General features: G+C 26.6%; 54 protein-coding genes, 2 tRNA genes, 1 pseudogene and 1 other annotated feature (1 of these 58 running past the window's edge). Of the genes and pseudogenes, 16 read left to right on the top strand and 41 right to left on the bottom strand.

Annotation, left to right across the window (positions count from 1 at the left end):
- From rplL to thiD, 12 genes are all read right to left on the bottom strand, one after another.
- On the bottom strand, positions 1–338 hold the 5' portion of the coding sequence (gene rplL, locus ABGF48_RS04975) for a 50S ribosomal protein L7/L12 (protein WP_408105232.1). Its footprint begins 46 nt before the window's first position; only the first 338 of its 384 coding nucleotides appear in the window; the start codon lies at positions 336–338; its stop codon lies off the left edge, out of view.
- A 15-nt stretch (positions 339–353) separates the two neighbouring features.
- Positions 354–887, bottom strand: a complete 534-nt coding sequence (gene rplJ, locus ABGF48_RS04970) for a 50S ribosomal protein L10 (RefSeq protein ID WP_408105231.1) — start codon at positions 885–887, stop codon at positions 354–356.
- Positions 888–921: 34 nt separating this feature from the next.
- Positions 922–1,046: a sequence feature (ribosomal protein L10 leader region), on the bottom strand.
- Between the two features lie 52 nt (positions 1,047–1,098).
- Positions 1,099–1,797, bottom strand: coding sequence for a 50S ribosomal protein L1 (gene rplA, locus ABGF48_RS04965; RefSeq protein ID WP_408105230.1), 699 nt, complete (start codon positions 1,795–1,797; stop codon positions 1,099–1,101).
- Between the two features lie 41 nt (positions 1,798–1,838).
- Positions 1,839–2,264, bottom strand: a complete 426-nt coding sequence (rplK, locus tag ABGF48_RS04960) for a 50S ribosomal protein L11 (protein WP_408105229.1) — start codon at positions 2,262–2,264, stop codon at positions 1,839–1,841.
- A 61-nt stretch (positions 2,265–2,325) separates the two neighbouring features.
- Positions 2,326–2,874, bottom strand: coding sequence for a transcription termination/antitermination protein NusG (gene nusG, locus ABGF48_RS04955; RefSeq protein WP_408105228.1), 549 nt, complete (start codon positions 2,872–2,874; stop codon positions 2,326–2,328).
- A gap of 12 nt (positions 2,875–2,886) precedes the next feature.
- Positions 2,887–3,069: a preprotein translocase subunit SecE gene (gene secE / locus ABGF48_RS04950; protein WP_408105227.1), complete on the bottom strand. Its 183-nt coding sequence runs from the start codon at positions 3,067–3,069 to the stop codon at positions 2,887–2,889.
- Positions 3,070–3,078: 9 nt separating this feature from the next.
- Complete coding sequence (gene rpmG / locus ABGF48_RS04945) at positions 3,079–3,228, bottom strand: 50S ribosomal protein L33 (protein WP_408105226.1); 150 nt, start codon at positions 3,226–3,228, stop codon at positions 3,079–3,081.
- Between the two features lie 105 nt (positions 3,229–3,333).
- Entirely contained in the window at positions 3,334–4,119 is a 786-nt protein-coding gene (locus ABGF48_RS04940) for an SDR family NAD(P)-dependent oxidoreductase (protein ID WP_408105225.1), read from the bottom strand.
- On the bottom strand, positions 4,119–5,348 hold the full coding sequence (locus ABGF48_RS04935; protein WP_408105224.1) for an aminotransferase class I/II-fold pyridoxal phosphate-dependent enzyme: 1,230 nt from the start codon (positions 5,346–5,348) through the stop codon (positions 4,119–4,121). The genes ABGF48_RS04940 and ABGF48_RS04935 overlap by 1 nt, the downstream gene beginning before the upstream one ends.
- A 10-nt stretch (positions 5,349–5,358) precedes the next feature.
- A complete protein-coding gene (locus ABGF48_RS04930; RefSeq protein WP_408105223.1) occupies positions 5,359–6,996 on the bottom strand; it encodes a hypothetical protein in 1,638 nt (545 codons plus the stop codon).
- On the bottom strand, positions 6,989–7,687 hold the full coding sequence (locus ABGF48_RS04925; RefSeq protein ID WP_408105222.1) for an ABC transporter ATP-binding protein: 699 nt from the start codon (positions 7,685–7,687) through the stop codon (positions 6,989–6,991). The genes ABGF48_RS04930 and ABGF48_RS04925 overlap by 8 nt, the downstream gene beginning before the upstream one ends.
- A gap of 159 nt (positions 7,688–7,846) precedes the next feature.
- Positions 7,847–8,632 (bottom strand): bifunctional hydroxymethylpyrimidine kinase/phosphomethylpyrimidine kinase, encoded by a 786-nt coding sequence (thiD, locus tag ABGF48_RS04920; RefSeq protein ID WP_408105221.1) that lies wholly within the window; start codon positions 8,630–8,632, stop codon positions 7,847–7,849.
- A gap of 482 nt (positions 8,633–9,114) precedes the next feature.
- On the opposite strand from thiD, the gene ABGF48_RS04915 reads away from it, so the two are divergent.
- Complete coding sequence (locus tag ABGF48_RS04915) at positions 9,115–9,894, top strand: hypothetical protein (protein ID WP_408105220.1); 780 nt, start codon at positions 9,115–9,117, stop codon at positions 9,892–9,894.
- Positions 9,895–9,928: 34 nt separating this feature from the next.
- On the top strand, positions 9,929–10,255 hold the full coding sequence (locus tag ABGF48_RS04910) for a hypothetical protein (protein ID WP_408105219.1): 327 nt from the start codon (positions 9,929–9,931) through the stop codon (positions 10,253–10,255).
- Positions 10,256–10,485: 230 nt separating this feature from the next.
- Here ABGF48_RS04910 and ABGF48_RS04905 read toward each other — a convergent pair whose 3' ends face one another.
- From ABGF48_RS04905 to ABGF48_RS04895, 3 genes are all read right to left on the bottom strand, one after another.
- The gene (locus tag ABGF48_RS04905; protein ID WP_408105218.1) at positions 10,486–14,814 is read right to left on the bottom strand and encodes an Eco57I restriction-modification methylase domain-containing protein; all 4,329 of its coding nucleotides are present in this window, start codon (positions 14,812–14,814) and stop codon (positions 10,486–10,488) included.
- Positions 14,804–15,607: a hypothetical protein gene (locus tag ABGF48_RS04900; protein ID WP_408105217.1), complete on the bottom strand. Its 804-nt coding sequence runs from the start codon at positions 15,605–15,607 to the stop codon at positions 14,804–14,806. The genes ABGF48_RS04905 and ABGF48_RS04900 overlap by 11 nt, the downstream gene beginning before the upstream one ends.
- Positions 15,608–15,689: 82 nt before the next feature.
- Positions 15,690–16,604 (bottom strand): LysR family transcriptional regulator, encoded by a 915-nt coding sequence (locus ABGF48_RS04895; RefSeq protein WP_408105216.1) that lies wholly within the window; start codon positions 16,602–16,604, stop codon positions 15,690–15,692.
- Between the two features lie 109 nt (positions 16,605–16,713).
- On the opposite strand from ABGF48_RS04895, the gene ABGF48_RS04890 reads away from it, so the two are divergent.
- A complete protein-coding gene (locus ABGF48_RS04890; RefSeq protein ID WP_408105215.1) occupies positions 16,714–17,403 on the top strand; it encodes an RraA family protein in 690 nt (229 codons plus the stop codon).
- Positions 17,404–17,486: 83 nt separating this feature from the next.
- Here ABGF48_RS04890 and ABGF48_RS04885 read toward each other — a convergent pair whose 3' ends face one another.
- The 9 genes from ABGF48_RS04885 to ABGF48_RS04845 all read right to left on the bottom strand — a co-directional run bounded on the left by ABGF48_RS04885 (position 17,487) and on the right by ABGF48_RS04845 (position 28,301).
- Positions 17,487–18,188, bottom strand: a complete 702-nt coding sequence (locus ABGF48_RS04885; RefSeq protein WP_408105214.1) for a transaldolase — start codon at positions 18,186–18,188, stop codon at positions 17,487–17,489.
- Positions 18,189–18,197: 9 nt separating this feature from the next.
- Positions 18,198–19,568 (bottom strand): PTS ascorbate transporter subunit IIC, encoded by a 1,371-nt coding sequence (locus ABGF48_RS04880; RefSeq protein WP_408105213.1) that lies wholly within the window; start codon positions 19,566–19,568, stop codon positions 18,198–18,200.
- Positions 19,569–19,578: 10 nt separating this feature from the next.
- Complete coding sequence (locus ABGF48_RS04875) at positions 19,579–19,854, bottom strand: PTS sugar transporter subunit IIB (protein WP_408105212.1); 276 nt, start codon at positions 19,852–19,854, stop codon at positions 19,579–19,581.
- On the bottom strand, positions 19,854–21,767 hold the full coding sequence (locus ABGF48_RS04870; protein ID WP_408105211.1) for a BglG family transcription antiterminator: 1,914 nt from the start codon (positions 21,765–21,767) through the stop codon (positions 19,854–19,856). The genes ABGF48_RS04875 and ABGF48_RS04870 overlap by 1 nt, the downstream gene beginning before the upstream one ends.
- Positions 21,768–22,468: 701 nt before the next feature.
- Entirely contained in the window at positions 22,469–24,352 is a 1,884-nt protein-coding gene (locus ABGF48_RS04865; protein ID WP_408105210.1) for a PTS fructose transporter subunit IIABC, read from the bottom strand.
- Between the two features lie 9 nt (positions 24,353–24,361).
- Entirely contained in the window at positions 24,362–25,264 is a 903-nt protein-coding gene (gene pfkB / locus ABGF48_RS04860) for a 1-phosphofructokinase (RefSeq protein WP_408105209.1), read from the bottom strand.
- A gap of 8 nt (positions 25,265–25,272) precedes the next feature.
- On the bottom strand, positions 25,273–26,013 hold the full coding sequence (locus tag ABGF48_RS04855) for a DeoR/GlpR family DNA-binding transcription regulator (RefSeq protein ID WP_408105208.1): 741 nt from the start codon (positions 26,011–26,013) through the stop codon (positions 25,273–25,275).
- A 510-nt stretch (positions 26,014–26,523) separates the two neighbouring features.
- Positions 26,524–27,399 carry an ROK family protein gene (locus ABGF48_RS04850; protein ID WP_408105207.1) on the bottom strand — a complete coding sequence of 292 codons (876 nt, stop codon included), beginning with the start codon at positions 27,397–27,399 and terminating at the stop codon, positions 26,524–26,526.
- An 11-nt stretch (positions 27,400–27,410) separates the two neighbouring features.
- A complete protein-coding gene (locus tag ABGF48_RS04845) occupies positions 27,411–28,301 on the bottom strand; it encodes an N-acetylneuraminate lyase (RefSeq protein WP_408105206.1) in 891 nt (296 codons plus the stop codon).
- A 76-nt stretch (positions 28,302–28,377) separates the two neighbouring features.
- On the opposite strand from ABGF48_RS04845, the gene ABGF48_RS04840 reads away from it, so the two are divergent.
- Positions 28,378–29,157, top strand: a complete 780-nt coding sequence (locus ABGF48_RS04840; protein WP_408105205.1) for an endonuclease/exonuclease/phosphatase family protein — start codon at positions 28,378–28,380, stop codon at positions 29,155–29,157.
- A 214-nt stretch (positions 29,158–29,371) separates the two neighbouring features.
- Here the strand turns inward: ABGF48_RS04840 and ABGF48_RS04835 are convergent, their stop codons facing one another.
- The 7 genes from ABGF48_RS04835 to ABGF48_RS04805 all read right to left on the bottom strand — a co-directional run bounded on the left by ABGF48_RS04835 (position 29,372) and on the right by ABGF48_RS04805 (position 36,195).
- Positions 29,372–30,154, bottom strand: coding sequence for a Cna B-type domain-containing protein (locus tag ABGF48_RS04835; protein WP_408105238.1), 783 nt, complete (start codon positions 30,152–30,154; stop codon positions 29,372–29,374).
- Positions 30,155–30,531: 377 nt separating this feature from the next.
- A complete protein-coding gene (locus ABGF48_RS04830; protein WP_408105204.1) occupies positions 30,532–32,031 on the bottom strand; it encodes a shikimate kinase in 1,500 nt (499 codons plus the stop codon).
- 45 nt (positions 32,032–32,076) lie between these two features.
- Positions 32,077–32,607 (bottom strand): adenine phosphoribosyltransferase, encoded by a 531-nt coding sequence (locus tag ABGF48_RS04825; RefSeq protein ID WP_408105237.1) that lies wholly within the window; start codon positions 32,605–32,607, stop codon positions 32,077–32,079.
- 70 nt (positions 32,608–32,677) lie between these two features.
- Positions 32,678–33,508, bottom strand: coding sequence for a metallophosphoesterase (locus ABGF48_RS04820; protein WP_408105203.1), 831 nt, complete (start codon positions 33,506–33,508; stop codon positions 32,678–32,680).
- A 19-nt stretch (positions 33,509–33,527) separates the two neighbouring features.
- Positions 33,528–33,881, bottom strand: a complete 354-nt coding sequence (locus ABGF48_RS04815) for a type II toxin-antitoxin system PemK/MazF family toxin (protein ID WP_408105202.1) — start codon at positions 33,879–33,881, stop codon at positions 33,528–33,530.
- Between the two features lie 9 nt (positions 33,882–33,890).
- Positions 33,891–34,988: an alanine racemase gene (alr, locus tag ABGF48_RS04810; RefSeq protein WP_408105201.1), complete on the bottom strand. Its 1,098-nt coding sequence runs from the start codon at positions 34,986–34,988 to the stop codon at positions 33,891–33,893.
- Positions 34,963–36,195 (bottom strand): NAD(P)H-hydrate dehydratase, encoded by a 1,233-nt coding sequence (locus tag ABGF48_RS04805; protein ID WP_408105200.1) that lies wholly within the window; start codon positions 36,193–36,195, stop codon positions 34,963–34,965. Before ABGF48_RS04805 ends, alr begins: the two co-directional genes overlap by 26 nt.
- Positions 36,196–36,283: 88 nt before the next feature.
- Between ABGF48_RS04805 and ABGF48_RS04800 the strand changes: the two genes are divergently transcribed.
- The gene (locus tag ABGF48_RS04800) at positions 36,284–36,850 is read left to right on the top strand and encodes a hypothetical protein (protein ID WP_408105199.1); all 567 of its coding nucleotides are present in this window, start codon (positions 36,284–36,286) and stop codon (positions 36,848–36,850) included.
- Between the two features lie 79 nt (positions 36,851–36,929).
- Here ABGF48_RS04800 and ABGF48_RS04795 read toward each other — a convergent pair whose 3' ends face one another.
- The 3 genes from ABGF48_RS04795 to ABGF48_RS04785 are packed head-to-tail and all read right to left on the bottom strand — an operon-like array spanning position 36,930 to position 39,454.
- A complete protein-coding gene (locus tag ABGF48_RS04795) occupies positions 36,930–37,202 on the bottom strand; it encodes a hypothetical protein (RefSeq protein ID WP_408105198.1) in 273 nt (90 codons plus the stop codon).
- 57 nt (positions 37,203–37,259) lie between these two features.
- Positions 37,260–38,369, bottom strand: coding sequence for a tRNA 2-thiouridine(34) synthase MnmA (mnmA, locus tag ABGF48_RS04790; RefSeq protein ID WP_408105197.1), 1,110 nt, complete (start codon positions 38,367–38,369; stop codon positions 37,260–37,262).
- Positions 38,366–39,454 carry a cysteine desulfurase family protein gene (locus ABGF48_RS04785; protein WP_408105196.1) on the bottom strand — a complete coding sequence of 363 codons (1,089 nt, stop codon included), beginning with the start codon at positions 39,452–39,454 and terminating at the stop codon, positions 38,366–38,368. The genes mnmA and ABGF48_RS04785 overlap by 4 nt, the downstream gene beginning before the upstream one ends.
- A 404-nt stretch (positions 39,455–39,858) precedes the next feature.
- On the opposite strand from ABGF48_RS04785, the pseudogene ABGF48_RS04780 reads away from it, so the two are divergent.
- The 6 genes and pseudogenes from ABGF48_RS04780 to ABGF48_RS04755 all read left to right on the top strand — a co-directional run.
- Positions 39,859–40,182: pseudogene (locus ABGF48_RS04780) on the top strand (oxidoreductase); the annotation flags it as partial.
- Positions 40,170–40,592 (top strand): oxidoreductase, encoded by a 423-nt coding sequence (locus ABGF48_RS04775; RefSeq protein WP_408105236.1) that lies wholly within the window; start codon positions 40,170–40,172, stop codon positions 40,590–40,592. The pseudogene ABGF48_RS04780 and the gene ABGF48_RS04775, both read left to right, overlap by 13 nt.
- A 1,031-nt stretch (positions 40,593–41,623) precedes the next feature.
- Positions 41,624–42,097, top strand: a complete 474-nt coding sequence (locus ABGF48_RS04770) for a helix-turn-helix domain-containing protein (protein WP_408105195.1) — start codon at positions 41,624–41,626, stop codon at positions 42,095–42,097.
- Positions 42,097–42,516 carry an ImmA/IrrE family metallo-endopeptidase gene (locus ABGF48_RS04765; protein ID WP_408105194.1) on the top strand — a complete coding sequence of 140 codons (420 nt, stop codon included), beginning with the start codon at positions 42,097–42,099 and terminating at the stop codon, positions 42,514–42,516. Before ABGF48_RS04770 ends, ABGF48_RS04765 begins: the two co-directional genes overlap by 1 nt.
- Before the next feature lie 272 nt (positions 42,517–42,788).
- Entirely contained in the window at positions 42,789–43,475 is a 687-nt protein-coding gene (locus tag ABGF48_RS04760; protein WP_408105193.1) for a type II toxin-antitoxin system PemK/MazF family toxin, read from the top strand.
- Positions 43,476–43,667: 192 nt separating this feature from the next.
- A complete protein-coding gene (locus ABGF48_RS04755) occupies positions 43,668–44,129 on the top strand; it encodes a DUF6978 family protein (protein ID WP_408105192.1) in 462 nt (153 codons plus the stop codon).
- Here ABGF48_RS04755 and ABGF48_RS04750 read toward each other — a convergent pair.
- Complete coding sequence (locus ABGF48_RS04750) at positions 44,122–44,874, bottom strand: DUF1829 domain-containing protein (protein WP_408105191.1); 753 nt, start codon at positions 44,872–44,874, stop codon at positions 44,122–44,124. The genes ABGF48_RS04755 and ABGF48_RS04750 overlap by 8 nt on opposite strands.
- 406 nt (positions 44,875–45,280) lie before the next feature.
- On the opposite strand from ABGF48_RS04750, the gene ABGF48_RS04745 reads away from it, so the two are divergent.
- On the top strand, positions 45,281–46,345 hold the full coding sequence (locus ABGF48_RS04745; RefSeq protein WP_408105190.1) for a tyrosine-type recombinase/integrase: 1,065 nt from the start codon (positions 45,281–45,283) through the stop codon (positions 46,343–46,345).
- 159 nt (positions 46,346–46,504) lie between these two features.
- On the opposite strand, the gene ABGF48_RS04740 is transcribed toward ABGF48_RS04745, so the two are convergent.
- Positions 46,505–46,581, bottom strand: a tRNA-Pro gene (locus ABGF48_RS04740).
- A 106-nt stretch (positions 46,582–46,687) separates the two neighbouring features.
- On the opposite strand from ABGF48_RS04740, the gene ABGF48_RS04735 reads away from it, so the two are divergent.
- The 3 genes from ABGF48_RS04735 to ABGF48_RS04725 all read left to right on the top strand — a co-directional run bounded on the left by ABGF48_RS04735 (position 46,688) and on the right by ABGF48_RS04725 (position 49,679).
- A complete protein-coding gene (locus ABGF48_RS04735) occupies positions 46,688–47,782 on the top strand; it encodes a metallophosphoesterase family protein (RefSeq protein WP_408105189.1) in 1,095 nt (364 codons plus the stop codon).
- Complete coding sequence (locus tag ABGF48_RS04730; RefSeq protein ID WP_408105188.1) at positions 47,779–49,575, top strand: ATP-binding protein; 1,797 nt, start codon at positions 47,779–47,781, stop codon at positions 49,573–49,575. The genes ABGF48_RS04735 and ABGF48_RS04730 overlap by 4 nt, the downstream gene beginning before the upstream one ends.
- A gap of 28 nt (positions 49,576–49,603) precedes the next feature.
- A tRNA-Thr gene (locus ABGF48_RS04725) sits at positions 49,604–49,679 on the top strand.
- A 217-nt stretch (positions 49,680–49,896) separates the two neighbouring features.
- On the opposite strand, the gene ABGF48_RS04720 is transcribed toward ABGF48_RS04725, so the two are convergent.
- The 5 genes from ABGF48_RS04720 to ABGF48_RS04700 form a co-directional block, all read right to left on the bottom strand.
- Positions 49,897–51,657, bottom strand: a complete 1,761-nt coding sequence (locus ABGF48_RS04720; protein WP_408105187.1) for an ABC transporter ATP-binding protein — start codon at positions 51,655–51,657, stop codon at positions 49,897–49,899.
- Positions 51,650–53,458 (bottom strand): ABC transporter ATP-binding protein, encoded by a 1,809-nt coding sequence (locus ABGF48_RS04715; protein WP_408105186.1) that lies wholly within the window; start codon positions 53,456–53,458, stop codon positions 51,650–51,652. Before ABGF48_RS04715 ends, ABGF48_RS04720 begins: the two co-directional genes overlap by 8 nt.
- The gene (locus ABGF48_RS04710; protein WP_408105185.1) at positions 53,442–54,545 is read right to left on the bottom strand and encodes a winged helix-turn-helix domain-containing protein; all 1,104 of its coding nucleotides are present in this window, start codon (positions 54,543–54,545) and stop codon (positions 53,442–53,444) included. Before ABGF48_RS04710 ends, ABGF48_RS04715 begins: the two co-directional genes overlap by 17 nt.
- A gap of 183 nt (positions 54,546–54,728) precedes the next feature.
- Positions 54,729–55,775, bottom strand: coding sequence for a rod shape-determining protein (gene mreB, locus ABGF48_RS04705; RefSeq protein ID WP_408105184.1), 1,047 nt, complete (start codon positions 55,773–55,775; stop codon positions 54,729–54,731).
- Positions 55,776–55,792: 17 nt separating this feature from the next.
- Positions 55,793–56,947: an AI-2E family transporter gene (locus ABGF48_RS04700; protein ID WP_408105183.1), complete on the bottom strand. Its 1,155-nt coding sequence runs from the start codon at positions 56,945–56,947 to the stop codon at positions 55,793–55,795.
- An 82-nt stretch (positions 56,948–57,029) separates the two neighbouring features.
- Here ABGF48_RS04700 and ABGF48_RS04695 point away from each other — a divergent pair.
- A partial coding sequence (locus ABGF48_RS04695; protein WP_408105182.1) for an HAD family hydrolase occupies positions 57,030–57,671 on the top strand: 642 nt, incomplete at its 3' end.

The following is a 57,671-nucleotide window of genomic DNA, read 5'->3' as shown; positions in this document are numbered from 1 at the left end:
AATGCTTCAGCTTCTTCTTTAGAAACTTTTTCTTTTAATGTTTTTGGTGCGCCATCAACGATTTCTTTAGCTTCTTTTAATCCTAAACCTGTTTCTTCTCTAACAACTTTAATTACTTTGATCTTTCCTGAACCTGCTGATGCTAAAACAACATCAAATTCTGTTTGTTCTGCTGCTGCAGCTGCTTCTCCGCCTGCTGCTGGTGCTGCTGCTACTGCTGCTACTGGTGCTGCTGCTGATACACCAAATTCTTCTTCTAAAGCTTTAACTAATTCTGATAGTTCTAAAACTGTTAATTCTTTTACTTCTTCTACTAATTTTGTTACTTTTTCTGACATTTTATCCTCCATAAATTAAGCATTTTGCTCTTGTTTTTCTTTTACTGCGTTTAATGCATAAACTACTTGTCTTAATGTTCCTTGCAATACATTTGCAAATCCAGCGATAGGTGCGTTTAATCCACCTAATACTTGTGCTACTAATACTTCTCTTGTTGGTAATTTTGCTAATGCTTTTACATCTTCCGCATCAACTACTTTTCCATCAAGTAAACCTGCTTTTACAACTAATTTTTCATTTTCTTTTGCAAAATTAACTGTAATTCTTGGTCCTGCAACCATATCTTCATTGCTGAATACAAAACCATTTGGTCCTGCTAGATATTCTTCAAATCCTTCATATCCTAATTCTTCTAAAGCGATTTTAACCATTGTATTTTTATATACTTTATAGCTAACACCTTCAGCTCTATACTTGTTTCTTAAATCGGATACTTGTTCTACGTTTAATCCACGGTATTCTACAACTACTACAGATTTAGAGTTTTGAATAGCATCTTTAATCTCGCTTACCACTTGTTGTTTTAATGATAATGCTGATTGACTCACTTTTCACCTCCAAAATTCTTGGCTACTTTTGAACAATTTTAATAAAAAATCTCCTCATGACATAAAGACATAAGGAGAGTTAATAATCATATAATCGCTCCTATATAGGAAATTAAGGGAAATCCCACCTATAGTCTTTGGCAGCCTATTTAATTTACTTGTCTACTATATCACATTATAAAAAATAATGCAATATTAAATTATAAAAATTTTATAATTCCATTAATTTAACAGTATTTAATTTAACTCCAGGTCCCATTGTGCTTGTTACTGTTACAGATCTTAAATATTTACCTTTTGCTGAAGCTGGTTTATCTTTGATAACTGAACGAATTAATGTTTTAATATTTTCTAATAATTCTTTATCTCCAAAACTTGCTTTACCTACAGCAACGTGAACGATATTTTGTTTATCTGTTCTATATTCTACTTTACCTGATTTTGCTTCTTTAACAGCTTTTGCTAAATCAAATGTTACTGTACCAGCTTTAGGATTTGGCATTAAACCTCTTGGTCCTAAAACTCTAGCTACTTTACCAACTTGTCCCATCATATCTGGTGTTGCGATTGCTACGTCAAAGTCCATCCAGTTTTCTTTTTGAACTTTATCGATTAAATCTTCACCTGCAAAATCTGCACCAGCTTCTAAAGCTTCATTAACTTTTTCACCTTTTGCAAATACTGCAACTTTAACATCTTTACCTGTACCATTTGGTAATACTACTGTATTTCTAACTTGTTGGTCAGCATGTCTTGAGTCAACACCTAATTTTAAGTGTAATTCTACTGTTTCATCAAATTTTGCTGTTGCAGCTTTTTTTACTAATTCAACTGCTTCTTCTAGTTCATAAAATTTTTCTCTATCTACTAAATTTGATACTTCTTTAAATCTTTTACCTACTCTTGGCATATTTTCCTCCTTGTGGTTAAACGGTTGTTAACCTCCCACTATTATTCTTCGACTGTAATCCCCATTGATCTTGCTGTACCAGCAATCATGCTTTCTGCAGCTTCTAATGATGCTGCATTTAAATCTGGCATTTTTGTTTCAGCAATTTCTCTAACTTGAGCTTTTGTTAATTGTCCTACTTTTACTTTGTTTGGTGTACCTGAAGCACTTTCTAATCCTAAAGCTTTTTTAATTAAAACTGGTGCTGGTGGTGTTTTTGTAACAAATGTAAATGATCTATCTGCATAGATTGTGATTACAACAGGAATAATTAATCCTACTTGTTCTTGTGTCTTAGCATTAAATGCCTTTGTAAATTCCATAATATTGATACCTGTTGGCCCTAAAGCTGTACCAACTGGTGGTGCAGGTGTTGCCTTTGCTGCAGGTATTTGTAATTTAACTATTGATTGTACTTTTTTAGCCATTATATCCTCCTAAATAACTAATGTGGTTAATTGCGGACTTTCCTCCCACTAAATAAAACGATTATTGTTTTATATCTGTAAATTCTATCTCTGCTGCTGTATCTCTACCTAAAATATCGATTAATGCAGTAACAAATTGTTTTTCAGTATTGATTCCTGTAACTTTAGCATTAAATCCACTAAATGGTCCTGAAATAACTTCTATTTCATCACCAATTTCTAAATCAATTTCTACAATTTGTTTTACAGTTTGAATTGGTTCTGATTTTTCAATCCCAAATTCTCTGATTTCTTTAGCGCTCAAAGGCACTGGTTCTCCATCAGGTCCAATAAATCCTGTAACACCTCTTGTATTTCTAATTAAATACCAATTTTTAGAATCAACAATCATTTTTATTAGTACATATCCTGGAAAAATCTTTCTTTCTTTTGAAACTTTTTTTCCGCCTTTAATATCTTCGTACTCTTCCATAGGAACTTTCACGTCAAATACATTGTGAGCCTTCCCATTTTCAATCATATTTTCTATTTTACTTCTAACTTTATTTTCATATCCTGAATAAGTATGAACAACATACCAATTCGCTTGTTCAATATTTTCGTTGTTCATTTTAACTCCTTATTAAACAGTAAATGATAGTAAAAATCCAAATAGCATGTCAAGCAATTTTGTAACTGCTGAAACAGCAATTATTGTTACAATAACAACAAATGTAGCTTTTAGCAATTCTCTTTTTGTCGGCCAAACTATTTTTCCGTATTCATTTCTAATTCCTTTTAGGAATCCTTTTTTTTCTGTACTCATACTAAACTCCTATTTTGTTTCTTTGTGTGTAGTATGTTTGTCACAGAATTTACAATACTTTTTAAGTTCAATCCTATCTGTAGTATTTCTCTTGTTTTTCATTGTATCGTAGTTTCTTTGTTTACATTCTGAACATGCAAGTTTTACCTTATCTCTCATATTATACCTCCTACGTAATTATTATCAGACGGTAACTCTGATACATCAATATATTTTATATCTAAACGTTTAAAAAGTCAAGTTTTTCTCTTGACTTTTTACATTTTAAGCATACATTTTTTTTATTATAAATTGTTTTAATCTAACAGGCAATAACATTCCTAAAACTAATGCAAATTTATATAATATCCCTACACTACTTTTTACTTTAGGATTTTTTTGTGTTGCTAATTTATATAATTTATTAGCTATCACAGTTGGTTGCATACCATTAATTTCATCTTTTTCCATCTTTCCAACTGAATTTTCAACTCTTGTTTTATAAAAATCAGGTTCTATTTTATTTTTAATTCTGTTTTTTGTAAATGATGTAGATAAATCTCCTGGTAATAAAGCAATCGATCTTGCTCCTGATCCTTGCAATTCATTATCCAAACATTGAGCTAATGAAAGTATCGCCGCTTTAGTTGCTGAATAAATTGCTTGAAATGGTATAGGTATAACAGCTGCAACTGAAGACATGAAGATTATACGCCCCTTAGTTTTTCTCAAATGTCCTAATGTTGCATTGGCTAAAAATGATGATCCAACAAAATTCACATCAATCTGACTTCTAATACTTTCGTAAGAATGTCCTTCAACCGATCCAGAAATTCCAAATCCAGCATTAGAAATAACTACATCTATTCTACCTTCTTTTTCAATAACTTCAGCTATAGCCTTCTCAACAGTATTAAAATCGCTAACATCACAATAAATATGACTTGAAATTTCAGTATCTTTACCCGTTCTACTTAAATCATATACTATATAATTATTTTTCTTGAAAATTTTAGCAGTTTCAAGTCCTATTCCTTTTGAAGCTCCTGTTATTACAACTACTTTTGACACTATAATAATCCCTCTTTTTTCATCAATTCTTGAACTTTATTTAATGCGCATTCTATTTGTTCAAATGTATGCCCACTTGTTAAACAGAATCTCAATCTAGCTCTCTTCTTTGGTACAGCTGGATAAACTGCTGGTGGAACAAAAATTCCTTCATCTTGTAATTCCATACTTAATTTAAATGACATAGATTCATCACCTACATATACTGGAATTATAGCACTTTCTTTAGCTAAACAAGTATCTAATCCTCTAAGTTTTGCTTGTTCGATAAAATATTTAATATTAGCTTGTAAACTCTTAACTCTGCTATTATCTCTTTGAAGTAATTCTACAGATTTCTTTGTTGCAGCGGCTAAAACCGGTGAAATCCCTACTGAGAACACAAAACCTGGTAAAGAATATCTTAAATATTCAATTAAACTGTGTTTTCCAGCTAAATATCCACCACAAGTTCCCAATCCTTTAGATAATGTCCCCATTTTTATATCAATATCATTTGGTTGCAAGTTAAAGTATTCATCAACACCTTTTCCATTTTCACCAATTACACATGCTGAATGTGCTTCATCAACCATTAAGAAGCATCCATATTTTTTCTTGATTCTTACATATTCGTCAATAGGTGCAATATCTCCATCCATGCTATACACACCTTCTGCGATTATAAGAATTTTTTCATACTTATCTCTATTTTTTTCTACTAATCTTTCAAGCATTTCATAATCATTATGCTTGAATCTCTTAGATTTAGCATTACTCATTCTAATACCTTCAGTTACAGAATTGTGCATCAAAATATCATACAATATTAAATCTCTTTCATTACAAAAATTACCAACAAATGTTACATTTGTTGAATGTCCTCCAACTAAAACTATTGAGTCTTCTGTATGCTTCCATTCTGCAATAGCTTTTTCTAATTCTTTATGAAGAGTTTTTTCACCAGCTAATAATCTACTTCCGCTAGCACTTGTACCATATTTATCAACTGCTTCTTTTGCAGCTTGATTAACCTCAGGATCTCCTGATAAACACAAATAATTATAACTTCCAAAGTTTAACACTTCTTTACCATTCATAACTGATTTATCGGTTAATGCTGAATCATGTGGTACAAAATACGGATTACCAAATGTTTCTAAAATTGTAGAAACTCCTTCTAGCATATGTGTATATTGTTCAAATTCTCTTGAATTCTCAAAATCTTTAGTTATTCTTATTTCTTCCATAAGTCCCTCTTTATTTCAATTTAAATCTCTTTACTGCTAAATATTTAATTCCTACAAATCCTAAAATTACATATATTATGCAAAATACTAATAGTCCCCATGATACATACTTATTTGCAGATCCAAAAAATATTGAAATATATGAAATCATATAAATAAGCCATGTTAACATTGAATATAGTGGATTCTTAGCTTCTATGTCTTTATTAAATGGTTGTATTATATAATATGCAAATAAGTAATGAAGCGTAAAGAATAAAAGTGAAACTATTGCATAAATGTAACACAAAATTAAGTTATAAAGTGAAAATTTAAAACTTATAGCTACACTTGTTATAGATGCTATTAAAACTAAAAATACAACAGATTGTAATTTTAATAGTTGTATCATTCTTATTTTTACTGATTTAATTAAAAAATCTTTTCTTCGATAATAGCTATATTTTAATAAACTATAATCCATATTTGCAAAACAATATTTTATGAAAAAATCAGCATTAAATAATAAATACCCTGATGCAAATATGACTAAAGGATAATATTTCGGTACATTTTCTACTAATTCTTTATCATTATTTCCAGATGAAAAATATGCAACTACAGCTATCACAATCAAAATTACAGATTTAACTATTCCTTGAATTAAAAGTTTTTTATTAATCGCACCTAGTGTTCTATGAAAAAATATTTTATTAATATACTCTATTCCACTATATTTTGAAAAATCTTTTTCATCTTTTGATAATTTCTTTTCAGAAAGAGAATATTGTTTTTTATTAATTTCTTTTACATTAACTTCAGAAAGTTCCTTGTAGTTTAAGAATCTATATGAAACTTCTTCAATATTATCTCTTTTAAGCGCTAAGTATGTTGAAATCACAAAAATTAAAATTCCTATTATTCCAAATTTAACATCATATAATACACCAAAATCTATTAATTTTTTTATGAAAAATATAATCGCTAAAGATCCAATAAATATAATCGCTGCACATATCCATGAAACTATATTTAAATTTTTCAAAAATGTTTTACTCTTAAAATTAAATTTAAGGAATATCACAGCTGCTAAATATCTTAAGCTATATCCAAATATTACAAAATACAATATTCTTAGTGCATCAATATTTATTCCAAATATTAAAAATAATATCCTATTAGAAATAGTAAAAGTCGAGATAAAAATAATTGCATCATAAAAAAATAGGCTCAAATGATATTCTCTCGGATTCATTTTCATTTGTTTGATATATAAATAATTTTCTTTAGTGTTTTCATAAAAATGCGAAATATAAGCAAACACACCTAAAAACAAACTGAATGAAATTAAATAGAATAAAATATCTCCATTTTGTAAGTTTTCCAAATTTTTATAGCCATTATTTTTTCCAAAATCATTTAAAATATCTTTCAACATTTTTAAATTTATTCCAAAAATAATACCATAAAATAATAACTTTGAAAAAATCTTTTTTATAAAGTGCCAAATTGTTGAAATAAAGAAAAGCAAATCATCAGCAACACTTATATTATATGCTTTATTCTTAAATAATTTTCCTATTAATGGTATTCTTTGTAAATAATAAATTATAAAATTATAGTTAGAATAAAATTCTTTTTTCTTAATTATACTAATCGCTCTAAACATCTTTTTCTTCCTTTAAAGCTTCTACAATCTTACTTTCATAATTTTCATCTTTTTCAAGATTACTCAATGACTGCAATCTACCATTGTGCAATAACACAATTTCATCACATAAATCTTTAGCTAAATCTAGCATATGTGTTGAAATTATAACTATATGATCGTCTTTTAATGATCTAAAAAATTTCTTTATTTCAGAAGCACTTACGACATCAACTGCTGTTAAAGGTTCATCAAGTAAGATTATTTTAGGTTTTTGAATATAAATTGCCAACAAAGCTACTTTCGCCTTCATTCCTGATGAAAAATCTTTTAAAAGTCTATGTCTATCCTCTTGTTCAATACTCATTTCATCAAAATATGTGTCTATTTTAAATAATTCATTCGGGTTGTTTATATCAATAATAAATTTAATATATTCATATGCTGTTAAAAAATCTGGTAAATGTGTTTCTGCAAATACCATTCCTATGTCTTCAACTTTAGGATTTCTCAAAGCTTCATCATCAAAGAATTTAATATCCCCATCATCTTTTTCAAGCTCACTATACAAAATATTAAATAGTGTAGTTTTTCCGGCACCATTCCTACCTAGTAGTCCATAAATTTTCCCATTTTCAAATTCATAACTAGCATTTCTTAAAACTTCCTTATCACTGAAGTTCTTTTTTAAACTTTGAATACTTAACTTCATAACACCTCCTTAAATGTATCTATTTTACATTATTGTTATTTATTTGTAAAATAAATAACAAAATTGTAGGATTAAAATCGTTACACTATATCATAATTGTGTTTAGTAGACAAAATGTGTGTGTTTTATATCCGCTTTGATGATATACAACACAAGTTTTTATTTTTTTATTCCATATGAATGATGAATCGCCCCAATTCCACTTCCTATTTGTAACTTTTCAAATAATGAATCATGAACGAATTTTTTAGCTAATATTACAGAAGTTTTTAAATCATTCCCTTTCGCTAAATTTGATACGATTGCACTAGAGAGTGCATCTCCTGTTCCTCTGGTATTTTTAGTGTTAACCTTTTCTCCTTTAATCCAAAATATTCCTTCATCTGTATAAAGCAAGTCATCAGCATCTTCTTCACTAACTCCACTTTTTAAAACAACATTAACTCCAAATTTTTCATAAATTATTTTTGCTGCAATTTCCATATCTAATTTATTTTCAATTTTCATTTCAGCCAAAATCTCGCCCTCTCCAATATTAGGAGTAATCAAGTATGCTAGAGGAATCAAATCTTTAATTAAAACTTCTATTGCTTCATCATCTATCAATTTAAATTTTCTATGTGCAACCATAACTGGATCAATTAATAAATTTTTAGGATTATATTGTTTTACTTTATCAACAACACTTTTTATCAATTTAGAATTCAAAAGCATACCAGTTTTTGTAGCATCTGGTATAATATCAGCAAAAATTGTATCTATTTGTCTTTCTAAAAAAGCTGATTCAACTGGCTGAACTTCATAAAATCCTATTGTATTTTGAACACTAAGCAAAGTAACTGCACACATTCCATACACATCATGAGCAGTCATCGTCTTAATATCAGACATCATTCCCGCTCCACCAATTGGGTCCATCCCCGCTATTGTTAATACTTTTTTCATCGTTTACTCCTCATTTTATAGAATAAAATTCTTATGATAATAGTATATCTTAAAACATGGAAAATATATATTTTTTGAGAGAGGGGTTTTTTAGGAATAGATTAGAGGTTTAGATATTAAATTGGGTTATGATTTTTTGTGGGTTTTTGGGGGTTTTATGAGAAGTGTCCCATTTTTAAGTTTTTCTTTTTTTTGGTCATCATTTTTGTTGTTTTTTGTGGTTTTTTGCGGGAAAGTATCCCCTTTTTTACTTTTTTTCTTTTTTGTGGCAACAAGCTTACTTTTATGCTAGCTAAAGATATTTTAATATATCACTTATACCTATAAAATTACTGACTAGATATCTCAATTATATTTTAACTTTTTTGTAAAACAATTGCTCTTTTTTATAAATTTATTATTATAAAAATGCTAAAACGCTTGATATTTGAATAAAAAAGAAAGAGGAAAAAAATTTTTTCGAAAAAAGGCCCAAATATGGTATGAGAAAATTATCAGTCGACCTAGTAAGTGGAATATTAGCGTTTGGAGTATTTATAGGTAGCGGGAATAACTTCTCTTTTGCTGAGGAAAATATAAAAAAAGAAAATGAAGTTATAAGTAAAATTCAAAATAATTCAAATATCATTGAAAAAGATCAATATGACATTGAAATATCTGATATTGATAAAATTAGCACTGTAACTTTAAATTATTACCTAAAAAATCATACACAATCTGAGGTTCCTGAAAATTTTAGTTTTACAATAGATAATAATGTTAAAAAAAATTCACAAATAGAAGATAAAATCAATACAAGTATTTCATCTAATAAATTACTTATAAAAAACGCTAGAAATCTTATGAAATATAGTGAATTAACACTTGTTCTTACAGACAAACGCCGAGAACAGTATGGAGCAACTAAAATATTTAAATTAAGTAATTCCGAATCTAAAAACAATTTAAATGATACGCCTAGTTTACCTGATCACAGACGTCAAGGAGATGATATTGCTGGATTAGGTAAATATAAATTTGAAAATCTTACTTTAGATAAATTTAAATTTGATTTAATAAATGAATTTTTAATAAATAACCTACAAAAAAACGAAAATCAAAATAACGGTATGAATACTCCTAGCAAACCTTCTAATCTAAAGAACGAAAAAGACAATATCATGAATAGCCCAGAATTAAAACCAACACCTACAAAAACTGAAGAAATGGTTCCAAATACACCAAGAAACCCAGAAACTGGAAAAGAATCCGAAAACTACTAATCTTCCTACAACACCAGAATCTGAAAAAGAAAATATGTCTCCTAAATTACCAGAAGACAATGAAAATATGGGTAACAATAACATGAAAAAACCAGAGTCTGAAGAAGAAATAGAGCACTCAAATCCACCAATGATGAATGATAACAATGATAAAAATATGTTAACTCCAAAAGTTAAGGATAATACTCCTAAAAAACAAGAAAATGATACAAATTCTATGTCAAAACATGATATGGATAAAACAAAACCTCAACATGAAATGAATAAACCAAAAGCTAAAGAGCAAAACATGACTAAATCAAATTCTAAAGAAGAAAAAATGAAAATCAAAATCCAAACACCTCTGATTTGGTCATTATGAGCTATATTACAATGACTGGAGCTTAATTAGTAGGAATATTTGTATCAAGCAAAAAAAAATAAATAAATCGAGAATATCTTAATATAAATTTTAAGGTATTTTGAAAATACATCTGTATTTTCAAAATTGAAAAACCATAATAACCGCTCTCAAATAAGGGGATGCAACAAAAAACATCTTTTCAGTTGTTTTTTGTTGCATCCCCGTTTTTTGATTAATAAAATTATAATTTATTCCATAGGTTTTACTTTTTCTTCAATGAATTTAACAACATATTCTGGAATATTATTATATTTATATAATTGTTGATTAATTTCTTCAACGCTTTTACTCCAATCTATTATATCTATCTTAGAAAAATCATATAAAGGTACTTTAGACCATGTTTCTTTAGTTTTATTATTTTGTGTTGTTTTTTTTATTCCAAGCATTGCTCTAGCAAACTTTGTTTTTATATATTTTATTAAATATTCAGCTTCTTCTCTACTATCAAAACTTCCTAAACTAATAAATGTTTGCGTATGCCCGATTAGGGGTTCCCCGATTAGGGGTGTACTCAGTACTTCTCCAATAGCTCCTGAGCCATTTGCTGCAGGGACTAATACCTTAAATTTTTCTAGATTTTCACTGTCTTCTATATATTTTCTGTTGATATATTTTATTACCCTCTCATTATTTTGACGTCCTACGATACCTATATAATCCGAATTTATTTTTTCAGATTTAAACAAAATTGGTAATTTATCAAATATTGAAGATATTAACCTTTTTTCTCCACCTATTATTCCTTCAAATTCAGGATAATCTTGAAATAAATTTTTTAGATTAAATTTATTTTGTACATACATAATGTTCCCAAAAACATCTAAAATATTTTTTCTTGATACACAATGTAATAATTCATTTAATTCTTCATATGCAGTAAAAGTTTCTATAGCACCATAAAATTCATATCTATTCCAGTTTGAAATGGCTACTCCTCCTTTTATATCAGTATTAGGAAAAATTTTTGATGAGTCTTGTTCATAAAAAACTATCTTTAAATGTGGATCTCTTAACATTTTTTCGTTCCATTCTTTAGGCGTAGAGCCTACATTAAACAAAAATCTTGCAGGAGTAATAAACGAAACAATATCTGCTAACTCAAAAGATTCATCAAAAAAATCATTATAAATAGAATCATCTCTATTTCTATTTTTATTTTCTTCCTGATATGGCGGATTACCAATTATTACATCAAATTTCATTTCATCTCCCCAAATTTTTTTGATAGATTCTTCCAATTTATGATTTACTGCATCTGGTAAGGAATCATGTTTGACTATATTTCTATTATCTATATTTTCAAAATTGCTTAATACATAGTTTTTAACTATATTGTAAATAATGTTTGTAGGTGCTAGCGTATAGACTTGATTTTCAAGTATCCACTTTATTCTTTCTTTTTCGTCTTTTATCTCATCTCCTAAATACTTATTTAACTTCTTTACTATTTCAACTAAATAAATACCACTTTTTGAGTATGGATCTAAAAACTTAGTATACTTGGACTTGAAAAGCTCAGGATTTTCTTGTTCTAGAAATTGCACCATTCTTTTTGCAACTTTTTTAGGTGTAAATATTTGATTTGTCTTTTGCGCGGGAATGTAATCAAATATATCTTCATCTTGTTCTTTATCATAATATTGTGAAAGTTTTTCCTTTGTATTAAAAAACTCTTGGATAGATGTATTAAATACTACGAAATTAAATATACCCTTAAACTCTTTTTCATTTCCTTCATCATCAATAAACACCCCACCATCTCTTAATTTAATAAATTCTTCAATTGTAATTGATGTTAATTCCTTAAATGATTTTTCATCTACTACTTTATCAAAATTTTCAAGAGTGGTATTTCTATCTCCATAAGCCATTAAAAAAGCTGGTATAGTGCGAGCAAAACCTCTTAAGTGGTCCCTCACATCATCTTCTATATTTTTCTTTTTATTGTCTTCAACTTTTGTAATCTGCTCTTCTACAATTTTTTTAGGAATTTCTATGATTTCCGTTTTAATTTGTTCTAGAGTTTGTTTTTTAATTTCAGCTTTTTGTTTCTCTAATTCTGAAATCTTTTCCTCTTTTTCTTCTTGAGTATATACATTATTTTTCATTACATAATCTATTTCAGAGTCCTTTATTGAAATCTCAATTTTTTCTTCCGATTTAACCTTCTCAACTATATTTTTTATTTGCGACTCGGTATTTTTTTGAATTTTTTCAATATCTTTTTTCTTTAATTCAAAATCAGTTTTTACATTTTGTAAATCTTCACTTATATTTTTAACTATATTTTTTGCAATTCTATTTGAGATAATCGAGATATCATCTTCTTTTACACTTACTGAATCTATAACATCTGAAACATTATCTTGATATATTTTTTCATTAAATAATTTTTTAATTTTATCTTCTATTACATTTATAGGAATTTCTACCTTTGTCTTTTCACTATTTAACATTGGAGAATTAGACAAGTCTATTTTTGATTTCCCTGTATTTTTAGTGTTTTTTACAACTTCTAATTTATCTAAAATGTCTTTTAGTTCTGATGAAATTTGAAATATACTTTGAATGTTTTCAAATAAAAGATTTGACATAAACCCACGTTTTACAACTTCTTGAGATTTCAATTTGTTTGGTATAGTCATAACCTCTTCTGCATCTATTTCCTTCATATATCCATTACTATCTTCTGCAATAACTGGGAAGAAGTTTAATAATTTCCTTATATTATTTTCTTTACTCTTACTATTTTCAGTATCTTTAGAAGATGATAAGTTATTTGCATATTCATCAAATAAGATTAATGTACGCTCTGGTGCAAAATCAAATACATAGGCATTTTCTTTAACAAATAACTCCCCTGTTTCTTTATCTGTAAATCTATATGGATTTTGAGCCCTAAATGCAGATTGAAAATATAATGCTGGAGATTTCATATTACTCAACATCATTACACCAGACCACTCAGGTACAGTTACTCCCGTTGTCAATTGTCCAACTGAAAGTGTAATTGTTTTATCGTTATTTTTAATCGCATCTCTTACTTTATCCAGGCTCTTTTGATTTTTTTTATAATCACTACTTTCATCTTCATAATCATTATTAGACTTACCATCCCCTGCTGCAATGATTATTTTATAATCCTTAAACACTTCATGTTCTTTTAATAATTTTTCTAGTGCCTTTACCGAACTTACTCTATTTAATATCCATAAAGTATGACAAAGTTTATGTCTATACTCTGTATTTGCAAATGGAAATTTTCCTTTAGTTAAATTATCTAGAAAAATTTTTACAGAATCCTCGTATTCAAAATTTCCTAATTCATCCGTCTTAAAAAATTCATTTAAATCAAATGCATAATCATAATTTTGCTCGTCAATACTTATTCCCTTTTCAATTTTTGGTTCAATAATTTTACTCATTTGATATGTAAAAAGACTTAGTGTTGGAAGCACTTCATAAGGATTATCTTCTTCTTGACAATTATCCCATTCCATTTTTGCTTTTTGTTCATCAAGATATGTCCAGTTAAATATATTTTCTTCTGCAAACTTACCAGACGATAAAGCCTTGAATGGAGTACCTGATAAATGAAGTGTAAAACTTCTTTTAATTTTTTCAAATGCTTTATCCGTTTTTAGTGTGTCTACCCCTTCGTGAGCTTCATCAATAACTAAAATATCCCAGGATAATTCTGAAACCTCTTTATATTTTTCATAATTTCCACCAAAATATTTTGATCCTTTTAAATCTTGTAAGGATATAAAATAAATCATTCCAAAGTCTTTATTGGATAATATAAAGTCATTGTATTCATTTCTTGTCATGACATCTTTATTTTTCAAACTATCTGATTCTGAAACAAACTTATAATATGGTTTTTGCCATGATATAAATTTTTCAAAATCCTCATACCATGAATTTGCAATTGCAGGTCTATTTGTTACAATCAAAATCTTTTTTGCATTTGTTTTTCTTATAAAGTCATAAGTAGTAAGAGTTTTCCCAAATCTTGGTTTTGCATTCCACAAAAATTCTTTTGATGAATTTTCATCAAAATATTTTTTAATAGTTTTAGATACAGCCTCATTTTGCTCATCTCTTAATATATAATTTAATCTTAAATCCTTTTCTAAGATTTGAGTTTCTGTATAATCTCCATTTATAAATTTATCAGTTAATTTTTCAGCTTCTTCTAAATGTTCCCCAAAATAAAACCATTCTTTAGCCGTTCCAAATTCTTGATTTTTTATTTTATTTTTTATTAAAAACTTATGTAAATCATGGTCTCTAAACCATTCCCCAGTCTTTTTCCGAGCAATCCTTTCAAACACAAGCTCTGGTGTGATGCCTATTTGACTTACTTGCTCATAAATCCTCTTCATTACATCTTCTCTAGTAGTATCACCTATTTTTACATATTTTTCTCTATCTTTAATATCATGTGATGTGTATCCATATATTTTATTTATCCTACTCTCATAAGGAATAATTTGCGTTTTATCTCTCATTTCCTATCACCAATATTTCCTCTCTAAATACTCTGGTAATTTTAACAGTCTTATATATTTGAATAAATGTTTTTTCTTCAAATTGCTCTTCAATATTTTCTTCTTCATCAATCATATCTAAAAAGTTTAATTCTTGGGCATCTACTTCATAATATTTATCAGAAAATTCAAAACTGTTTTTTCTGTTTGCAATCTCAGTATTTCCATCATTATTTTCTATTTTATGCCTAATCTGATTTATAGTGTGTTCTGTACGAGAAACTTTTATGTTTTTATTATTTTTTTTAGTTTTAACTCTCCATTCACTAAAAATAATAACTTTTCCTTCTGAGTCAATCCCTTTTAAGAAGTCTCCTTGAACTATATTTGCACTTATAATTGTCTTGGCTGATTCTAAAACATCTTTATTTTTTTTACATCTATATTTAGATAAAATTTCAAGATAGTTTTCATAGTAGGTTTGGAATAAATTTAATACGGTTTTTTCTGTATTATCCGCAAGGATTTCTATGCCATAAAGAGTTGTGAGTGCTAAAAGTGATAAGTTTTCATAATAAGAAACATCGTCTTTTACAATACTTTTTATATAATCTAATCTATATTGTAAAAGCGTAGTAAGAAAAATCCCCTCTCCAACTGATGGTTCTAAAACTGTCATATTTAAATTTTTAATGCTATCTTTGATACCTTCTAAATTTATCATTTTATTTACTATAAATTTAGGCGTAAACACTTCCCCATGATCTTTTACTCTTTTTTTACTTTTTATTAGTGAATTTACTCTTTTTTCCATCTATTCTCCCATCTGAAACTTATAGGTATATTATACTAAATAAATTATTATTAATTCAATAACTTATTAATTAGGATATATTTTATTCCATCATCCATGTGTGGAATGTACAAATGCTATAATTGGATTCTATAAACTCCATCATTAAGTTTTCAAATTTACTTATTTTATCTTCATCAAATAGATTTTTATTTTTTCTGGTTACCATATAGCATATCTTAGGTGGTGGTGTATTTTTTAATTTATAATAAACTATATTTCCACTTTCCTTAAAACTTTTAATTACGGACATAGGTGCAATACTCCAATTTCCTGGTTCATTTAGATAATGATATAGTAACGAACCTGTATTAACGGTTAATAATTTTTTTGTATTTTCTCCAAAAAAATGAAAATGCCATTGGTAAAAATCTCTGCCCCAGTTTATAAAAATCTCTTTTGATAAATCCAGTTTTGATAATTCAATATCATCATAGTAATTGCTGTCTTTATGACATACAAGATAATTTAATTCTCTAAATATTGGCTTAGAAATTACATCTGGATGTTTTATTTCATTGTAGACAAATCCAATATCCGCTTCTGATGTAGCTACTAAATTATGAATTTCATTTGAATGATGAGTTTTAATATCCAGCTTTATATTTTTATTTAATTGCATAAATGATTTATAAAGTGGTACAAATGTAAAATTATTTACTGCATCTACACTTGCAATTTTTAATGTTTGTGATAAATTTAAATTTTTTATTTTATAAGACATTTCTTTTAGCATATTCATTTGTTTGGCTATTTTTAAAAATTCTTCCCCACAGCTTGTTAAAAAAACTTTTTTAACTCCTTTTTCTCTTATAAACAGGGAAAAACCTAAATCTTCTTCTAAACTTTTTATCCTAGTACTTAATGATGATTGTGAAATGAATAAATGTTTGGATGCTTCATTTATATTTCCATATTCTACTATAGACAAAAATGCCTCAATTTGATCTATATTCATTCATACCTCTTATATATCTATTTTTTAGATATTATATAAGTAAAATATCTATTTTTATTATTATCTGTTTTATTATATTATTAAATTATAATAAAGAAAAGAGGTCATAATGAAAAACTTTAGTATAAATAATTGGGTGTATAGAGCGGATATAAACGAAATTAATAAACTTAGAAATTTTCAAGTTGCAAATATTGGCGATGCTAAAAATAGGATTGGATGTATTCCCCATTCTAGATTAAAACCTATAAATCAATTAAAACTTATAGGTTCAGCTTATACAGTAAAAGTTCCAGCAGGAGATAATTTATTGATATATTATGCAATAGACAATGCAAAAAAAGGTGATATTTTAGTGATTGATGGGGTTGATTACAAGGATAGAGCATTAGTCGGGGAGATACTAGTTTCATTTGCTATAAAAAAAGGTATCGCCGGAATTGTTGTTAATGGAGCAATAAGGGATTATGAAAAATTGAAGGAACTAAATATACCTATATATTTTTCAGGAATTTCTCCAAATGGTCCATATAAAAATGGCCCTGGCTATGTTAATTATCCAATTTCGATTAACAATGTAGTAATAAATCCCGGAGATATAATCATTGGAGATCAAGATGGACTTGTCTCAGTACGACCTGGTGAAATAGATGAAATAGTTGAATCTGTTGAAAAAATTGTCGCAAAGGAAAATTCTACTCTTTCTAAAATAAATAATGACTCTTTAGATCTAAATTGGCTATACGAATTTTTGAGTGGAAAAGATATTGATTTTTTTGGAGAAGAGTATGATGATTAATTAATCTATTCAAATAAAATAGCTACTAAAAAAAGAGAATTAGAATGAAATTAATTCTTCTAAATCTCTTTTTATTTTTATTTTTATAAAATTGAAAATCCTAAAGATTTTACATCATTATTAAAATCTATTACCGTTTCTAATGATCTTTGATTTAAATCCTTCCCAAAATCATTCATTTTCTTTAACAAATCATTTTGTACGGTTATTATATCCACTCCTAATTCATCAGCTTGAATTATATTATAAACTTCTCTTGTTGAAGCCCATAATAATTCAACATTTTTCTTTGTTTTAACAAGCTTCAATGATTCTTCCATAATAGGCATAGGATTTACCCCTAAATCAGCAATTCTTCCTGCGAATACAGAAATTATTGTATTTGATTCTTCAGATACTGCATTGACAACTTCCTTAACTTGCTCTACTGTAAAAATAGCTGTTGCATTAACATTAACACCTAATAATGATAGTTCCTTAATCAAAGGTATACTTGATTCTCCCTTTGTGTTTTGAATAGGAATTTTAACAAAAACATTTTCTCCATATTCTTTTAGAATCAACGCTTCTTTTTTCATAGTTTCAAAATCATCACCAAAAACTTCAAAAGAAACTGATAAATCCTTTATCTTACTAGTAACTTCTTTAGCAAAAGTTTTATAATCTTTAACTCCTGCTTTTTTCATCAAAGATGGATTAGTTGTGAAACCTGAAACAATACCTTTATTATATTCTTCAAGCATTCCATTTATATCCGCACCATCTGCATAAATTTTAATTTTCATATATCCCTCCTAATCTTCAACAATATGATTAATTGGCTTATCTGATGGTCTAACTATACTTGGTAAAATTAATGCGACTAATACTACAGCTGCTAAAGAATAAATTCCTGTATTATGCATAAATTCACCAACTCTACCCAAAATTATTCCTAAAACCGCAAAGTCTACATCACCGAATGTTGTATTTGCAAATCCTAATTGTCCTAAAACTGGTAATAACAATGCTGGTAAGAATGATAATAATAATCCATTTACAAATGCACCAACTATTGCACCTCTCTTACCACCTGTAGAATTACCATAAATACCTGCTGTTGCCCCACAGAAGAAATGAGGAACCATACCAGGTATGATTAAAACTCCACCCGCAAAACCTAAAATCAACATACCAACAACTCCACCGATAAATGATGAAACAAACCCTAAAACAACTGCTGTTTGTGCATATGTAAAGAATACAGCACAGTCAACTGCTGGTATAGCATTAGGTATAACTTTCTTAGCAATTCCTTGGAAAGCAGGAATCAAATCAGCTAAAATCATTCTAACTCCAGCATAAACTATCGCAACCCCAACCGCAAAGTTCAACGCTGAAATTATTGCAAATACAAATGCATTTTGTCCATTTGACAATTCTTTAGTTACATATTCTGAACCAGCAACCGCTGCTGCAAATAAGTAAAATATCATCATAGTTAGAGCAGTAGAAATTGTTGTATTTCTTAAAAATCCTAATGATTCAGGTACTTTTATTTCTTCTGTAGATTTTGAACCTTTTCCTACTAAACCACCAATAAATGCGCTAACATAATATCCTAAACTTGAGAAATGTCCCATTGCAATATCATCATTATCTGTAACTTTCAATGTATATTTTTGTCCGATTGCAGGGGAAATAGCTGACCATGCTCCTAAGAAAAATCCACCTAAAACAATTAACTCTATACCATTAAAACCAATTGACCCTAAAACAGCAGATAATAAACATGCCATAAAGAAACTGTGATGTCCTGTTAAAAATACATATTTATATCTTGTAACACGTGCAATGATCAAGTTAATTGCTAACCCTACAACTAAAATAGACATTGTTTCTACACCTAAAACTTTTTGAGCAACAGATGTAACTGCTTCATTATTAGGCACAACCCCAGTAATATTAAATCCTTTTTCAATCATCTTTGCTAAAGGGTCTAGGTTAGAAACAATAACTCCAGCACCTGCAGCTAACATCAAATAACCAATAATTGGCCCAATTGTTCCAGAAAACACCTTATGCGCAGGTCTTTTCAATGCTACTAAACCTACAAAAGCGAATAACCCCATTAAAAATGCTGGTTGTTCTAAAATATTTTTAATAAAAGATAAAATACCGTTCATAAATTCCTCCCTATTTAGACATTTCTTTTAAAATTGGTAATACATCTTCTGTAATTTTTTTCTTATTTGTATAACTTCTTATTATTGCAACCTTTTTATCACTAGGAAAAATATTTTCAAATTCCTTAACAGTTATAAATAAATCTGCATCTTTTCCAACAGCTGCATTTGAATCTACTGATTCTACCTCAACATCAATCCCGTTTTCCATCGCAATTTCTTCTACTTTCATTTTTAGTAAAAGACTGCTTCCTATTCCATTTCCACACACTGTGTATATTTTCATTATTCCTTCTCCTTTTTCTTTATTAAATTAATAATTTTTTCATAATCACCTGTTTCTAAAATCTTAATATTTTCTTCATCTTCTAAGATTTTAGATAATGCTGATAAAGCTCTTAAATGTGTTTTAGAATCAGTAGTTGCTAAAACTAAAAATACTCTTACACTTTTACCTAATAAATCTACCGGATTTTCTAAAGCCATTATACTTACCGATAATTTATTAACTCCTTTTCCACCATTTGCATGCGGCATAGCAAAACCATCTTCTAAAACAATATATGGTCCATATTCTAAAACTGAATTTATCATTAATTCCACATAAGATTCATCGATACTCTTATCATCTATTAATGGTTTTGAAGCTTCAGCAATAGCGACCTTCCAGTCATTAACCTCTTTTATCTTTGTTACTCTATTTTCATTTAATAATTCACTTAACAATGGGTCTCTCCTTTCTTTAAGTTCTTTTTTCTTTATAAAAAATTTAAATATTTCTTTTGATAATTTGTCCTCATCATAAACTTTTGCATTTTGTTTAATAATTTCTATTAATTTATTTATTGCATTTTCGCTTATAAAATAGTCAAATTTTATTAATTTTTCTGAAAGTTCAGCAATATTTTGATTAGAAAATATTGGGTTTACCAAAATTACATTATTATAATCATTTAGGTCAATTGTAGAAATTATGTAATCATAAGATTTATTTATCTTTTTTATATCTCTACTTGATATAGAATCTACTATTTCAACTGTTGGAAAATAATTTATAATTTGCATCTCTATCAATTTGGATATCATCAATCCATTTGGACATACGATAATTACCTTTATATTTTCATTTAAGAAATAATTGATATTTGACCCAAAATATACTGTAATAAATCCTATTTCATCTTCTCTTAAATTCTTAAAAACATCATTATCTATTTGATTTATGGAATCCTTAACTACTTCAAACAAATAAGAATATTCATTCTTTATATCATCCAACAAAGGATTAACTATAGGAAAATCAAATTTTATTCTGTAATAGGATGATAAAAAGTGATTAGATATTTGTTTTACAAAATTTTCTTTATCATTTATATGAATGGCAGAAAATTTTTCAAAATTAAAAATCAATTTTTCAATATAATCTTTAATTTCTGTTTTAATTTCTTTATTCCTAGTATTAGTTAAACTAGCTATATAAGCTACCAAATACACATTTTCTAAATCATTTTCAAAATCAATTATATTAGAAACAATATTGTAATAATATATATTTTTCACTTCTAAAGCATTAAAATTTAATTCTTTTAATATATATCCTTTTTTTATTCTTTTTTCACAAAAATATAAATATTTAGAAAGAGACGAAATAGAAAAATCTGTAAGTTTTAAATTTGCTTCTTTATTTATTTTTAATATTCTGTTATCTGAATATTTCAATAAATCTTCATCAAGCATTAAATGTTTCAAATAAAACTCTCTTATTAAATTTTCATCCCCTAAAACTTTGTATCGTGAATCATAAATAAGTACAATCTTAAATTTTTTTAATTTATTTTTAATATTTTCCAAATCATTTATTATAGTATTTTTACTTATAATTAACTCTTCGGATAATAAATCAAGATTTTCAACATCATCATTAAAAATCTTATCAATAATTTTATTCCTTCTATACTCTATATCTTCCACAATTTTTTTATTTAAATTAAATTCATTTTTAATTTCATCGCTCCCATGATAAATCAATAAATTATCTAATTTTTCAAGTTTTCCATGCTTTTTAATCTCATAGTTTATATCTTCTATATCATAATAAAGAGTGCGTTTTGAAATATTAAATTTTTTTAGAATATAATCAAAGTCAATATTTTGATTATTAAAAATATAATTCAGAATTTCTTTTTGTCTTTTTTTCATATCCTTTCCCTTTTCTTAAAATAATTATATCAAATGTAAACGACATCATGAATAACAAAATATTGCACAAAAATATATTATTTTGCACAGTTAATAATTGTATTATTTAATTAAATTATATTGTTTTATTTTACCCTTTATATGAAATGAAAACATAACATATGTGATTCAATGGAAACTTAGCAAATAATTCGATTTAATAAAAACAATATAAATTTTTCATACTTAATTTAAGCGCAGATAAAATAAGTATGACATAAAAATTGATAGACACACAAAATGTTCATACTTATACTAAAAATAAATAAAATAAGTATGAGCTAAATATCAGTTGATACTATAAATGTTCATACTTAATTTATGTAACACTTATGAAAGTATGATATAAATAAGTAATGATATCTTATTTATTCATACTTAAATAAAACAAATCTAATATAAGTATGACTTAAATACATAATGTCAATAAATTTGCTCATACATAAATTAAATCACCTTAATATATGTATGAGTAAATTTTAAAAAAGGATAATATATGTTCATACTAATACTTAATATCCATAAATTATGTATGAACTAATTTCATATCACAATAAATATACTCATACTAATATTAAACTTATAAAATTTAAGTATGATATAACTAAAAAAGATAGAAAAATTTAAGATTTACTTAAATTCTCTATCTTTTTTATTATCAACTATTCATTTATAACTTTTTTCTTTAACATTCCTAGAATTATAGCTCCTACTATCGCACCTGATACTATTGCAACCAAGTACATTAATGGATTTTGTACTACACCTATAACCCAAACTCCACCATGTGGTGCTCTTAATGAACAATCAAATAACATTGATAGTAATCCAGCTAATGCACTACCAATTACTGAAGCTGGTAAAACTCTAAGAGGATCTGCAGCAGCAAAAGGAATAGCTCCCTCAGTAATAAATGATAGTCCCATTATGATATTTGTAGGAATAGTTTGTCTATCTTTTGATGTAAATTTATTTTTGAATAATAACATTGCTAATGATATAGCCAATGGTGGTACCATACCACCTGCCATTACAGCTGCCATTACTGTTGATGGTCCTGATGCAAGAGAAGCTGTACCAAATACATATGCTGCTTTATTGATTGGACCACCCATATCGATTGCCATCATTCCACCTAATATTATTCCTAAAACTAATTTTGATGTACTTCCCATATTATTTAACCAATTACTAATCGCTGTATTCACAGAAGCTAGTGGTGGATTTAATATATACAACATTATTGCACCGATACCTAATATTCCTAGTACAGGGAATATTAACATAGGCTTAACACCATCCATAGATTTAGGTAAAACGTTTGTAATTTTTCTTAAAAAGACAATTAGATATCCTGCAATAAAACCAGCAGCTAACGCACCTAAGAATCCTGCTCCACCTGTATTTGCTAGATACCCTCCAACAAAACCAACAGCTAAACCTGGTCTATCTGCAATACTCATAGCTATAAATCCAGCAAGTACTGGTAACATAAAGCTAAATGCTGCTCCTCCAATTTGCATAAATAAAGCTGCAAAAGGAGTGTTTGAGCCAAACTTAGAAGGATCAATTGAATAATCATCAAGTAAAAATGCTATAGCAATCAATATCCCCCCACCTACAACAAATGGTAACATATGTGATACACCATTCATTAAGTGTTTATATATAGTTTGTCCAATACTTTGATTCTTATCTTCTACTTTAGTTTCAGAAGTTTTTTCAGCTTTATAAACAGGTCTATTTTCATCTAATACATTATTAATTAATTGGCCTGGTCTATTAATACCATCTGAAACTTTTGTAACTACAAGTCTTTTTCCATTAAATCTACTCTTATCTATATTTATATCACTCGCAATAATTATACCTTTTGCATTTTTTATTTCTTCATCAGTTAATTGATTTTCAACACCTGTAGATCCGTGAGTTTCAACTTTTAATGTATAGCCCATTTCCTTAGCTTTATTAATTAAACTTTCTGCAGACATATATGTATGCGCAATACCTGTTGGACAGCCAGTTATAGCTAATAAATCATATGAATCTTCATTATTATAAATAACAGATTTAAATTCTTCTGGAAATTTTTCCATTTCTTTTTTCTCAATGATTGATAAAAATTCTTCATTTGTTTTAGCATTTAACAAATCATCTCTAAATGATTTATCCATAAGCATCGTTGAAAGTCTTGATAAAACTTTTAAATGTTCATCTGATGAATTTTCTGGAACAGCTATCATGAAAAATAAATTTGTTGGATCCCCGTCAAGTGAATCATAATCTGTTCCGGTTGGTACAGTCATCGCCGCTAATTGCGGATTTTTAACTCCTTTTGATTTAGCATGAGGAATAGCAACGCCCTCACCAATACCAGTTGTTCCAGATTCTTCTCTTTTTAGAACATCTTGGATGTATTGATTTTTATCAAGCAAACTTCCTGTTTCAAACATTAAATCAGCTAATTTAGAAATCATTTCATTTTTCGTTGCAGGAGATTGTCCAAGACTAATTCCTCGCAATTGCAGTAATTCTCTAATTTTCATTTTTTCCTCCTATAAATTTTTATATATTTTATATATTTCTTTTTTTGTGGCCATCGTTTCAGAAAATGCTGTAGCAGAGCCACAACTAACACTAAATTTAAATGCTTCTAATAAAGAAAAATTATTTTTTAATGCATACATAAACCCAGCAAGCATAGAATCTCCTGATCCAACCGTATCAATTACTTTTCCTTTTGGTGCTTCCAAAAACATACTATCTCCATCTTCTGATAAAAAGTAAGCTCCATCTCCACCCATTGAAATTATGATGTTTTTAACTCCCATTTCTTGCAATTTTTTAGAATATTCTTCTATCTGAATTTTATCTTTTATCTCACAATCAAATAATTCTTCTAACTCTCTAAGATTAGGTTTTATAATTTTGGGTGAATAATCTAATGTTTTCTTTAATGATTCTCCAGTTGTATCAACAGCAATATTAATATTTTTATCAGATAATTTTTCCATAATTTTCGCGTAAAATCCATTATCCATAGATGAAGGAATACTACCCGATAAAAATAAATAATCTCCATCTTTTATATCATCAAGTTTATCAAACAATTTCTCAATTTCTTGTTGATCTACATTTAATCCTGGTCCATTTATTTCAGTTTCTTTTTCACTTTTTATTTTTGTGTTTATTCTTGTGAATCCATTTTTAACACATATAAAGTCCGTTGATAAGCCTTCTTCTTTTAACATTCTATCTATTTCTTTTCCTGTAAATCCAGCTATATATCCTAGTACTATGCTTTTTTCATCTAAATTCTTCAATAATTTACTTACATTAATCCCTTTTCCACCAGCATTAATGCTTTCTTCTATCATTCTATTAGTTTCACCAATTTTAAGATTATCAAGTCTTACAATATGATCAATTGCAGGATTTAACGTTAAAGTATAAATCATAATTCCTCCTATAATTTCAAAATTTTACCAATAAAATGGTCTTTCTCAGATTTTTCTGTAATTATTTCTGTTGATAAATCGTTACAAAAACTTACTTGCGATACTATATCAAATTTACTTGAATCTGCTAAAATATATGTCTTTTTACATCTTTTTATCGCTTCCGACTTAATCATAGCCTCATTAATGTCTGGAGTAGTGAATCCAAAATCTTTATGAATACCATTAGTTCCAAAAAATCCCAATGTAAAATTAAACTTCGCCAAATATTGTATTGCTGATACCCCTATTATCGAATCTGTACTCAATTTAATTTCACCTGGCAAAATATATACTTTATATTTTAATGCAGATAACTCTCTTGCAATCCATATTGAATTTGTAACAAATACAACATTATTTGCTTGAATATATGTAATCATCGCTTCTACACTTGATCCAGCATCCATATAAACAAAATCATTATCATGTATCAATCCAGCTGCAAATTTCCCTATCGCAAGCTTCTGTTTAATATTAACATTTATTTTATCATCCATTCTATCTTCAGTAGTTATGTAATTTATATTCTTGATTGATTTTGCACCCCCAAATATTTTTTTGATTTTTTTTGATTCATCCAGTTCATTTAAATCTCTTCTAACAGTTGCTAAAGAAACATTTAAATAATCAGCTATTTCTTCAGTTTTTAATGTATTCTTTTTATTTATAAATTCAATTATTTTAGATAATCTTTCCTCTTTAAGCATGTAATCACCTCTTACAATATATAAAATACCACCTTAAACAATCAATGTCAATCATTTTAAATCAAAAAAAAATCATTTAACTTCAAGCTGTTAAATGACTTTTTCCTCGAACTATCAAATTATACAAATACTCAGCATTCTTCCTTAAAATTTTTCTTTAACTTCATTGCTCAAGTCTGCATTTCTAATATAATCTGCCGCTCTAACATATTTTCCATTTCTAAAATATGGGAAATCACTTCCCATCAATATTTTTTCTTATCCAAATACTTCAACACTAAGTTTTATTGCTTCTTCTAAAAAGTTTGCTGAATCAAAATAAAATTTATCTAAAAGTGTATCTTTCGAACTTTCATCAAAAGAATCCCAATCTTAATAATTATCTTGGATTCTTTGCATTTGGAAACCTATCCCTCCTCCAAGATGAGCAATGTGGAATGTAAAATTCTTAAATTTATAAAGTAAAAGAGATTAGAAATTTTCATCTCTAATCTCGTATTATCATTTTATTTATTTAATTTTATTCCTATAAACCTCATAAGCTCCAAACATTCCAGCGGTATTACCCAATTCAGCAAATTCAATATTTGTATACTGTTTTACAAAATTATTTGTGTACATTTTTTCAAATTTTTCTTGAATTATCGGTTGAAGATATTCTTTTTGTTCCATGATTCCACCACCCAGAATTACATATTCAGGATTTAATAGGCTAACAGAATTCACAACTAAATTAACAATATTTTCAACCAATTTATCAATTTCTTCAACACAAATTTGATTTTTGTAGTTTATAGCTTGATCAAATATCCATTTCCCATCTATTTCTTCAATATTAATTCTTGATTTAACATTATTTACAAGAGATGTTGTTGAAGCTATTTTCTCAATATTTTGCCCGTTAAATATTGAATATCCTACTTCTCCACCACTAAATGAATGTCCGAATAAAAGTTTTCCATTTACATATAATGCTCCTCCTACTCCAGTACCAATAGTAAACATTAACGCATTTTGTACATCCCTATATTTTGCTTGAGTAAGCTCTCCAAGTAACGCACAATTTACATCATTTTCAACGGTTGATTGTAAATTATATTTTTGCATAATATATTTTGAAATTTCGGTACCTTTGTAATTTGGAATATTTTCATTAGCATAGGCTATTTTACCATTCATACTATCAACAATTCCTGCAGTAGATATCGCAACACCGCTTATTTTATGATATTTTTGTGTTTCATCAATTATGAATGAAATCCTATCAAGCATATTAAAAGAACTATCCTTAATACCTGTTTCGTAGGAATTTAATTGTGTGAATTTTGAATTTTCAAATATCCCTGTTTTAATATTTGTCCCGCCTATGTCTAATGTTAAAATCATTATTTACTCCATTATTTTATAAATTTTTGATAAATATTTTCTGCTTCTTCTTTTTGTGCTTCTGTAATTTGAGCCATTGGCTTTCTTGAATAGAATTGTTTGTCAGAGTTTACTTCTCTTTGTAAAATGTATTTTAATGTTTGATAAAGTCCATTATTTAAAACAGCTGAAATAAAATCATTTGTCAAATTTTGAATTTCTAATGCTTTTTGTAAATCATTTGATTTTACAGCATCAAATATTTCTCTTGAACGAATACCATTTACATTATATGTTGATCCAATTGCACCATCTACATTATTAGCAACAGCTGGAACTAACATTTCATCAAATCCTGAGAAAATTAATTGTTCCTTAAATGCTTTTCTCAATCTTTCTAATAAGTAGAAATCTGCTGATGTGTATTTTACCCCAACTATTCTTGGTAACTTAAATAATCTTTCAAAATCTTTAATTCCCATATCAACACCTGTTAATAGTGGGATTGAATAAATAATTAAATCATTTTCTACATTTTCTGTAATTTCTTTATAATAGTTGTAAACTTCATCAGCATTAAATCTATAATAGAATGGTGTTACCGCTGAAATTGCATCGTATCCTAATTCTGTTACAAACTTTCCTAATTCAATTACTTCATAAATATTTGAACTTCCCACTTGAGCAATTAATTTAATTTGATCTTTCGCTTCATCTTTTGCAATTTCAAATATTTGTTTCTTTTCTTCTTTTCCTAGTAAAAAGTTTTCACCACTTGAACCACCAACATAAAGTCCGTCTATTTTCATTTTATCAATATTATGTCTGATAATTTTTCTTAATCCTTCTTCATTTACACTTCCATCTTCATTAAATGGTACCAATAAAGCTGAATACAAGCCTTTTAAGTCTTCTCTTAACATTTCTCCTCCAAAATTTTAATATTTACAATACATATACTATAATAGTATTAAATGAAAAAAATTAAAAGAGGAAATTATGAAAAAATATAAAATTATGAGTTTTAATCTTAGATATGAAAACGAATTTGACAAATATTCTTGGAATATGAGAAAAAATAGTGTAAAAAAAGTTATTGAAAAATATTCTCCTGACTTTATTGGATTTCAGGAAGTTAAAGAAAATCAGCTTAAAGACTTAAAAATTTTATTTGAGGATGAATATGATTTTTATGGAATTTTCAGAGATGAAACTGAAGGAAAAGAAATGAATCCAATATTTATAAAAAATGATAAATTCAAATTAAGTTATACAAATACTTTTTGGCTATCAGAAAAAATCACAGAAAGATTTAATATAGGATGGGATGGTGATTTAGCAAGAATTTGTTCATTTGGAATTATTTCAGACAAATTGACAAATGAAAATTTATTTATTTTCATGAACACACATTTCGACCATGTAGGAATTAAGGCAAGAATGAATTCCACTGAATTAATTATAAATTCAAGTAAATTATTAAGCTTAACATTCAATATTCCCACTATAATTACTGGGGATTTCAACACAAGACCAATGGATGGATATATTGACAAATTAATAAATCATAAGGACTTCGATAATAGCTTTAATCATTTTAGCGATAAGGAAAACTCACTTACAATTCACAATTATAAAGACGATATTGAAGGACAACCTATCGATTATGTATTTACTCAATATCCAATCAAAATTTTAAGCAGCAAAATAATTAGAGACAAATTTGATGATATTTTCACATCAGATCATTATCAAATATTAGTTGAATTTGAAATGTAATTATTTATTTTTTAGTATAGTTTAAATATTATGAACAGGAATTTAATTTTTAAATTTCTGTTCCATTTTTTTTGCTGTTAAGATAGCTCTTTTTGGAACAGTTTTTGCAATTTTACTTTTTCTGTTCCATAAAACAAAAAGAGATAGAAATTTTTATTTCTATCCCCAAAAATTATATATTTTTATCAAAAACTAATTCTAAATAATATGTTAATTATTCATCCTTGTTTTTTCTCTTTTTAATAGCTATCCAGCCTAGTCCTACTACAGCAACTAAAACCGCACCAATAAATACTGGTAACTTAAAGTTATCTCCTGTTTCTGGATTTTCAGGTGATTTTACTGGTGGCGTCACTGGCGGTGTTACTGGCGGTACTGGTGGCAATGGTGGTTTATAACTGTTAAATATCTTAAATTCATTTTCAACTTTTGTATAGATTACATCATAGATTGTTGATCCAAATGTTATCTTTCCATCTTTTTCGCCTTCTTCCTTAACAGTATACACTATTTCCTTACCATCTTTATACTTATCTAAGTTTTCAAATGTTGCTTTCCAGTCTACTTCTTTTATCAACAACACTTTTTGATTTGTCGCTTCCCCATTTGCATATAGTCTTACTACTATACTTTCTGGAAGCTTGTTGTCTTGGTTATTGTTATCTAACCATACTTTTTCTACTGGGATTGAAGTTTTTTCTGGTAATTTTGTATTTCTTATTATAACTTTAATTTCTTCATCATTACTTATATCTTTAGAATTAATTATATTATTTTTATAAGAAACGTCATATTTACCATTATTTATTTCTTCTACTATATATATAATTTCTTTATTTCCTGCATACTTTGGTAATTTTTCAAATCTAGTTTTAAAATTATTATCTTTATTCAATAATCTTTCTTCTAATACATATTTTTTATCAGAATCGACCGCTACTAGTTTTATTTTTATTTCTTCAGAATCTAGGTTAAGCCATTGTTTTTCAACTTCTATATTAAATAGATCATTTTTTTCTCCATAGTAAACACTTCCATTTGTCCCTATCGCTCCACCTCTTGAAGAAATATTATTTTCGAAAAATACTGTTGCTCTAGATTTCGCAAAATCTAACCCATTTAATGTTTCATCATTAATTTCAAATAATAGAATTTTTAAAATTAAACTCTCCTTTTATTTCTACATCTAAAGGTCTATTTTCATCTTCCAAATACTGTTTTAACTTTTCAAAAGTATCTATATTTTCACTATTTTTTAAAATTTCATTACTTGCTTGAGCATATGAAACATTAAAAATAAAAAAAGTGAAAATTAATACAAATAAAAATTATTTTATTTTATTCATTTATACCTCTTTCTTTATTAAATTTTAATTAAAACTCTAAATCCTTAAATTTTTCTGCAATTAAATATGCTACTCCATTAAAATCACCATAATTTTTCACGACGAAATCAGTGAAATATTTATATTTTTCTTCTCTCTCATCACGCATTCTTACTAAGGTTTCTATGCCTCCATACGATAATGGTCGGTTTTTTGTAGACAATTTTTCTAAATCTCTATCAATTCTAAAAATAATTGAATTAGTTTTTAAGTAATAATAATTATCTAGTTTTTGTACAACACCTCCACTTGTAGAAATTACTGCATTTGTTAGATTTGCAAGTTTTTTAACAACTAAAGATTCTTTTTCCCTAAAAGATTCTTCACTTCTTTCAAGAAGATATTTTGAAGGACTTATACCATATTCACTTGCAAACTCTTTATCCAAATCTATGTGTTTTCTATCAAGTATTTTAGCAAGTTTTTTACCTATTGTTGTTTTTCCAGCACCTGGCATTCCTACTAAAACTATATTTAATTTAGACTTCACAAATTCAGTAACAATTTTCTCGAATTCTATATCATCAAATCTTTTTCTTGATAAAATTTCTATACTCTTCTTTTCTTGATACATAGTTTTATATACACCATTTATTGCTTTAATACCAAACTTTTTAGCATCTAAATATAATTTTGAAAATATTGTAGTGGTTGAAATATCAATTAAACACTCTAATTTAGAGTTTTCAAAGTTTATTTCTGGTACTATATCTAAGTCGGAAAATTTTGTAAGATTAAACGCAATATCGAAATTTGAAAAAATAATTTCTTTTGAATGATTTAAATCATGAATGTGTACATTTCCTGCATTCAACGATTTCAATACATATTCTATAGTTTTTATTGACTCATCTTTTTTTATAATTAAAATATTTTTTCCAGTTAAATTAATATTATGTCTATTTAATAACTTTATTATTCCAAAATATTCAGTATTAAAACCAAATTTTCTATTTCTATAAAATTGCACTAAATTAACTTCATTTATTTCTTGGACTTGATCTGTAACATTATCCAAATACTTAATAATCTCAGTTTTATATGGATACGCTATATTTAATCCAACAAAATTTTTTCTTTTTAATAAATTTTCAAGTAAATTTTCATCAGGCTTAAATCTAAAATATTTTTCATCTAAAAATTTTTCATAAATGAATTTTGTTAAATCGTAATTACTTTTATCTCCAACATATGCATATTTTGAATTATATTTTTTTTGTATATAATTATTTCTCTTTTTGCTAATATCAGACAAATAATCAAGAAATTCAGTAATATATTCATCATATTCCATAGTTTTTTCCGAAAAATTTATCTCATTACAATTTTTATCAATTATATCGATATTATTCTTATAAATATATTCAAAAAGCACATCTCCCATATTAAATCTTTCATCAACAAGCTCAACAATTTGTTCATCTATTGTAGAAATTTTTTCTTTAATATATTCAATTTTCTTTAATTTATCTTCATTATTTAATTGCATCATTCCTCTATTATAAAAAAAAGGAATCAAATTTGAATCCTTTTTTTAGTGTTCGTATTTTATTAAAGTAAATGTATTGTAATCTCCAAATAATTCAATTCCTTTTAGATCTTCTAACTCAATTAAAAATCCAGCACAAACAACTTTTGCACCTGTTTCTTCAATAATTTCTAATGCAGCTTTTGCTGTACCACCTGTAGCTAATAAGTCATCAATTAAAAGAACTTTATCGCCTGGTTTTAATACATCTGCATCAATTTCAATTTGATTTTTACCGTATTCTAAGTCATATTCTTTAGTAATTACTTTTCCAGGTAATTTCCCTGGTTTTCTTACAGGTATAAATCCCTTATTTAATTTGTAAGCCATTGGAACTGCAAATATAAAACCTCTTGCTTCAATACCTGCAATATAGTCAAACTCTAAATCTTTAACTTTTTCACATAGTATATCAACTGTTTCTTTAAAAGCATCTTTATCTTTTAGTAATGTTGTTATATCTTTAAAACTGATTCCTTCTTTTGGAAATCCTTCAATGACTCTAACTTTAGATTTTAAATCCATTATATCCTCCATTTTCATAACGAAAACTAATTATTTGGAATGTCCATATATTATTCTACAATAAATATACCAATACTACAAGCTAATTATTTTTTGCATTTTTTATTATAACTTCAATTATTTCCGGTCTATTAAATATTCTTTTCGCAAAAGGGAAGTTATTTCCCAATCCTCTAGAATTGTACATTACAGTATTATTTTTTGAAAAAATACCTCCACAATATTTTCCAAAAAATCCTTGTCCAGATGAAAAAACTCCCTTGTTAAATATTCTTGCCTGTCCTCCATGAGTATGTCCTGAAAAAATTAAATCAATATTATATTTTACATACAAATCAAAAAACTCAGGTCTATGAGATAATAAAATCTTAAATTCTTCTGACAAATTTTTCGTAATATTGCTTAAAACTTGATCCATATCTTTTCTGATATCTTTCTTCACTTTTTTATTTTTGCTTATATATTCAGACGGATCATTTACCCCTAAAATACTTATCCCTTTATAATTTATAACTTCATCATCTAAAACTCTAACACCTTTTGAAATCAAAATTTCTTTTAATTTTTCAAAATCTCTATATCCTTTTTCGTGATTTCCTGTAACAAAAAATATTTCGCTGTTAAATAAATCAATTAAATCAATAGCATTTCCATGACCTAAATATCTCCTGTCAATTATATCTCCAGTAATGAAAATTAAATCATAATTATTTTTTAATAATTTTTTTATCTTGGATTGCTTTTTACCAAACTGGTAATTGTGTAAATCTGAAATATGTAGTATATTCAATTCTCTAATTGAACTTGGCAAATCTCTATAAATAATATGTGTGTTTACAATTGGATTTGCATTTTCAAATAATATGTACACTAAAAATAATAAAATTGTAATAAAAATAATTAAATAAATCATAATTTGTTTTTCCTAAACTTTAATCCATATAGTCTTGCAAATTTAATGATATTATAAGCGATTTATCTATCTTTCTCATAGTTTTTTCATCTAAACTGCCAACTTTATCTCTCAATCTTCTTTTATCAATAGTCCGTATCTGTTCCAATAAAACTACCGAATTTTTTGGAAGATTAATATCGCATAAAATCTGTACATGTGTTGGTAAATTAGTTTTATTTTGTTGAGAAGTGATAGCCGCAATAATAACTGTAGGACTATATTTGTTTCCCATATCATTTTGTATTATAACAACCGGTCTAATGCCCCCCTGTTCAGATCCAATAACAGGACTTAGATCAGCGTATAAAACATCTCCTCTTTTAACTTTCAACGTCTCTCCTTATTTTTTATATACTCTATAAACTCTATTAGAAATTGATGTCATTATTTCATAAGAAATTGTATCAGCCCAATCAGCTATTAAATCAGGAGAAATATCTTCTTCTCCAGATTTTCCGATAAGTACAACTTCATCATGCACTTTAGCATCAATATGACTAATATCAACCATTAATTGATCCATTGTTACTCTTCCTAGAATTTTAGCCCTTTTACCATTGATTAATACATATCCCTTATTTGAAATAAGTCTAAAATAACCATCAGCATATCCAATAGAAACTGTTGCTATCTTCATTTTTTTATCTGTAACAAAAGTATGGTTATATGAAATACCTTCCCCTTTTTCAAGTTCTTTTATAAATGAAATTTTTGAAATTAACCTAAATGAATTTTCAATTCCAACATTAAATTTTTCTTTCATATATTTTGATGGATACATTCCATACAATGAGATACCTGATCTAAACGCATCATATTTTACGTCATAAGCCAAGACACCAGCATCATTAGATAAATGCTTAATCCATTTTTCATTTATATCCTTTAATCCATCTACTGCTTTTTGAAATTTTTCATACTGCAAATTTGTATAGTTTCTATCTTCTTCATCAGCACTTGACAAATGTGAAAACATTCCTTCAACATGAATATTTTCCATGGAATTAATTTTTCTGATTTTTTCAAAATTTTCTTCATTAGGCTTAAAGCCAAGTCTATTGTGTCCAGTCTCTATTTTAATATGACCTCTAATGCAAAGTCCTAATTTATTCATTTCTTCAGCAATTTCTAAATCATAAATATTTACAATTACATTATATTCATTTAAATATTTATAGTTTTCAGGATGAATATAGCCCAAAATTAATATATCTTTTTCTATACCCGATTTTCTAAGTTCAATTGCTTCATTTATAGTTGCTACACAAAACATATCAACTTCATTTTCAATAAATTTTGATATTTCTACAGATCCAAGTCCATAAGCATTAGCTTTAACAACAGCAAAAAACTTTTTATTTGATAAGCTCTTTAATATTTCAACATTCTTTTTAATAATATTTAAATCAACTTCAAGTATATTTGCATCGATCACCATCTATTTCTCCTATTGCATATGGTAAATATTCTATAATATGTCTAGCTATCAGTCCTGTTTTTCCAAATCTTTTTGATGCTAAATCTCCAGCCATACCATGTATAAAACATGCCAACTTAAACATTTCTATACTATTTTCTCTAGCTAAAAATGCAGCAACCACTCCAGTTAAAACATCACCAGATCCAGCAGTTGACATACCACTATTTCCTGTTTGATTAATATATATTTGATTTCTATCTGCGACAATGCTGTTTTTACCCTTTAATAAAATATTTAAATCATATCTATCTAAAAAATTATGTATAAATCCTTCTCTATCATATAAAATTTCATTTAATGAATATCCTGATATTCTTGAAAACTCCATTTCATGCGGAGTTATATATATATTATCTTTTATCAGTTCCGGATATTTAGCAAGAATATTTATAGCATCTGCATCAACTACAACCGGTCCATCAAAATTATTTAACACTATTTCTAAAATTCTTCTTGAATTTTCTGAAACTCCCATACCCGGGCCGATAGCAACAACAGATTTATTTTGAATAGCATTTAGTAAATCTTCTCTTCTAAAATTACCAAAATTAGATTTTCCGTTATCGTCTAGAGTAAGAATGATTTGTTCAGTTGTTTTGCATTCTAAAGTATCAGCAACACATTCTGGAACCAATGCGTAAACTAATCCTGCACCAGATCTCAATGCAGCTTCCGATGCTAAATAAACAGATCCTACCATTCCTCTAGATCCCCCAATGATAAGTATTTTACCAAAATCATATTTATTGGAATCTTCCTTCCTTTCCGGAAGCATCGAATTGGAAAATTTATTATGTTGTATTTCTAATAATTTACATACAGATATAGCATAGTCTCCATCATGGCTAATTGTAATATTGATGCTTTGTATATTTTCTTTATCCATTAATAATTTAATTTTATCTTTTTCAATATTAACATAAGGAGCATTTTTTTCATTATGAAGGATTTCTACATCTAATAAACCTAATTCTTCGAAAATCCCTACTCCAAATGCTTTAGTAACTGCTTCTTTAGCCGCAATAATCCCAGCAATGCTATTTTTATTTAAATTTCTAGATTCTAAATATTTTTTTTCAGCATCAGTAAAAAATTTATCTAAAAATCTCTCTCTAGTAAGAAGTTTCTCAACTCTTTTAATTTTAAAAATATCAATTCCTATCATAATATTCTCCTTATAAAAATGATATAATATATATTAAATATATCACTATTAAAAACTTTTGTAAATTTAGAAAATATGAGAGGATTGCATGAACTACATAAATAAGTTACTTTTTACAAATGATTATGGTTTTTTTGATAAAATATCAAAAGAACAAATAAGAAAATTAACCATGATAAATATAGAGCATTTTAATTGGTATACAACTGATGATTTTACTAAAGCCAAAAATCACTGTGCTGCTGTAACATCAACTAATTTAGATTTATATTTTACAAAATTAAATTATTTTTCTAAAGAAGATGTATTTAATGAGCATCATTCTAAAATAAAAAATGGTCCTGTACTAAGTTTCAAAAATAAAACTAAAAAGATACTAAGTTCAAAGGGTAAGGAAATTAAAAGTAAGACTTTTAATTTTAATAAAATTAAACATATAAAAGAATCTGTAAATAAAAATAATATATCAGCTATTTTACTCTATTCTTCTCTATTTAGCTGGCATTGGATTTTATGTGTTGGATATATTGAACTATATAACAATACTGATGTATTGATAATAATAGATAATTGGTACAATAAAATTAGATATTACATTCCAAATAAAAAAAGTAAAATTGTTAGTGTTATAAAATTTTACGAAGATAAAAACTGACCTCAAAAAAACTGATGTACGATCAATTTTCAGAGGTCAGTTTTTCTAACTGTCTATTATTTAATTTGCGAATAGAATTTTATCTATCGCCACCGAAAAGATTACCTATTTTATCAGCAACTCCTGATACTTCTGATCCTAATTTACCTTTGATATCAGAAATATTTCCTAAATTTTCTGTTAAGAATTTTTCTGCATCAGCTCTATTTACTCCAAATTTTGTTTCTAATAAATCAAACAATTTATTTGGTGTTTCCTGAATTTCACTTACCTCTGATTGAGTTAATTCTCCATATTTTTCTTGTACTAATGTAACTACTCTACTTAAATTTTCTTTTAATAATTCTAACATATTATCCTCCCTAATTTTTATATTATATATTTACCCTAATATAATCATTTTCATTCATTAAACTTGTAACTTTTTATCATCTCTATAAACTTCATCTATTATCGCAGATCCTAAACAAACTTCCCCATCATACAAAACAGCTGCTTGACCAGGAGTTACAGATTTTATGTGATCATAAGTTATTTCCAAATGATCATCATCTAAAAATTTAACTTTCACTTCTATATCTTTTTGTCTATATCTAAATTTTGCCGTACACTTAAAATCTTTTTTTTCAAAATTTTTATTTGATGAAACAAATCCAGATGCTAATAGCCTATTAGAAAATAGATTTTCATTGTCAGAACCTTGGCATACTAATAAATTATTTTTTTCCAAATCTTTTCCACAAACAAACCAAGCTTCGCCATCTCCCCCAATGCCTAGTCCTTTTCTTTGACCAATTGTATGATACATTAGCCCTTGATGTTTACCTAATACTTTCCCAGTATCTATATCTACTATTTTTCCAGGTTTTGCAGGAAGATAATTAGATAGAAATTCATTAAAATTTCTTTCACCTATAAAACAAATCCCTGTAGAATCTTTTTTAGTCGCAGTAGCTAAATTATATTTTTTTGCAATTTCCCTAACTTCTGATTTTTCCAAATCTCCTATAGGAAACATAACATCTTTAATTTGTTCTTGAGTTAATTGTGATAAAAAGTATGTTTGATCTTTATTATCATCTAATCCTCTTAGCATTTCAGCTATACCATCATCATTTCTTCTAATCCTTGCATAATGTCCAGTAGCCAAATAATCTGCTCCCAAATCTTTTGCAAAATCTAGAAACGCCTTAAATTTAATCTCCTTATTGCACATAATATCAGGATTAGGTGTACGACCTTTTTTGTATTCATCTAAAAAATACGAAAACACTCTATTATAATATTCTTCTTCAAAATTAATGGAATAATATGGTATTCCTATTTCATTACATACTGCAACAGCATCCTTAAAATCTTCTTCAGCTGTACAAAATCCATTTTCATCCGTATCATCCCAATTTTTCATAAACACGCCTGTAACATTATAACCTTGTTGCTTTAGTAATAATGCAGCAACGGACGAGTCTACTCCTCCACTTACTCCTACTACAACTTTTATATCTTTATTTTCTTTCATTTAAAACTCTTTCTTTCATAAAATTCAGTTAAAATTTTTATAACTTTGTCTATTTCTTCTTTAGTATTTGAAAAACCAAAACTAAACCTAATTGATCTTTTAGCTCTTTCTTTATCATACATGTTTTCTATAACATAACTAGGTTCTAATGCTCCTGCAAGGCAAGCTGATCCAGATGAAACATATATGTTATTCATATCCAAATAAGTCAACAATAAATCACTCTTAGCAAATGGAAAATATATATTTACAATATGATTTGTAGAATATTTTTGATCTCCATTAATTTCAAATGGAATATTTTTTAATTCTTCTATAAAATATTCTTTAACATTCCAAATTCTATCTCTTTCTTCAATAGTAGGCTCTATGGATTTTGCCATAGACATGGCTGCAAGTAAATTTGAAGTACCTGCTCTTTGACTTTTTTCTTGATTACCACCATTTATCAATGGTTTTATTCTATTTTTCAAATAAATAATCCCAAATCCATTCATCCCACCTAATTTATGTCCAGATAAACTCATTGAATCACAATTTAACTTATTTACATCTATGTCAATATGACCTAATGCCTGTACAGCATCTACATGAAACCAAATATTTTTATCTTTCAGGTAATTGCCAACCTCTTCAACAGGTTGAATAATTCCAGTTTCATTATTTACATATATCAAACAAACCAATTTAGTTTTTTCAGTAATTTTAGAAATCAAATCTTCTAGATCTATTCTACCCGAATTTTGAGAATCAATTAAAATAACTTTTGAATCAACATTTTTCAATGATTCTAAAACTGATTTATGCTCAATCATACTGCTAATAATTTCAACATTTTCGTCATCAAAATTTTTTATAACCATATTATTTGATTCACTCGCACCACTTGTAAAAAATACATCTTTTGGACTTGAATTAATTGAACCCGCAATTATTTTTCTTGCTTCTTCCAAATATTTATTACTTTTTCTACCTAATGTATGTGTACTACTTGGATTTCCATCATATTCTTCAATTTTATTTATTAAATCTTGCAAAACATCTTTTCTTTTCAATGATGATGCAGCATAGTCTAAATATGTCATATCAACCTCTTTCTATATCAATTATACTAGAATCATCTTTTTTTGTGAAGAACAATAGTTTTGGGTATAATTGCTTATAAACTAAATTAATTTTGAGGTAATGATGAGTAAGAATATAAATGATAAAATTATTTTAAGAAATGGGCATATACTTGATAACCAAATTGTGCTCCCACCTATGTGCACGTATATCGGATTGAAAGGTGGTTACGTCTCTGAATAAACATTAAATTTTTATAGTGTTAGGTCTAAATCTGCTGGACTAATTATTGTAGAATTCAGATATGTAAGTAAGAATAGTGGTCCTTCCTCACCTAAAAATACCCCTGAGCAATTAGGAATTTATGATGATAGTCATATAGATGGATTAAAAAAACTTGCAAACACCCTAAAAAAATGGAAATAAAGTAATACTACAAATAAAACACGGTGGAGTCAAAGTTAAAAATAAAGAAAAATTTGGTCCAAGCTCAATAACTCCTGATATTAACGAACTTACAAATCAAGAGATAAATCAAATAATTAAAGATTTTGGTATTTCTACAAAAAAAGCATTTTTAGCAGGATTTGATGGAGTTGAAATACATGGAGCAAATCATTATTTATTACAACAATTTATGTCAAAAAATACAAATCGTAGAAATGACAGTTGGGGAAGAAATTTATCTAAAAGAATGAATTTTCCAATAGAAGTTGTAAAAGAGGTAAAAAATCTATATCTGAATTAAAATTAAATAAATTTATTTTAGGTTATAGAATAAGTCCAGAAGAAATTCATGGCACTACTCCAGGATATCTATACCAATCATCTTTACAACTAATAAAAGAAATTTCTAAATATGATTTAGATTACATACATCTTTCTCTAAATGAATATAATCAAACCCCATACAACAAAGGGGAACAAAGACCCTATGCTGAACTATTTAAAAATATTTTAAATGACAATACAAAATTAATAATTACCGGAAACATAAATGATAAAAATTCCCTAAACGACGCACTTATCCACGCAAATTTAGTAGCATTAGGAAGACAATCTCTTATATATCCCCTATTTACTAAAAAAATATTGGAAAATAGAGAAGATGAAATAATAAGAGAAATATCACCATCCCAATTAATAAACACAAAATAGCAAGATAATATATTGAAATGTTTACAAATCCTAATGTAAATTTAGGTGAAATAAAAAATATAGAAAGTATTAGACATTTAAGAACCGGAGAGTTTTATTAAAACATATTACAAAATTTATTTAGAATAATTTCGTAACTTTTATTGAATTGAAAATAGATGAGAATATTCTATTCGATTTTTCACACTTTGCGTTTCATGACTTTTTTGGAACAGAATTTTAAAAACTAATTTTCTGTTCCAAAAAATTAATTCCATAAATTGAACTACTTTTTCTTAAAAGTATTTCTATGAATACTCTCAATCGTGATTATAGTGCTAAGCTTTTATATTATTCTTTAGAATCAATATTAAGCGAAATGGACTTTATTAGATTCAGACAACATTGAAACAAATTGATTTTTTGTTCTAATCTATGCACCCTTGATTGTAAACTTGTCACCATTCTTTCTAACTCTTTCTTTCCCATTCCTTGTTCCTTTCTTATCAAATCTATTTTGTACAAATTTTAAATAATTAAGAATCAACGGCTCGCTTTATTTGAAGCCAATCAAAATAAGATGTTCCTTTTAACGCTTCTGTTATTTTTTCTAATTTTTCTTCTTTATTTTCCATATTCCCTCCTTTACACAAAATTCATTATTATATCAATCACAGTTAAAGCAATTAATACATAAAGTAATATCTTTATTGTCTTTTCGCCGTTTTTCATATATAATTACAAGTGAGTTAGTTAAGGCTTATCGCCCTAACTTCTCTAGGATTATAAAGATGATGTCTAACACTTTTTCAATTATCATTAGTATCGTTAGTACTATGATTAATTTTGTGTTTAAATTGTCATCTTTTTTTGTTCCCTGTTTCCGTCTTCTTCTCACTTGTTTTCCCCCTCTCTTCATTTCTTGATTATATATTATCACGGTTTAGCCGTGATGTCAAGTTTTTTTATTTTATTTCGTGTTTTTTTTATAAAATATAAAAAATATATTTTTTTTACCGTGAAAATGTAGTATATTATCTTTAGGAGGAAAAATGAAATTAGAAAATAAAGAAGTTTTATCAAAAAACTTAAATTATTATATGGATAAACATGGAATATCTAGAAATGAATTGTGTGAGAAATTAGATTTAAAATATATGACTTTATCTGATTGGATTAATGGTAAAACCTATCCAAGAATAGATAAAATTGAATTATTAGCAAATTTCTTTGGAATAAATAAATCTGATTTAATTGAAGATAAAAGAAAAACAAAAACCTCCACCCTTACAGAACAAGAACAACGATTATTAAAAAACTACAATTCAACAACCGAAAAAGGAAAAAAAAGAATAATGACAACATCAGAAGAAATGGTAGAACTTTACCCTATTATCGATAGAGAAATGATATTAAAATTCTTTGAAGAAAATGAAATGCAATCTGCTGCTTTATCTGGTAAACATCTTAACAATAAATCTGATGAAGAACTTTATACGATTTATAAAGCCATTAAAGGTGATTAATGAAAAAACAAGAAATTAAAGATATTGTTGCTGGATTAGTAGAAGAATGTGGATCAAGGAATATTTATGATATATTAGATTATTTGAATATAAAAGTAATCGTGACAGCAATTGAGGATACTATTTTCGTTCGTATAAGAGGTGAAGAAATAATATTGTTATCTGATACTGAACCAGAAGAGTTAATACCTTTCGCTCTTGCTCATGAAGTTGGTCATGCTGTGCTTCATGATGTTGAAATGTGGTATTTTGAGAAACTTGGCATTTCAAAAAAATGCTACGAAGATGAAGCTGATTATTTTGCATTTAAGCTATTAGATAAAAAAATAGATAAAACTCTTAATTATACGATTGAAGAGTACGCTAAAGAATTATGTGTTAGTGAAAACACAATAAAATATGTCGTAGGTTTAGAATAAAAATAAATATTAATATTAGAAAAAAGGAGAAAATAAATAATGGCTATTAATTTATATAAACGCTTTTAAAAAAACTAAAACGCTTTTTATTTATCATAAATAGCAGATTTTAGCCATTATAAAAGACTTATATATAGCTATTAAAACGCATTTGTAATGCTAATTAATTACTTTGTAAAATTTGTGAGTAACCCAAATCAAGTATAGTCGGTGAAATGGTTGGAGTTTATAAGGTTAGGTAGGTTGGTTGGTTGGAGAATAAAGGAGAAAAAATGGATAATGAACAAATTGAAATAAAAAACAAGTTAAACACGGAAGCGTTAAATGAAATAAGTAGTTTTTTAGCTAATTCAGATTTTAAGAAATCAAAATTATTGTCATATTGGTTTAAGGATTATATTAAATTTTTATCTTTTGAAGATAAATTTGATTCAAAAAGATTAGTGAGATACAAAAAAGGAACTATTTTAAAAGTAAATTTTGGATTTAATGTAGGTAGTGAACTGGGAGGATTGCATTATTGTGTGGTTTTAGAAAAAAACAACCCTTTATCATCTTCGGTTGTTACTGTAGCCCCTTTAACATCATTAAAAGAAAAAGTTGATGTTGAAAATTTAAGATACACCAAAGTTTATATAGAAGATGAATTGAAAAGTTTACTAAAAAACAAATTAGATAAAATAAAAGAAAACTACCAAAGCGTACACGGAGTAACTGGTAAAATTACAGCGTTAAAAGAGCAAAGAGACAAAAGCGAAAAAGAACTAAAATATGCTTTATCAGAATATAAAAAAATGAAGAATGGAAGCATAGTTTTATTAGATAATATAACCACTATAAGTAAATTAAAAATATATAATCCTAAGCACAAAAATGATTTATTGTACGGATTGAGATTATCAGATGACACTTTAAATAAAATAGACGATAAAATAAAAGAATTATTTTTAAAAATTTGACAATTTAATCTCTCTATGTTATATTTTAAATACAGAGTTCCTTGCGAACAAAATATAAGACAGAGTTCTTTACGAACATTGAGAGAGTGATTGAAAAATTACTCTCTTTTTTTATATCTGCAACAACCATTGAAACTTCGCATTTTGTTGACGTCAACAAAATGGTAAAAATTAAAAAGGAGACAAATGTTTATGAATATAGAAAGTAAATATCTACAAAAAATTAAAATAAATAAGTCCTTTACTACAAATAGAATAGAATTTCCTATGGCAAATGAATATGTAGCATTAGAGGTAATTGATGAAAAAAATGACAATAACTATTTATTTGATATAAATAGAAAACAAGCAATAGAAATAAGATGCACTTATCAAACAAGATATAATAAAACGATTCAATTATTAAGACTAGATTTAAATAGCAAGCCTCACAAAAATCCTGACGGAGAAATAATTAAGGAAACACATATCCATATATACACCGAAGCTTATGGAACAGCTTATGCAGTAAGGCTAGATAATCCTATTTTACATGAAATAAATCCCTCGTTTGATTTAAAAAAATTAAAGACTGAAAATATTCAAGAATTATTTGTTGCTTTTTCAGAATTCTGCAACATCAAAAATATTCCAGCCTTTAATACAATTATTTAAGCATATTTATTTCTTTTTTTATTAACGACCATAAAATAGGATATATCCCATATTCTTTTAGTGCATTTAAAGAATCTTCATTAATTTTGTTTTCATCATTTATGATTACAATATTTCGTGTTCCTTCTTTTCTCGTACTAACTATATCGTTCCACGAAAAGATTATTTGTTTTGATTTATTTATATCTAAACTATTAACCACATCAATAATTCTTTCAGGATTGTTGCTAGTTCTAGGCAAAACGTAATCATAGCTATTTTGTAACCTAGACTTCCCGACAAAACTTATATTTTCAGTAAAAATTATATTGTTTTTCTCGAAAAAAGCATTCACTTCTTCAAAGAATATGTTGCTAATATTTGATCTATTCAAAACGAACATATCATTAATAGAAATTATAGTTTGTAATAATTTATGCTTTGCTTCTGGTAATTCTTTTATGGAATTTACTTTTACAAGTAACACTCCATTATCAAGTGTTACACCGTTTCTATTAATGATTATATTCATTAATTCTTTTCTTTTATTGGAGTTAAACTCAAAGCCAGACATTAATAAATCATTAATAGTATAACCCATATCACTAACTTGAACAGGAACTCCATCCTTAGTTTTTATATATACTTGAGTGTAATCATTGTGTCTATCAAGAAAAGGAGTAGTTATTTCTATTAAATTATTGCTTATACTCGTTTGAATAATGTTGTTATACAACCAATCAGTATATTCTTTAATATAATCCATTATAATCTCCTTTTACTTTATTTTAATATATACATATTATAACATCTTAAATAAAATTAATAAACAAAAATAAAAAAAACACCCCTACCACTCTATTAGAATATTATAGTGGATAATAAATAAAATAAAATAAAAAATAACACAATTAAAAAACAAAAATTAGGAGGGTAAATTTATACGAGTTTTATACGAGATTTACACGAGGTTTATACGAGATTTACACGAGGTTTATACGAGATTTACACGAGGTTTATACGAGTTAAAAAAAATTTAAAAAATAAATTTAAATAAAAATATCCCTTACCAGGTCGTAGCGGTAAAGGATATGTAAATAGAGTATATTGCTATACGTTACTTAACAACGATATTATAGCATATACTCCTAAAAAATTAAATAGGAGGACTTATGATATATTCATATAAAAAAAGCGATGGTAAAACGTGGTATTACATTAAATATAATACCAAAGGAAAAAGTTACACAAAAAGAGGTTTTAAGTCAAGAAATGAAGCAGCAAGTTATTACTCTGAATTTAAAGATAAAATAGATTCAGAAAACTATTTAACACATAAAACTTATCAGCAAATTTATGATATGTATATGAAGTTATATTCCCAAAAAGTGAAAGAAAGTACGTTGATAAAAACTATAACAGTTTTTGAAAAACATATTTTACCAGTTTTTGGAAAAATTAAAATTAAAGATATAACATCTATACAAGCTCAAGAATTTGCATTATCTTTAAGTCATTTCGCACTTGGCAAACAAATATTTGTTAGAGCAAAAAAGATTATGGACTATGCAGAAACATTGGAGATAATCCCAAAAAATCCATTTGATAAAGTTCAAATGCCGAAATTTAAGGAAATGAAAAAACATGAAGATTTTTTGGAGGTTAAAGATATAAATAAGCTGCTTAACGTAATTGAAGATTTTAAGTCTTTTTGTATGTTTCGCACTTTAATCTATACAGGATTAAGACGTGGAGAGTTACTTGCATTAACCTGGGATGATATAGACTTCCAAGATAAAACATTACAAGTTAATAAAACTCTTGCTCATGGTAAAAATTATAAAATAATTGTAAATAGTACAAAAACTGAATCATCAAAAAGAACTATTAATATTGATGATCAAACAATTATGTTTTTGAAAAAATTAAAGTTACAAACAAAAAACAACCTTGTTTTTCCAAACAAAAGTGGAACATATCAAAGATTGGGTAACATTCAAGATAAATTAAATAGATATTGTAAGTTGGCAAATATAAAAAAAATAAGAGTACACGATTTAAGGCATACTCATGCGTCTTTATTATTCGCAAGTGGTGCCACAGCAAAAGAAGTCCAAGAGAGATTAGGTCATAGCAGAATTGAAACTACATTAAATATTTACACTCATTTAAACAAAAAACAAAAAATGTTGACTCTTGAGAACTTTATCGGATACATGGATAGTGAAGCTAAGTAACTATCCTATTTTTTTGAGAACTCTTTGAGAATTTTTTGAGAAAAAATACTATAAATCAATGTAAATCAATGTAATTATATTCAAGTATAAAAAAACAGCTTTATTGAAATATAGCCATTTGTAACTTAATATAATTCAATAAAACCGTTTAAAATACAATGGTCGGAATGAGAGGATTCGAACCTCCGACCCCTCGGTCCCAAACCGAGTGCTCTACCAAGCTGAGCCACATTCCGACGACTTTTATAGTATACAATAACTTTTTACATTTGTCAAATATTTTTTAATTAAATTTAAATGGAACGTTTGTTCTTTTTGTGCTATAATATTTTTGAGGTAAATATGGAAAAAGTAAGAATTGCTCATTTAGCTGATTTTCATATAGGCGGTGAACTTTATGAGAATAATGAGTTAAATAAAAAAATTAATTCAAATTTAATAAAAGCTCTATTGGAAATATTTAGCGTGCTAAATTTAGCCAAAGTTGATGTTGTTTTAATAGCTGGTGATTTCTATGAAAGTTCTTCACTAGATAAGAATTTACACAATGAGATTAAAAGAATCTTTTCTAATTTTTCTGGAAAAATCGTTATAGCTCCAGGAAACCATGACTATATAAGTTTGGACTCTCCCTACATGGAAAAATGGCCAGATAATACATACATATTTAAAAATCAAACAATAGAATATTTTGAATTTAAGGAAATTAATACCCGTGTTTATGGTTTTGCTTTTAATAAAAGTCATATAACAACTCCTATGCTTTCAAACTTTCCTGAAATTGATAAAAAATACATCAATTTAGGGGTATTTCATGGACAAATGGATGAAACAATGAATGCTTACTGCCCCATTTTTGTAGAAGATATTAAAAATTCCAATTTAGACTATATCGCTCTTGGACACATACATAAAAGAAGTGAAATAAAAAAAATAAATGATACGTATTATGCTTATTCTGGAAATCCAGTTGGAAGAGGATTTGATGAAACTGGAAAAAAAGGAATATACTTAGGTGATATTTCCAAAAATATAAACGGCTTAAATTTTTATAAATTAAATAATTCTGAATTTCATACTATAAGTTATAACGTTGAAGAATTTATAGATCAATGTGATTTAGCTGAAAAAATTAAAAATTACTTATTTAATAAATTTGGTGAAAAATATAAAAAAAATTATTACAGAATTAACTTAAATGGATTTATTGAAAAAGAAAGCTTTATAAATATTGATATGATTACACATTATTTAGATGAAATTGAATATATTGAGTTAAAAGATAATACAAAAATAAAAATCGATTTTGATGAAATATCGTCCGAAAATAACCTAAAGGGAATTTTCGTACAAAAAGTATTGAATTCCAAATTAAAAGAAAATGATAAGGAAGCTATCATAGATATTGGGATAAGAGCTCTTGAGGATTTATTATGATAAAAGAAATATACATTAATAGCTTTGGAAAATTTAATAATTTCTCCCTAAAATTAGATGATGGGATTAACATTATTTATGGTAAAAATGAATCTGGAAAAACTACTATTTTAAATTTCATTTTAATGATTTTATATGGTACAAATTCTAAATCAAATGATATTTCTCAAAATATCAGAAAAAAATATACGCCTTGGAATAAAGCTAATATGCAAGGTTTTTTAGTTTTACAAAAAAATAATATTGATTATAAAATTGAAAGAACATTTAACCAATCTAATTCCACAGATATAGTCGATGTTTATGAGGTAAATACAGGAAAAAAAATAAATATTTCTAATCCAAAAGAACCGGGAAAATACTTCTTTAATTTGGACTACGAATCCTTTAAGAAAACATTATTTATCTCATCTGAATCAACTGTAATTTCAAATGATGGAAAAAAAGATGAAATTACGAGAAAATTGATAAATTTAGTAAGTACTGGAGAAGAAGATATTTCTTATAAATCCGCCATTGATATTCTTAAGAAAAAAATTGAAGAGTATCAATCAAAATCAGGACAAAAAGGAAAAATAGTTGACTTAAAAGATGAAATAGTAAATATTAAAACAGAATTAGAAGCAGCAAAAATTGATGAAAAAGATAAAATAGATTTATTAAATAATATTGAAAAGCTTAATGATGAACAGTCTAACATTTCTAAAGAAATTGAATATTTAAATAATTTGATAATATTGAAAAATGAAAAAAATAAAATTTTAGATGAAATTAAAAATATAGAAAAAGACCGAAGTGAACAATTTGAAATAAATTCATTATATTCAAATTTAGATAATAAAAAAATTGAATATAATACGCTGAAAGAAAAAAAATTAATAGATATTATTCCTATAGTTTTTATGGTGTTTTCTATCATCTTAAGCGTTTATAATAAATTCTTTTTTATTTTATTTTTTGCAGCGTTTTCTTATGGTATATATTCATATATCAATAATAAAAACAAAACTAAAATAAAATTAAATGAAATTAAAAATGAAATTAACATTATAAAAAATAATATTGAGAAAAAAAATATATTATTAAATGACAAAAATGATGAAATATTTTTTATGAGCAAAGCGATAGATGAGATAAACTCTCAACTTGACTCAAGTAATTATAAGTATTTTGATATTTCCTATGAAACACTTGATAAATTAAAAAATAAAAAACATAAAATCGAGAATGAAAGTATAAAATTAAATACTATTTCTAAAGAAAAATATAGCGGTAAAAGAAATCTATCTACAATTTTAGAAGATTTGAATTTAAAAAATTCACATTTGAAATCTTTAGAAAAAAATTATAATTTACTTATTCAAACAAAAGAATTTCTAAATAATTCTTTTGAAGAATTAGGAATTGATTTCTCTAAAAAATTAAATAAAATTTCTTCAAAATATATTATGAAAATCACCAATAATAGATACTCTAACCTATATATTTCAAATGATTTCAACATATCAATACAAGATAATGAAACTAAAAATTTAAGAGAATGGAAATATTTGAGCAGTGGCACAATAGATCAAATATATTTAGCTTTAAGATTATCTATAATTGAGTTGATAGTAGAAAACTATGATGAAAAAATTCTTTTATTAGATGATATTTTTATACGATATGATGAAAATAGAATATTATATTCATTTGATTTAATTACAAATTCTAATTTTTCTCAAATTCTATTTTTTACAAGTAAATTGTATGAAAATATAGACGTTAAAAATTTTAATTTTATTGACATTTAATGTATTTATTATATAATAATCTTATCGTGCTCTTTTAGCTCAGTAGGTAGAGCAATGCCATGGTAAGGCAGAGGTCGCTGGTTCGATTCCGGCAAGGAGCACCATTTTATTATTATATACTATATATAGTGTATATATGTAGTGCTTTTTCTATATAGTGTACAGTTTTTATATAAAAATATTGACTATAAAAAATTTTAGTACCTTTTTAGTACTTAGAAATATATATACTAAAATACAAAAAAATTAGTCTGAAGTAAATTAAATCATGTTTACTTCAGACTATTTAATAATTTAAGTTAAATATCAAATTATTAAATTCTATGAATAATTTTGAGCTTGGGTTTCAAATAATTCTCTATACAAGTTATGTCCTTGCATCAAGTTTTTATGACTGTCAAATCCAACAATCTTTCCTCCATCAAGTAATAAAACTTTATCACTAAATGTTGATGAACTCATTCTATGAGAAATAAAAATTGAAGTTTTATTTTCAGTTAAGCTAGCAAATTTTTCAAAAATTTCACTTTCTGCAATTGGATCAAGTGCAGCGGTTGGTTCATCAAGTATCATCAATGAGCCATCTTTATTTATAGCTCTAGCAATTGCAAGTTTTTGATTTTGTCCGCCAGAAAAGTTAGTTGCATTTTCTTCTAAAGTTTTATCTAGATAAGTGTCTATTCCCTTTTCAAGTTTATTTACAGCCTCTAGCATATTAACTTGTTCAAGACTCTTTATTGCCTTATCTCTATTGTTTTCATGCGGCATTATATTTTCAAATATTGTATATGGAAATAGCTTAAAATCTTGAAATACTGCAGATATTTGTTTTATATAGCTTTCTTCTTCTATATCGTAAATATTTACTCCATTCCACAAAATTTCTCCACTATCAGGAGTAAAGAATTTACAGATTAATTTAACAATTGTTGATTTCCCAGCATTGTTTAATCCTACTATTGAAATTTTTTCTCCTTTATTTATCTTAAATGATACATCATCTAAAATAATTCTATCTGTATTAGGATAAGTAAATGTAATATTCCTAAATTCAAGTGTTTCAAATTCGCTGGTTTCTATAGTACCATTAAATTTGTCATTTTCTAATTCTAAGAAATCGTTCCAAGGTGTTAAATGTGCGGTAGCCATATTAAATGTAGAAATTGATCTTGCAATATTCTTTACTTCTTCTGCTATTGTATTTGTTGAATTATAAATTAAAGTGAATTGACCAATACTAATGATTGGACCAAATTTATCACTTAAAAGTCTAATCGCATTAAATGCAATAGCTATAAATGTAATCAATGTTGTTGATATTACTTCAACTACTGAAGTTACCGATTCATTGTATGTTAATTTTTTTATCCATTCAAAAACTTGATTATTAAAGAAATCAATTTTTTCTTTCCATAAATTAGATAATTTGTAAATTCTAAATTCTTTCTGATGTGTGTCTCCTAAGGCATTTCCAAAGAAATATGAGAATTTTCTATTAACTGGTACATTTTCTTGCATTATTACATCACGTTTTTTTCTAAATAAAATTCCTATGAATGAACTTACAATTAATACTGTAGACAATATAATTGTGTAAGTTACACTATAATAGAATAATATAGCTATAAGTGAAACTATTGCAAATACTGCCTTCAATATATTTTGGATAGCTTCAAGAGTAAAATTTATTATCCCCCAAGATATTGGCATCTCTGATCTTTGAATTAAATCTAGAGTTGCAGGGTTTTCCAACTCTTTATATTTTATAGTAAGAGCTTTCTCAGAAATCTTACTTTCTAACATTTTAGCTATGAATGTATCTAATTTCGACAATTTCATTGTGATAAATTCTGAAATTTGTCTAATAAAGTAAAGTCCTAAATAAAATGTAAGTGCGATAATGATTATTTCATTAAATGATTTTTTGTTCATAATCATATCTATAATTAACGCTGGTAAATACATTGTTGAGATTGTAACTGCTGTGTTAAATATTATATTTAAGAATAAAAACAGAAAATATTTTTTGTCTATATTCCATGTTTCTTTCATAAGTCTTATAATTACTTTATTTTTAAGCATTTCCAACCTCCTTATAGTATTTACCTTGTGTTTCAAACATATTTCTGTATTCTTCACATTTTCTTAATAGATTTTCATGAGTATCTTTTGCAACAATTTTACCACCATCTAAGAACATAATTTCATCACAGAATTTAGTTGATGCAAGTCTATGAGAAATGAAAATTCCTGTCTTATGTCCCATATATGTATCAAATTCTTGATAAATTTTTTGTTCTGCAAAAGCATCTAATGCAGAAGTTGGCTCATCCATTATCACTACAGATGTATTTGGTTTATATAAAGCTCTTGCAATCATAAGCTTTTGGTTTTCCCCACCTGATAAGATTTGACCATCTTCATATAAAACTTTCAGTAATTCTTGATTATATGTTTTCTCAAATTTTGAAATTTTATCCCATAGACCAACTTTTTCAAGTGTAAATTTAACTTTATCAAAATCAATATCTGTTGATTTTACAGCGATATTCTCAGCTACACTCATTGCTAACGGCTCTGTTTCTTGGAATACAACACTAAACAATTTAAATCTTGCATCATCTGATAATTCCATCATATCTATATCATTAATATAGATTTTTCCACTTTCAGGTCTATGTAGTCCTGTCATTAATTTTACAATAGTTGTTTTTCCTGCCCCATTCACACCTACTACAGCAATTTTTTTACCAGCTTCGATTTCAAAGCTTAAATCTTCAAAAACATAATTTTCTGTTCCAGGATACTTAAATGAGACATTTTCAAATTTTATCTTTACAGGACCTTTAAAATCAATATTCTTTCCATCTTTATTTAAATTCAAATTAGATTCAAAAAAATCAACTGTATCCATGTAATACGGCATATTTTCTAATATTTTTGCTAATTGATCTTTAATTGAATATATCGTATTTGAAAATATAACTATTAAACTTAATAACATAACCAAATCTGAAACTTCTAATTTTCCAATACTTGTTAAATATACCAAAACTGCTATTGATGCAAAATCTGATGCATAAACTATTAAGTTTTCAAAAAAAGATAACTTAAATTTATACTTATATTCCTTATTTACAGCTCTTGTAAATCTTTTTATAAATAGATTTATGTTATCTAAAAGCCTTTTTTTCAATCTAAATATTCTAATGTCTTTTCCATAACTAAAATCATTTATTGTTGATCTATATTTATTAAATTTTCTCAATTCATTTGTGCGGGCATCTTTATTGGCATAAACAAATTTTGAGTATTTGTTGGAAAATATTAGATTCAACACAACACTAAATAATACAATGAAAATAATTAAAAATGATTGTTTTATTAAAATAATAATAAATATAATAGCAATAAAAATATTTTCTATTAATCCAATCCCATTTAGATTTAATAATGCAAATCCTGAATCTTCTCCAGCAATTCCTGATATAGCCTGTTCAACTTTTAGATTAAATTTTGCATCCTCAAAATACGCAAAATCCATTGTCATTATTTTCTTCATCATATCAGAAAAATAATTTAATCTTTTTTCAGTAATTATACAATATATTTTATTTTTTAATATTATGCTTGTAATTTTTAATACAACGAAGATTAAACTATATGCTAATGCAACAATTACAATATTAGTTATAGTTGTTTCCTTTAACTTAACCATATCAAGTATATATTTCAATATGATTACAGACATACCTGTAGTTATTGCTTGAAATAATGTTTTGATAATAACATAATATTTATTATTACCTGAAAACAAAAACTTAACTATATGTTTGAAATAATATGATATTTTTAATTTCAAATTTCTATTCTGCTTCTCCATTTTTCCCTCCTAATTTCTTAAAATAATAAGATATTTCTAAAAATGTTTTTTTATTTAAACTGAAATACATTTTTCTACCTTCAGTTCTAGTATTAACAATTTTATTTTGAATTAAATTATTTATATGATGACTTACAGTAGCTGTTGTTATACCAAGTGCATCAGCTATTTCTTTTCCATACATCTCATTTTTTGAAAGTAAATTTATAATTTCTAATCTTTTATCATCAGTAAGAATTTTAATTACACCCTTTATTTTTTCGTTTTTTTGTTCTTCATTAATTTTATATTCATCTAATAAATATGGTAAAATACCTATTCCTACTAAAAAATCTGATTCCTTATCATTATCCATTGATGACAACAATGAAACATTATAATTATATGAAAGAAAAATCGACGAATAAAAAATTAAATTTCCATTCATATTTTCAATATTATGATTTTTCAATTCTTGCCACAATTTAGTATCTCTTAAATTTTTATTTTCAACCGAAGCAAAAGAAGTTTTGAAATAATTTTCTATTAAATAAAAATATTTCTTCATTATATTTTCTAGGTCAATTAACATCTTTATAATATCGTCTATTATATTATTTACATTCATTGATAATTTAACCAATAAAAATTTTTGAGTATCATTAAATACTGAATTTTCTATACATTCAACAACACTAGAAATATCTGAAAAATCTATTTTTTTTTTATACTCTAAATCAAAAATATAATTTGTAACATCTATAAATTTTACAATCCCCTTGACTAAATCATCATACGTAAACTCACTAAAAGACTTACTTTCATTTATATAAGTGATGAAAGCAAATTCACTTATTGAGTATTTTTTATTACCATATTTATCAAAAAAAGCATTAAATTGTGTATTTTTATCTAATATTTTTTGTACATCACTTAGTATATTTTTCAAATATTCACATATATCAGCAAACTTATTATTTAAATCTTTTTTAGAAATATTATACTTTTCAAAATCTAATGGATAAAAACCTTTATTATTAAATATTTCAGTAGCAACATATAATGCATCTAATTTGTATAAAGGTTCTTTTCTATAAATTACATTCATTTAATCCTCCTATCTTTGGAATTTATCTAGTTTTTATGTTAGACTAATATCTTATATTGAGTATTATATACTCCTAAATGTTAGATGTCAATCTAATATTTAGGAGTATATAAATAAAAAATCCACTAAAGAATTTTATCTAATATCTTATAAATTAGACCATTCTTTAATGGATTTTAATATTTATCTTCTTCTTAAAGATTCTTTATTTTCTAATAATTTTCTTGTTAATTCTAATTCACTTGATTCAATTTTACTTAATTGATTCATCCAGTTCAATGATTTACCTACACCTCTAACTATGGCAGTTACAGGGTTTTCAGCTATTGATACTGAAATTTTAATTTTTTCTTCTATTTTTTCACGCATTCCTAATATTAGGGATCCGCCACCTGCCATTAACGCACCATTTTCATACAAATCAGAAACTAATTCTGGTGGTGTAGTAGATAGAACCCTTTGTACACCATTTGCAATTTCTTCAATTACTTTTAATAATGCTATTTGAACATCTTCTTTATAAATTATAATTTCTTCAGGTAATCCACTAAAAAGATTTCTACCTTTAACATTCATTCCTTCTCCATCAGAAATTTTTATTATATCTTTTTTTATTCTTTCAGCAGTTTTTTCTCCTATTATCAAATTTTTATTTTCTCTAATATATTTCATAATAGCTTCATCACAAGAATCTCCAGCAAATCTTATGGAGTCTGAAACTACAATTCCTCCTCTTGAAATAACTGCAATATCTGTAGTCCCACCACCAATATCGATAATAAGGTTTCCTTTTGATTCTCCAACGTCTATACCTGCGCCTATTGCTGCTGCTAATGGCTCTTCAATCAAATAAACTTCATTTGCTCCAGCCTTAATTCCGGCTTGCTTTACAGCTCTTTTTTGAACTTGTGTCGCTCCTGAAGGTACACATATTATAACATTTGGTCTTATTAAAGTTTTACCTACAGCATTTTTAATAAAATATTTCAACATTTGTTCTGTTGATTCATAATCATTTATTACACCTTCTTTTAAGGGTCTTACCGCAACAATATTACCTGGTGTTCTGCCCAGCATCTTGCTTGCTTCTTCTCCAACCGCTATAACAGTATTTGTAAATTTATCAACCGCCACAACGGAAGGTTCATTAACTATGACTCCATCTTTTCTAGAAAATACTAATACAGATGTAGTCCCTAAATCTATTGCTATTCTTTTTCTAAAATTCATCATATTCCCCATAGATTCTATTTTTTATTAATATCAATTTCTTTTTCATTTAATTTCTTTTTAGAATAATCTCTAATAAGTACATAAAGTGTTGCAACAAGTGGCACAAAAATAATCATACCTACCATACCCATTAAAGCGCCCCCCAATGTAATAGCCACCATAATCCAAATAGCGGGTATTCCCACTTTTGAGCCTACCAACTTAGGATAAATATAGTTTCCATCAACCTGTTGTGCAACTATTATATATACTAAAAATATTAATCCCTTTGTTGGACTTGTAATAGAAATAAGCACTGTTGAAATAATAGCTCCTATAAGTGCTCCAAGATAAGGAATTAAATTTAATAATCCAGCTGTAACACCTAAAATTAAGCCATATGGTGCTCCAATAATTGTAATACCAACAAATACAATAAATCCTAATAATATCGCTTCCAAAAATTGTCCAGAAAAGAAATTATAAAAGTTTTTATAAAGTAATCTAAAAAAATAAACTGCCTTGTCTGCAAATTTTTCTGTAAAAACAGCATAAGTGACTTGCATAGCATTTCTTCTTAGTCTTTCTTTACTACTTAAAATATAGACTGAAAATGAAACAGCTAAAAACCCTTCAAAGAAACTACTAAAGATTAAGCTCACTGCATTGAATGTTCCGGAAGCTATCATCTTTCCATCATTTTTTAATATTTGAATACCTTTATCAATTAAATTCTGAATTTGAATTTCTTCAATGAATTTTTGTACATTTTTACCTAATTCTGCACTCATTGGCATATTTTTCAATTTGTCAATCGAGTTATTTACAAGTTCTGGCAATTGATACATCAAATTAAGCACAGATGTAACAAATTTTGGTAATACAACTGATAAAAAGAATGTTATAAGTAATAACATACTTAAAAACGCCAAAATCATCGATAAAACGTCTCTAACTTTTTCATTTTTTAGACCCAAGTATTTAAATATTTTTTCATATTGATTCATTATCATATTAGCAATAAAAGCTATTACGAATCCTATAATGATAGGTCTGGAATATGTTAACAAATCAAAGAATATTTTGGAAACCGTAGAAAATTTAAAAATAAAAAAATAAAATGCAATACCACTAAATACAACTATTAATTTTTTAAAAATATTATGTCTTTCTTCTTTATTTAATTTCATAATTCACCTCTTTAAAATATTATAACATAAAGTATTAGAATAACTTATTTTTTTATTGTATAATTGTATATATGGAGGAATGATGAAAAAGAAATTAGTTTTTGACATGGATGGCACATTATTCAATACTATGGGTATGTGGATGAACATAATTAATGACATAATGAACCATAAAGAGTTAATAAATGATTTAGATCCAATGGACACACATGAAGATTCAATGATAGATTTTGCATATGGATTTATTAAAGAACAACTAAAAGAATATGATAAAAATAAAGTTTTAAGACTTCTTCATAATTATTTTATAAATGCTTACAGCAAAAATAATTTATGCAAAGAAAATGTTAAAGAAAAGCTAGCAGAACTTCACAATATGGGATATGAAATATATCTTGCAACTGCTACCGATTTTGAATATGCAAACACAGGAATTACAAGTAATGGATTAAAGCATTACTTCAAAGATATTTTTACTCCTGATACAATACATTCAAGTAAACATCATATAAGTTATTTTGAAAAAATCCTAGAAAAACTTGAAACAACTCCTAAAAATATTGTATTTTTTGATGATTCAATGTATGCAAATGACTTTGCGAATAAAGTGGGTTTTAGATCTGTAGCAGTCTTTGATGAACATACAAACTTAATGGAAGAAAATATTAAAATATCAGATTTTTACATAGAAAATTTTGATGAAATAGATGATAAAATATTAGAT

Origin of the sequence: Helcococcus bovis (genome assembly GCF_046035835.1) — a bacterium.
Classification (GTDB): domain Bacteria; phylum Bacillota; class Clostridia; order Tissierellales; family Peptoniphilaceae; genus Helcococcus; species Helcococcus bovis.
Note: the sequence above shows the minus strand (reverse complement) of the source record. Positions and strands in the feature narration are given on the sequence as shown.

Coding starts and splice junctions, on each gene's coding strand:
- rplA (WP_408105230.1), bottom strand. CDS start 1,797: ATGCCAAGAGTAGGTAAAAGATTTAAAGAAGTATCAAATTTAGTAGAT.
- rplK (WP_408105229.1), bottom strand. CDS start 2,264: ATGGCTAAAAAAGTACAATCAATAGTTAAATTACAAATACCTGCAGCA.
- nusG (WP_408105228.1), bottom strand. CDS start 2,874: ATGAACAACGAAAATATTGAACAAGCGAATTGGTATGTTGTTCATACT.
- secE (WP_408105227.1), bottom strand. CDS start 3,069: ATGAGTACAGAAAAAAAAGGATTCCTAAAAGGAATTAGAAATGAATAC.
- rpmG (WP_408105226.1), bottom strand. CDS start 3,228: ATGAGAGATAAGGTAAAACTTGCATGTTCAGAATGTAAACAAAGAAAC.
- ABGF48_RS04935 (WP_408105224.1), bottom strand. CDS start 5,348: ATGGAAGAAATAAGAATAACTAAAGATTTTGAGAATTCAAGAGAATTT.
- ABGF48_RS04930 (WP_408105223.1), bottom strand. CDS start 6,996: ATGTTTAGAGCGATTAGTATAATTAAGAAAAAAGAATTTTATTCTAAC.
- ABGF48_RS04925 (WP_408105222.1), bottom strand. CDS start 7,687: ATGAAGTTAAGTATTCAAAGTTTAAAAAAGAACTTCAGTGATAAGGAA.
- thiD (WP_408105221.1), bottom strand. CDS start 8,632: ATGAAAAAAGTATTAACAATAGCGGGGATGGACCCAATTGGTGGAGCG.
- ABGF48_RS04915 (WP_408105220.1), top strand. CDS start 9,115: ATGAGAAAATTATCAGTCGACCTAGTAAGTGGAATATTAGCGTTTGGA.
- ABGF48_RS04910 (WP_408105219.1), top strand. CDS start 9,929: ATGTCTCCTAAATTACCAGAAGACAATGAAAATATGGGTAACAATAAC.
- ABGF48_RS04905 (WP_408105218.1), bottom strand. CDS start 14,814: ATGAGAGATAAAACGCAAATTATTCCTTATGAGAGTAGGATAAATAAA.
- ABGF48_RS04900 (WP_408105217.1), bottom strand. CDS start 15,607: ATGGAAAAAAGAGTAAATTCACTAATAAAAAGTAAAAAAAGAGTAAAA.
- ABGF48_RS04895 (WP_408105216.1), bottom strand. CDS start 16,604: ATGAATATAGATCAAATTGAGGCATTTTTGTCTATAGTAGAATATGGA.
- ABGF48_RS04890 (WP_408105215.1), top strand. CDS start 16,714: ATGAAAAACTTTAGTATAAATAATTGGGTGTATAGAGCGGATATAAAC.
- ABGF48_RS04885 (WP_408105214.1), bottom strand. CDS start 18,188: ATGAAAATTAAAATTTATGCAGATGGTGCGGATATAAATGGAATGCTT.
- ABGF48_RS04880 (WP_408105213.1), bottom strand. CDS start 19,568: ATGAACGGTATTTTATCTTTTATTAAAAATATTTTAGAACAACCAGCA.
- ABGF48_RS04875 (WP_408105212.1), bottom strand. CDS start 19,854: ATGAAAATATACACAGTGTGTGGAAATGGAATAGGAAGCAGTCTTTTA.
- ABGF48_RS04870 (WP_408105211.1), bottom strand. CDS start 21,767: ATGAAAAAAAGACAAAAAGAAATTCTGAATTATATTTTTAATAATCAA.
- ABGF48_RS04865 (WP_408105210.1), bottom strand. CDS start 24,352: ATGAAAATTAGAGAATTACTGCAATTGCGAGGAATTAGTCTTGGACAA.
- pfkB (WP_408105209.1), bottom strand. CDS start 25,264: ATGATTTATACTTTAACGTTAAATCCTGCAATTGATCATATTGTAAGA.
- ABGF48_RS04855 (WP_408105208.1), bottom strand. CDS start 26,013: ATGCTTAAAGAGGAAAGATTATCTAAAATAATTGAATTTATAAATAAA.
- ABGF48_RS04850 (WP_408105207.1), bottom strand. CDS start 27,399: ATGATTTTAACATTAGACATAGGCGGGACAAATATTAAAACAGGGATA.
- ABGF48_RS04845 (WP_408105206.1), bottom strand. CDS start 28,301: ATGTTAAGAGAAGACTTAAAAGGCTTGTATTCAGCTTTATTGGTACCA.
- ABGF48_RS04840 (WP_408105205.1), top strand. CDS start 28,378: ATGAAAAAATATAAAATTATGAGTTTTAATCTTAGATATGAAAACGAA.
- ABGF48_RS04830 (WP_408105204.1), bottom strand. CDS start 32,031: ATGCAATTAAATAATGAAGATAAATTAAAGAAAATTGAATATATTAAA.
- ABGF48_RS04825 (WP_408105237.1), bottom strand. CDS start 32,607: ATGGAGGATATAATGGATTTAAAATCTAAAGTTAGAGTCATTGAAGGA.
- ABGF48_RS04820 (WP_408105203.1), bottom strand. CDS start 33,508: ATGATTTATTTAATTATTTTTATTACAATTTTATTATTTTTAGTGTAC.
- alr (WP_408105201.1), bottom strand. CDS start 34,988: ATGGTGATCGATGCAAATATACTTGAAGTTGATTTAAATATTATTAAA.
- ABGF48_RS04805 (WP_408105200.1), bottom strand. CDS start 36,195: ATGATAGGAATTGATATTTTTAAAATTAAAAGAGTTGAGAAACTTCTT.
- ABGF48_RS04800 (WP_408105199.1), top strand. CDS start 36,284: ATGAACTACATAAATAAGTTACTTTTTACAAATGATTATGGTTTTTTT.
- ABGF48_RS04795 (WP_408105198.1), bottom strand. CDS start 37,202: ATGTTAGAATTATTAAAAGAAAATTTAAGTAGAGTAGTTACATTAGTA.
- mnmA (WP_408105197.1), bottom strand. CDS start 38,369: ATGAAAGAAAATAAAGATATAAAAGTTGTAGTAGGAGTAAGTGGAGGA.
- ABGF48_RS04785 (WP_408105196.1), bottom strand. CDS start 39,454: ATGACATATTTAGACTATGCTGCATCATCATTGAAAAGAAAAGATGTT.
- ABGF48_RS04770 (WP_408105195.1), top strand. CDS start 41,624: ATGAAATTAGAAAATAAAGAAGTTTTATCAAAAAACTTAAATTATTAT.
- ABGF48_RS04765 (WP_408105194.1), top strand. CDS start 42,097: ATGAAAAAACAAGAAATTAAAGATATTGTTGCTGGATTAGTAGAAGAA.
- ABGF48_RS04760 (WP_408105193.1), top strand. CDS start 42,789: ATGGATAATGAACAAATTGAAATAAAAAACAAGTTAAACACGGAAGCG.
- ABGF48_RS04755 (WP_408105192.1), top strand. CDS start 43,668: ATGAATATAGAAAGTAAATATCTACAAAAAATTAAAATAAATAAGTCC.
- ABGF48_RS04750 (WP_408105191.1), bottom strand. CDS start 44,874: ATGGATTATATTAAAGAATATACTGATTGGTTGTATAACAACATTATT.
- ABGF48_RS04745 (WP_408105190.1), top strand. CDS start 45,281: ATGATATATTCATATAAAAAAAGCGATGGTAAAACGTGGTATTACATT.
- ABGF48_RS04735 (WP_408105189.1), top strand. CDS start 46,688: ATGGAAAAAGTAAGAATTGCTCATTTAGCTGATTTTCATATAGGCGGT.
- ABGF48_RS04730 (WP_408105188.1), top strand. CDS start 47,779: ATGATAAAAGAAATATACATTAATAGCTTTGGAAAATTTAATAATTTC.
- ABGF48_RS04720 (WP_408105187.1), bottom strand. CDS start 51,657: ATGCTTAAAAATAAAGTAATTATAAGACTTATGAAAGAAACATGGAAT.
- ABGF48_RS04715 (WP_408105186.1), bottom strand. CDS start 53,458: ATGGAGAAGCAGAATAGAAATTTGAAATTAAAAATATCATATTATTTC.
- ABGF48_RS04710 (WP_408105185.1), bottom strand. CDS start 54,545: ATGAATGTAATTTATAGAAAAGAACCTTTATACAAATTAGATGCATTA.
- mreB (WP_408105184.1), bottom strand. CDS start 55,775: ATGAATTTTAGAAAAAGAATAGCAATAGATTTAGGGACTACATCTGTA.
- ABGF48_RS04700 (WP_408105183.1), bottom strand. CDS start 56,947: ATGAAATTAAATAAAGAAGAAAGACATAATATTTTTAAAAAATTAATA.